At 34.4% G+C, this 57,671-nt stretch carries 43 protein-coding genes (2 of these 43 running past the window's edge); 18 read left to right on the top strand and 25 right to left on the bottom strand.

The window, feature by feature from the left end; all coding sequences use genetic code 11:
* From HNQ00_RS08155 to rpsF, 4 genes are all read right to left on the bottom strand, one after another.
* Positions 1-2,813: the 5' portion of a TonB-dependent receptor gene (locus tag HNQ00_RS08155; protein WP_173837835.1), read on the bottom strand. Its footprint begins 370 nt before the window's first position; the window shows 2,813 of its 3,183 coding nt (coding positions 1-2,813); its start codon is at positions 2,811-2,813; its stop codon lies beyond the left edge, outside the window.
* A gap of 96 nt (positions 2,814-2,909) precedes the next feature.
* Positions 2,910-3,347 carry a 50S ribosomal protein L9 gene (gene rplI, locus HNQ00_RS08150; protein WP_026709515.1) on the bottom strand — a complete coding sequence of 146 codons (438 nt, stop codon included), beginning with the start codon at positions 3,345-3,347 and terminating at the stop codon, positions 2,910-2,912.
* 66 nt (positions 3,348-3,413) lie between these two features.
* Positions 3,414-3,710 carry a 30S ribosomal protein S18 gene (rpsR, locus tag HNQ00_RS08145; protein WP_026709514.1) on the bottom strand — a complete coding sequence of 99 codons (297 nt, stop codon included), beginning with the start codon at positions 3,708-3,710 and terminating at the stop codon, positions 3,414-3,416.
* Positions 3,711-3,715: 5 nt separating this feature from the next.
* On the bottom strand, positions 3,716-4,057 hold the full coding sequence (gene rpsF / locus HNQ00_RS08140) for a 30S ribosomal protein S6 (protein WP_026709513.1): 342 nt from the start codon (positions 4,055-4,057) through the stop codon (positions 3,716-3,718).
* Positions 4,058-4,222: 165 nt separating this feature from the next.
* On the opposite strand from rpsF, the gene HNQ00_RS08135 reads away from it, so the two are divergent.
* On the top strand, positions 4,223-4,918 hold the full coding sequence (locus HNQ00_RS08135) for a LytR/AlgR family response regulator transcription factor (RefSeq protein WP_173837834.1): 696 nt from the start codon (positions 4,223-4,225) through the stop codon (positions 4,916-4,918).
* A 3-nt stretch (positions 4,919-4,921) separates the two neighbouring features.
* On the opposite strand, the gene priA is transcribed toward HNQ00_RS08135, so the two are convergent.
* From priA to nadC, 4 genes are all read right to left on the bottom strand, one after another.
* Positions 4,922-7,375 carry a replication restart helicase PriA gene (gene priA / locus HNQ00_RS08130; RefSeq protein ID WP_173837833.1) on the bottom strand — a complete coding sequence of 818 codons (2,454 nt, stop codon included), beginning with the start codon at positions 7,373-7,375 and terminating at the stop codon, positions 4,922-4,924.
* 51 nt (positions 7,376-7,426) lie between these two features.
* A complete protein-coding gene (locus HNQ00_RS08125) occupies positions 7,427-7,852 on the bottom strand; it encodes a DUF2147 domain-containing protein (protein ID WP_173837832.1) in 426 nt (141 codons plus the stop codon).
* Between the two features lie 110 nt (positions 7,853-7,962).
* Positions 7,963-8,895 carry a YihY/virulence factor BrkB family protein gene (locus tag HNQ00_RS08120; RefSeq protein WP_173837831.1) on the bottom strand — a complete coding sequence of 311 codons (933 nt, stop codon included), beginning with the start codon at positions 8,893-8,895 and terminating at the stop codon, positions 7,963-7,965.
* A 133-nt stretch (positions 8,896-9,028) separates the two neighbouring features.
* Positions 9,029-9,886 carry a carboxylating nicotinate-nucleotide diphosphorylase gene (gene nadC, locus HNQ00_RS08115; protein ID WP_173837830.1) on the bottom strand — a complete coding sequence of 286 codons (858 nt, stop codon included), beginning with the start codon at positions 9,884-9,886 and terminating at the stop codon, positions 9,029-9,031.
* A gap of 367 nt (positions 9,887-10,253) precedes the next feature.
* Between nadC and HNQ00_RS08110 the strand changes: the two genes are divergently transcribed.
* The 5 genes from HNQ00_RS08110 to rlmH all read left to right on the top strand — a co-directional run bounded on the left by HNQ00_RS08110 (position 10,254) and on the right by rlmH (position 16,735).
* Positions 10,254-11,318 carry an endonuclease/exonuclease/phosphatase family protein gene (locus tag HNQ00_RS08110; protein ID WP_173837829.1) on the top strand — a complete coding sequence of 355 codons (1,065 nt, stop codon included), beginning with the start codon at positions 10,254-10,256 and terminating at the stop codon, positions 11,316-11,318.
* A 109-nt stretch (positions 11,319-11,427) separates the two neighbouring features.
* Positions 11,428-12,675, top strand: coding sequence for a DUF2254 domain-containing protein (locus HNQ00_RS08105; protein ID WP_173837828.1), 1,248 nt, complete (start codon positions 11,428-11,430; stop codon positions 12,673-12,675).
* Between the two features lie 31 nt (positions 12,676-12,706).
* Positions 12,707-14,608, top strand: a complete 1,902-nt coding sequence (locus tag HNQ00_RS08100) for a mechanosensitive ion channel family protein (protein WP_173837827.1) — start codon at positions 12,707-12,709, stop codon at positions 14,606-14,608.
* A 228-nt stretch (positions 14,609-14,836) separates the two neighbouring features.
* Complete coding sequence (locus HNQ00_RS08095; protein ID WP_173837826.1) at positions 14,837-16,255, top strand: amidohydrolase family protein; 1,419 nt, start codon at positions 14,837-14,839, stop codon at positions 16,253-16,255.
* A 6-nt stretch (positions 16,256-16,261) separates the two neighbouring features.
* Positions 16,262-16,735, top strand: a complete 474-nt coding sequence (rlmH, locus tag HNQ00_RS08090; RefSeq protein WP_173837825.1) for a 23S rRNA (pseudouridine(1915)-N(3))-methyltransferase RlmH — start codon at positions 16,262-16,264, stop codon at positions 16,733-16,735.
* A gap of 18 nt (positions 16,736-16,753) precedes the next feature.
* Here the strand turns inward: rlmH and HNQ00_RS08085 are convergent, their stop codons facing one another.
* Positions 16,754-17,383, bottom strand: coding sequence for a hypothetical protein (locus tag HNQ00_RS08085; RefSeq protein WP_173837824.1), 630 nt, complete (start codon positions 17,381-17,383; stop codon positions 16,754-16,756).
* Complete coding sequence (folP, locus tag HNQ00_RS08080) at positions 17,373-18,209, bottom strand: dihydropteroate synthase (RefSeq protein WP_173837823.1); 837 nt, start codon at positions 18,207-18,209, stop codon at positions 17,373-17,375. The genes HNQ00_RS08085 and folP overlap by 11 nt, the downstream gene beginning before the upstream one ends.
* Positions 18,210-18,357: 148 nt before the next feature.
* Between folP and HNQ00_RS08075 the strand changes: the two genes are divergently transcribed.
* The 7 genes from HNQ00_RS08075 (at position 18,358) to HNQ00_RS08045 (ending at position 23,927) form a co-directional block, all read left to right on the top strand.
* On the top strand, positions 18,358-18,900 hold the full coding sequence (locus HNQ00_RS08075) for a DUF1599 domain-containing protein (protein ID WP_173837822.1): 543 nt from the start codon (positions 18,358-18,360) through the stop codon (positions 18,898-18,900).
* A 13-nt stretch (positions 18,901-18,913) separates the two neighbouring features.
* On the top strand, positions 18,914-20,014 hold the full coding sequence (locus HNQ00_RS08070) for a BT_3928 family protein (RefSeq protein WP_173837821.1): 1,101 nt from the start codon (positions 18,914-18,916) through the stop codon (positions 20,012-20,014).
* Positions 20,015-20,060: 46 nt separating this feature from the next.
* Complete coding sequence (locus tag HNQ00_RS08065) at positions 20,061-21,137, top strand: ABC transporter permease (RefSeq protein WP_173837820.1); 1,077 nt, start codon at positions 20,061-20,063, stop codon at positions 21,135-21,137.
* Positions 21,138-21,348: 211 nt separating this feature from the next.
* Entirely contained in the window at positions 21,349-21,849 is a 501-nt protein-coding gene (locus tag HNQ00_RS08060) for a TlpA family protein disulfide reductase (protein WP_173837819.1), read from the top strand.
* Between the two features lie 46 nt (positions 21,850-21,895).
* Positions 21,896-22,648: a triose-phosphate isomerase gene (gene tpiA / locus HNQ00_RS08055; protein WP_173837818.1), complete on the top strand. Its 753-nt coding sequence runs from the start codon at positions 21,896-21,898 to the stop codon at positions 22,646-22,648.
* 106 nt (positions 22,649-22,754) lie between these two features.
* Positions 22,755-23,615, top strand: a complete 861-nt coding sequence (gene prmA, locus HNQ00_RS08050) for a 50S ribosomal protein L11 methyltransferase (protein WP_173837817.1) — start codon at positions 22,755-22,757, stop codon at positions 23,613-23,615.
* Between the two features lie 36 nt (positions 23,616-23,651).
* Complete coding sequence (locus HNQ00_RS08045) at positions 23,652-23,927, top strand: ATP-dependent Clp protease adaptor ClpS (protein WP_173837816.1); 276 nt, start codon at positions 23,652-23,654, stop codon at positions 23,925-23,927.
* Positions 23,928-24,030: 103 nt separating this feature from the next.
* Here HNQ00_RS08045 and HNQ00_RS08040 read toward each other — a convergent pair whose 3' ends face one another.
* The 3 genes from HNQ00_RS08040 to HNQ00_RS08030 form a co-directional block, all read right to left on the bottom strand.
* Positions 24,031-24,444 (bottom strand): DUF6691 family protein, encoded by a 414-nt coding sequence (locus tag HNQ00_RS08040; protein ID WP_173837815.1) that lies wholly within the window; start codon positions 24,442-24,444, stop codon positions 24,031-24,033.
* Between the two features lie 2 nt (positions 24,445-24,446).
* A complete protein-coding gene (locus tag HNQ00_RS08035; protein WP_173837814.1) occupies positions 24,447-25,004 on the bottom strand; it encodes a YeeE/YedE family protein in 558 nt (185 codons plus the stop codon).
* A 321-nt stretch (positions 25,005-25,325) separates the two neighbouring features.
* Entirely contained in the window at positions 25,326-29,831 is a 4,506-nt protein-coding gene (locus HNQ00_RS08030; RefSeq protein ID WP_173837813.1) for a PAS domain S-box protein, read from the bottom strand.
* Positions 29,832-30,124: 293 nt separating this feature from the next.
* On the opposite strand from HNQ00_RS08030, the gene HNQ00_RS08025 reads away from it, so the two are divergent.
* The 4 genes from HNQ00_RS08025 to HNQ00_RS08010 all read left to right on the top strand — a co-directional run bounded on the left by HNQ00_RS08025 (position 30,125) and on the right by HNQ00_RS08010 (position 33,758).
* Complete coding sequence (locus HNQ00_RS08025; RefSeq protein ID WP_173837812.1) at positions 30,125-30,574, top strand: 2-dehydro-3-deoxyphosphooctonate aldolase; 450 nt, start codon at positions 30,125-30,127, stop codon at positions 30,572-30,574.
* 165 nt (positions 30,575-30,739) lie between these two features.
* Entirely contained in the window at positions 30,740-31,558 is an 819-nt protein-coding gene (kdsA, locus tag HNQ00_RS08020; protein ID WP_173837811.1) for a 3-deoxy-8-phosphooctulonate synthase, read from the top strand.
* A 17-nt stretch (positions 31,559-31,575) separates the two neighbouring features.
* The gene (locus HNQ00_RS08015) at positions 31,576-32,457 is read left to right on the top strand and encodes a hypothetical protein (protein ID WP_173837810.1); all 882 of its coding nucleotides are present in this window, start codon (positions 31,576-31,578) and stop codon (positions 32,455-32,457) included.
* A gap of 200 nt (positions 32,458-32,657) precedes the next feature.
* Positions 32,658-33,758, top strand: coding sequence for a sensor histidine kinase (locus tag HNQ00_RS08010; RefSeq protein ID WP_173837809.1), 1,101 nt, complete (start codon positions 32,658-32,660; stop codon positions 33,756-33,758).
* A gap of 99 nt (positions 33,759-33,857) precedes the next feature.
* Here HNQ00_RS08010 and HNQ00_RS08005 read toward each other — a convergent pair whose 3' ends face one another.
* The 12 genes from HNQ00_RS08005 to corA all read right to left on the bottom strand — a co-directional run bounded on the left by HNQ00_RS08005 (position 33,858) and on the right by corA (position 56,055).
* The gene (locus tag HNQ00_RS08005) at positions 33,858-35,237 is read right to left on the bottom strand and encodes a M28 family peptidase (RefSeq protein ID WP_173837808.1); all 1,380 of its coding nucleotides are present in this window, start codon (positions 35,235-35,237) and stop codon (positions 33,858-33,860) included.
* A 17-nt stretch (positions 35,238-35,254) separates the two neighbouring features.
* Positions 35,255-37,033 (bottom strand): discoidin domain-containing protein, encoded by a 1,779-nt coding sequence (locus tag HNQ00_RS08000; protein WP_371739002.1) that lies wholly within the window; start codon positions 37,031-37,033, stop codon positions 35,255-35,257.
* A 129-nt stretch (positions 37,034-37,162) separates the two neighbouring features.
* Positions 37,163-39,265: a glycoside hydrolase family 97 protein gene (locus HNQ00_RS07995; protein ID WP_173837807.1), complete on the bottom strand. Its 2,103-nt coding sequence runs from the start codon at positions 39,263-39,265 to the stop codon at positions 37,163-37,165.
* Positions 39,266-39,387: 122 nt separating this feature from the next.
* Positions 39,388-41,691, bottom strand: a complete 2,304-nt coding sequence (bglX, locus tag HNQ00_RS07990) for a beta-glucosidase BglX (RefSeq protein ID WP_173837806.1) — start codon at positions 41,689-41,691, stop codon at positions 39,388-39,390.
* A gap of 1 nt (position 41,692) precedes the next feature.
* On the bottom strand, positions 41,693-42,397 hold the full coding sequence (locus tag HNQ00_RS07985; RefSeq protein ID WP_173837805.1) for a carboxylesterase family protein: 705 nt from the start codon (positions 42,395-42,397) through the stop codon (positions 41,693-41,695).
* 3 nt (positions 42,398-42,400) lie between these two features.
* Positions 42,401-43,777 carry a glucoamylase family protein gene (locus HNQ00_RS07980; RefSeq protein ID WP_173837804.1) on the bottom strand — a complete coding sequence of 459 codons (1,377 nt, stop codon included), beginning with the start codon at positions 43,775-43,777 and terminating at the stop codon, positions 42,401-42,403.
* Positions 43,778-43,970: 193 nt separating this feature from the next.
* Entirely contained in the window at positions 43,971-45,425 is a 1,455-nt protein-coding gene (locus HNQ00_RS07975; RefSeq protein WP_173837803.1) for a RagB/SusD family nutrient uptake outer membrane protein, read from the bottom strand.
* A 4-nt stretch (positions 45,426-45,429) separates the two neighbouring features.
* Positions 45,430-48,435 carry a SusC/RagA family TonB-linked outer membrane protein gene (locus tag HNQ00_RS07970; RefSeq protein WP_173837802.1) on the bottom strand — a complete coding sequence of 1,002 codons (3,006 nt, stop codon included), beginning with the start codon at positions 48,433-48,435 and terminating at the stop codon, positions 45,430-45,432.
* Positions 48,436-48,677: 242 nt separating this feature from the next.
* Positions 48,678-51,422: a helix-turn-helix and ligand-binding sensor domain-containing protein gene (locus tag HNQ00_RS07965; protein WP_173837801.1), complete on the bottom strand. Its 2,745-nt coding sequence runs from the start codon at positions 51,420-51,422 to the stop codon at positions 48,678-48,680.
* Between the two features lie 116 nt (positions 51,423-51,538).
* Entirely contained in the window at positions 51,539-52,723 is a 1,185-nt protein-coding gene (locus HNQ00_RS07960) for an acetate/propionate family kinase (protein ID WP_173837800.1), read from the bottom strand.
* Positions 52,724-52,833: 110 nt separating this feature from the next.
* Positions 52,834-54,927, bottom strand: coding sequence for a phosphate acetyltransferase (gene pta / locus HNQ00_RS07955; RefSeq protein WP_173837799.1), 2,094 nt, complete (start codon positions 54,925-54,927; stop codon positions 52,834-52,836).
* A 57-nt stretch (positions 54,928-54,984) separates the two neighbouring features.
* The gene (corA, locus tag HNQ00_RS07950; protein WP_173837798.1) at positions 54,985-56,055 is read right to left on the bottom strand and encodes a magnesium/cobalt transporter CorA; all 1,071 of its coding nucleotides are present in this window, start codon (positions 56,053-56,055) and stop codon (positions 54,985-54,987) included.
* Positions 56,056-56,378: 323 nt separating this feature from the next.
* Here corA and HNQ00_RS07945 point away from each other — a divergent pair, with 323 nt between their 5' ends.
* Positions 56,379-57,671 carry the 5' portion of a zinc-dependent metalloprotease gene (locus tag HNQ00_RS07945; protein ID WP_173837797.1) on the top strand. The gene runs 1,248 nt beyond the window's last position, so 1,293 of the gene's 2,541 nt are visible here — the first part of the coding sequence; the start codon lies at positions 56,379-56,381; the stop codon falls past the right edge of the window.

Below are 57,671 nucleotides of genomic sequence, written 5' to 3'. Positions count from 1 at the left end.
TTGTCAAACGCTGCACCTTGATCAGCAGCTGAGAAATTCATAGTTGAGATTTCTGCCTTAGTAGGAATGTAAATTAAGTCATTTGTACTAGATCCATCATTGTTGATGTCTCCACCATAAATATAGTTGTAACGACCTCCTTGAGCGTACTCAAAAAATGTAGAAACAGCAGTTGACCACTGATTGTTTGCTCCATATTTCCAACTCTTAGATGCAACCCCAATGAATCGGTGCGTATCTCCATATTTAGAATTAGCTAAAACTGCGTTATTAACATTACCAACTGCTGGATTAAATGCAAATGCATCTCCTGTAATTTCAGCTTCAATAGAGTTGACATCTTTTGAAACTAAATAATTGTATGCTAAACTAGCAAATAAACCATCGTCAAAAGTTTTTTGAACTTTTACAGAAGTATTGAAAACATATCCTTTATTAGAATTTGTCATTACGTAAGCATTATTTGCACCTTTATCAGTTGCTCTATAGATTGCTCTATTATCAGCACCTGCTAATGTAGCTGTAGGGTTAACTAATCCCCAATTTTGAACGTGCACTCCGTTAACATCCTTGTTATAAGAAACATCAAGAGTGGTAATATAATTGTTAGGGAATTTATGATCAAGACCTAAACTAGTTCTCCATACTTGTGGCCATTTAAAGTCCTTATCCATGATTTGGAAAAACCCATCATCAGATCCACTAACTTGATTCCCTAACCATACAAATGGTAATTTACCTGTAAATATACCCGTACCTCCACGAAGTTGCGTCGTTCTGTCACCATTAACATCCCAGTTAAAACCTAATCTAGGAGCCCAAAGCAATTTGTTACTAGGTAGTGTTGTAGAAATTAACTGCTCATTAGCTTTAGTTTGTGGATTGTAATATAAAATACTATTATCTCTAGAAGCTCCGTTCTCAGTGTCAATATATTTTTGAATTAAATCTGAAGTATTGAAATAAAGTGGCTTATCAACTCTTAACCCTAAAGATAATTTAAAATCTTCAGTTACATTCCAGTCATCCTGACCATAAAAAGCCACTTGACCCACGTTAAGTTCTGCTAACTTCCAACCATTATCTTTACCTACACCAAATGAATTTCTAGCTGCAAAAGTATCTTGAGCGTATTTTAAATTTTGCTTAACAAAACTTGTTGCTTCTGGTTGAGCTGCATCTGCTAAAAAAGCATCTACACTAGAATACGAATTAAAAATTCCGTAATAGTTACCTAAAGTACCATATGTTCCAAAATTTTCTAAACCTGTCAAATTAAATGAATTAGCAAACTTGTATTTTTCGAAAGATCCCCCAAAGGTGAATGAATGATTTCCTACCACATAACTCAAGTTATCAGTAATTTGGAAAACCTTTTGATCTAGCGTGTTATTTGTAGAAAATGGCTCATGACCAGCAATAATATAATTAGCACCAGAACCATCTTGTATGTTAATAACAGGCGCTGGAGCAGAGAACGGATTTCTAAAATCATTAAAATGCGTATAACCTGCTTGTAATTTATTAGAAACCTTTTCGCTAATTTTAGAGTTCAATTCAACCAAGAATGAATCTAACTCATTATTTATTTGGTACCCTGAATTTTGAAATTGTAAGATCGATGCATTTGGACCTCTAAAACCTAATGCTGTTGGGTGAGCAGGCTTATCTTTAGACGCATCTAAGAAATTGTAGATAACGGCTAACTTATTGTTATCATTAATATTCCAATCTAATTTTATAATTCCTTTATTCGAATTAGAATTGTGTTTAAATCCTTCGTAAGCTCCAGTATCGTAACCCAGATTTCCTAAAGCAGTACTTACAGCTACAAGGTCAGAGGCTAAAACTCTTGACTCATTGATCCCTACAACGCCATCACCGTTGTTTGCAGTAAAGTTCGATCCAAGGTCGCTTCTTTTTTCTATTTCATAATTTGCAAAAAAGAATAATTTATCTTTAATAATAGGACCTCCAAAGCTGAAACCAGCTTGAGTTTGTTCTAAAGAAGGTACAAATATTTTCTCTCCTTTAATTTTCCCACCTGTTAAGTCTTGGTTTCTAAAGAAAGCATAAGCAGTACCATGAAACTCATTTGTTCCTGATTTAGTCACTGCATTTACAGACGCTCCAGTAAATCCTGATAAGGTAACATCATAAGGTGCTGTAGCAACTTGAATTTGCTCAATAGCATCTAGAGATATAGGTTGAGAACCTGTTTGTCCTCCTGGTGTAGCAGCATCTAATCCAAAAGGATTATTAAATACAGCTCCATTCAACGAATAGCTGTTGTATCTATTATTTCTACCTCCAAACGATCCACCACTAGCAGATGGCTCTAATCTTGTAAAATCTTCTGCAGAACGAGATATTGTAGGTAAACCTGTAATTTCCTTACGCCCTACAGTGGTTTCAGCTCCTGTTCTACCACTACCAAAAACTTTACTTTTTGAACCAGTAATAGTAACTTCATTTAGTTGTTGCCCTTCATCGTTTAAGATAGCATCAATATTAAATGCTTTACCTAATTCTAAATACACTTCATTGTACTCATGAGATTTAAAACCTACATAAGAAACGATAACGCGATAAGGTCCACCCACACGCATGTTAAGCATGTTAAATCTACCTTCTTCGTTTGTCATTGCAGAATACTTTGATCCTGTAGGCACGTGAATAGCTAGCACACTAGCTGCCGGAAGTAACTCCAGATCACTGCTCTTTACTGTACCTTTAATGCTTGAAGTAGTTGTTTGTGCAAGAGATAGTTGCATCCCTAATACTAGAAACAATAAGTTAATAATTTTTTTCATTTGGTTTGTTTTGTGTTATTTAGCGCAAAAGTAGCCAAAAAAAAATCACTCCGAAGAGTGATTTTTATATTTTATTAACAAAATGTTAACTTAAAATTATTCTGCAATAATTTCGTAAGGTAAATCAACAATTACATCTCTATGTAAACGAACAGTAGCTGAATATTTACCAGTACGTTTAACGATACCGCTAGTGATGAATTTTCTATCAATTGATTGACCATTTTTAGCTAACGCGTCAGCGATGTCAATATTCGTGATTGAACCGAATAATTTTTCACCACCAGCTTTTGCTGTAATTTTAATCTCGATAGCTTTTAAGTTTTCAGCTAATGCTTGTGCATCTGCTACAACTTTAGCTTCTTTGTGCGCTCTTTGCTTCAAGTTTTCAGCTAATACTTTCTTTGCAGAAGAAGTAGCTAATTGAGCAAATCCTTGTGGGATTAAAAAGTTACGACCGTATCCGTTTTTCACGTTTACTACGTCATCTTTAAAACCTAAATTTTGAACGTCTTGTTTTAAAATCAATTCCATGTTGTTGTCCTTGTGTTATAGAAGTTAGTCTCGATGGTTATCGAAACAACAACTTTATTTTTAATATTATTTAAGTAAATCGGCCACGTATGGCATTAAAGCTAAGTGACGTGCTCTTTTTACAGCTACAGAAACTTTTCTTTGAAATTTCAATGAAGTTCCAGTTAAACGACGTGGAAGAATTTTTCCTTGTTCGTTAACGAATTTCAATAAGAAATCAGCATCTTTATAATCGATATACTTGATACCTGATTTTTTGAAACGACAGTATTTCTTTTGTTTGTTAGTTTCTATATTTAAAGGAGTAAGATATCTGATATCTCCGTCTTTTTTTCCTGAAGCAGATTGTTGTAATGTTGCCATAATAATTAAGCTTTTTGAGATTTAAGTTTTGCTCTTCTTCTTTCAGCCCAAGAGATAGCATGTTTATCAAGACTTACCGTTAAAAAACGCATAATTCTTTCGTCACGTCTGAATTCAGTTTCAAAAGCGATTAAAACCTCTCCTGATACGTTATATTCGAACAAATGGTAAAATCCAGATTTTTTGTTTTGGATTTCGTAAGCCATTTTTTTAAGACCCCAGTCCTCTTTAGATACAAAAGTAGCACCTCTACTAGTAAGAAAATCTTCAAATTTGCTTACTGTTTCCTTTACCTGAACATCAGATAAAACGGGATTTAAAATGAAAACAGTTTCATAATGATTCATAAAAATTTATTTTATTGTTAATTTGGGTGCAAAAGTAAGCTTTTTTTTTAAACATCCAATATTTTATTAGATATAATCGTTGAACCGCAAAAATAACACTTAAAGCGCTAGTTTTAAGAGAAAATTTATTTTAAATTTACACTGTTAAATATAAATTTCAATATTATGAAGCTAAATTGTGTCGTTGTTGATGATAGTTCCATACAAAGGATGATCATTGCAAAGTTAGTAAATAATCACACAGGGTTAAACCTGGTGGGTGATTTCTCTAATGCAATAGAGGCAAAAGGGTGCATGTCTGTTAATGATGTTGACCTAATCTTTCTTGATATTGAAATGCCCGTAATTAGTGGTTTCGACTTCTTAGATGGATTAAAAATCAAGCCGCAGATTATTTTTATCACTTCAAAAGCTGAATATGCTATGAAAGCGTTTGATTATGATGCGACTGATTATTTACAAAAACCCATCGCGTTAGACCGTTTCAACTCTTCTGTAAAAAGAGCCATGGATATGCACTTGCTTAAACTGGACACTAAAGAGGAAGAGGGTGACCATATATTCATAAAAAGTAATTTGAAAAAATTAAAGATATTTACTTCTAAGATAAAATGGATTGAAGCTTTTGGTGATTATGTTCGTGTAGTAACAGAAGATGATAGCAACCTTGTTCTTTCTACTATGAAATCATTTGAAAGTGAATTATCTAACAAGAAATTTGTACGTGTACACAAATCATATATTATCAATATAGACAAGGTGGAACGTTTCAATAGTAAATTTGCCGAAATTGGACTTACTAAAATTCCATTGAGTAGAAACAAGAAAGAAGACTTAGTTAAAGCACTTTCAGTTTCTTAGGATTTAATAAAAATCTACATTCACACTAACTTTTATAGCTCTATATTGTGCTACAGCATCAAAACTATTCAACATTTTCTGAATAGTTTTTTTTATTCCCGCAACTGAGTTATTTGTAGGCACTTTTATTATTATTGTTCGAATGTATTCATTGCGAATTCTATTAATAGAAGGTTCCTCTGGTCCTAAAACCGGAATAGCTAAATTTTGTGCCATAACTTGATACAGCCACATTGCTCCTTCTTTCAATTTATCGTAGTCGCGTTGTTTTAGCGTAAGCTTTATTATTCTAAAATAAGGGGGGTATTTGTAAATCTGGCGATCGTACAATTGCTCCTTATACATTCCTATATAGTTGTTGTTTGTAACTTGTTGTATGGTATTGTGATCAGGGTTGTATGTTTGAATCAATACTTTTCCTTGTTTCAATGCACGACCAGAACGACCAGCGACTTGTGTCATCATCTGAAAACTTCTTTCAAATGCTCTAAAGTCTGGATGATACAACATGTTATCTGCATTCATAATCCCCACTAAGGTAACATTATCAAAGTCCAATCCCTTAGCAAGCATTTGAGTTCCAACAAGAATATCTATTTCTCTATTTTTAAAACTATCAATAATTTTTTCGAAACCAAATTTTCCTCTGGTCGTATCTTGATCCATCCTTCCTATTTTACTATCAGGAAAAAGAAGCTCTAACTCTTGCTGAATTTGCTCTGTACCAAAACCTTTAGTAGTTAAATCCACACTGGAACAAGCATGACAATGTGTAGGCTTAGCTATTGAGTAACCACAATAATGGCAACGAAGTTGGTTTTTATGTTTATGGTATGTTAAGCTAACATCGCATTGCTGACACTGTGGAATGTGGCCACAAGTTAAACACTCTAACAGCGGAGAATAACCTCTTCTATTTTGAAACAAAATTACTTGTTCACCTAATGCTTTAACTTCGGTAATATTTTGAATTAAGGTATCACTAAAATGACCGGTCATTCTTTTTCTAAAATACTTGTCTTTTAAATCTACCAACTCAATTTCAGGCATGGTTACTTTACCGTATCGGCTGGATAATTCTACTAATCCAAATTTATCATTTGTAGCATTATAGTAGGTTTCTATACTAGGAGTAGCAGATCCTAACAAAACTTTCGCCTTATGAAAATTAGCTAGCACTATTGCGGTATCACGAGCATGATAACGTGGTGCAGGATCCATTTGTTTATACGTTTGCTCGTGCTCTTCATCTACAATAATTAAACCAAGCTCTTTAAACGGTAAAAACAAAGCCGACCTCGCTCCTATTACAATTTGCGCTTTATCAGAATTTTGCAATACTTGTCTCCAGACCTCAATACGCTCATTATTATTATATTTCGAATGAAAAACAGCTACCTTATTACCAAAATAAGCACTTAACCTACTAACTAATTGTGTTGTTAATGCTATCTCAGGCAAGAGGTACAATACTTTTTTTCCTGTCTCGAGATACTTCTCAATAAGTTTAATATACACTTCTGTCTTACCGCTAGCAGTAACACCATGAAGCAAACACACCTCTTTTTCTTTAAAGCGCTCTTTTATTTGCTCTAATGCAATTTCCTGAGTTGGACTAAGTAAAATTTCTCTATTGGATTGATTTTCGCTAAAATCGATGCGATCTTCCTGAATTAAATAATCTTCAAAAATACCTTTATCGATCAAAGCTTTAACCGCTACAGATGTAGAGTTTGCAGCATCAACTAATTTTTTAACTGTGATTGGTTTCTTCTCTGAGGCGTTTAATTGAAAATAGTTAAGCACTAATTCTTTTTGCTTAGCAGCATTTTTAAGCACTTCTAACAAGGTACTTAGGCCTCCATCTGTAGTATATTGTTCATGCAAACGAATATAACGCACTAGTTTAGGCTTGTAGCCATCTAGCACTTCCTCTTGAAGACTGATTGCCCCTTTATCTATTAATTTTTGAATAATGGGGAAAACATTCTTTTTATTCAAAATACCAACAATATCCTGAATTTTCAATGTCGATTGCAATTGCAAAGCTTCATAAATCAGGTACTCCTCATCAGATAGTTCTTGCGAGTTAATTACCGCACTTTGTTTTAAGGAAATAATTGTTTCACTTTCAAGCAACAGCCCACTTGGTAAGGCTGCTCTATATACATCACCAATGGCGCACATGTAATAACTTGCGATCCACTGCCAATGTCTAATTTGCACTGCTGTAACTATAGGAGTCTCATCAAGAATTTGATTAATCTCCTTTGCCTCATATAATGTAGGTTCGTTTTGATGCGTTTCAAGAACTAAAGCAGTGTACATCTTATTTTTACCAAAAGGGACCGACACGCGCATCCCTTCTTTGATAAAATGATATTCTGCCTCAGAAATACTGTACGTAAACGTCTTGGCAAGTGAAAGCGGTAAAATTACTTCTACAAAAAAAAGCATTGTTATTATTTAAAATTTTAAAAGTAAACTCTAATTAAGACTACGCCTCAATTATTTTACTCTATACCAGTACTGTGTTCTTCCTAATAATGAGAAACCAATATATCCACGCACTTTTAATTTATCTTGTGATTCAAGTACGATTAGACATTTGTATAACTTTCCGTTTTTAGGATCTAATATTTGACCACCGCTATACTCATCACCATCTTTTTTTAATCCTTTGATTACGTTTAAACCCATAATAGGCTTTCTAGCGTCTTCACCGGGACAGTCTTGACATAACTCTTTAGTGCGGGAAGCATCTAAAATTTCTACTACCTTACCATAAATTTTTCCAGACTTCTCATAGATTTCGATAATAGATTTAGCTTTACCTGTCTCATCGTCAATTGTCTTCCATTTTCCAGTGATACTTTGAGAGTAAAAAACTGTAGTGATCAATAATAAAGCAAATGTAAAAAAGGTCTTTTTCATAATTTTTTTGTTTTTAGGTTAATTATATAAAATTGGTTTGAATACGCATAAACCAGTATTATTCGGTTTTAAATGCAATTCCAAACATACTATAAAAATAGTAATATTGGTTATGTTGGTGGATTAATATTTTTACGTTTCAACTTGGTTATCGTCGCATTCAGTTCGAAACCTAGTAGTAGAATCATACAATTAATCCAGATATAGAACATAACAATCAATAGCGTCCCAATAGAACCATAGAGTTCATTATACTGTGAAAATCGGATTACCCAAATTCCGAAAAAATACGAAATAATAATCGTAAAAACTGTCGTAAATACAGATCCTATTGATATAAAAGAACGTGTTTTATCATGTTTAGTACCAAACTTAAATAAGATTGATGTTGTGATTAATATCATTAAAATCAAGAACACATAACGACCCATTACTACTAATGGAATTTGTTCGTTTAAAAATTCTCTAGCTGTTAACTTTTGGATAAATACCTCAAAAACAACAATGGTGGCTACAGTAACAATCAATAAGACAGATAATACTAATGACATCCCTATGGCTATCAAATACTGCTGAAAAAAGCCTCTTTTTACTAATACATGTTTAGAATTTTGAAACCCACCTAAAATTGCATTCAAACCATTGGCCATTAAAAATATCGATAATAAAAAACCTGACGACAGCAATCCAGAGTGACTATTGTGCAAAATATCATTAACAATATTTGAGATAGCATAAAATGTATTTGGAGGAACACCATCTTCAACAAATTTTAAAAAATCAGCCTGAAAACCTTCAATAGGTATGTATGGGATGAGATTTAATATAAAAAGTGCAAAAGGGAACAGCGCCATAAAAAAGCTAAATGCAATAGAACCGGCTCTGTTAGAAAGTGCTCCTTCAGCAATACCTATACCGTAATGCTCTAATAAATCGTATAAAGTAAGTCCTTCTAACCATGGAAGCTTTACCTTTTTTAAAGGATCTGCCATCCTACTTAAAATAGGGATCTTACTGATTTTTTCTTCTATTTCTGCTGACATCAATCACGCTTTTTTAAAATGTATCAATTAAAACAATATTACCCATTTTAAAGTTCTTACATTATAATTACCTGCATTTCGTTATATACTGACAACATCTTATTTAATGATAACTAAAACCTTGCCAAACTTACTATATCGCTTTTAAACTCAAGTCCATATTGTATACAGAATGCGTTAAAGCGCCTGACGAAATGTAATTTACACCACAGTCTGCATATTGTCTAATTGTTTCCTCGTTAATATTTCCTGAAGACTCTGTCAAACTTTGTGTACCAATAATTTTCACTGCTTCTCTTGTCATTTCGTAATCAAAATTATCTAGTAAGATGCGGTACACACCACCTTCAGATAAGATTTCGTTAACTTCGTTCAAATCTCTTGCTTCGACAATGATTTTTAAATCCTTATTGTTTTCTTTTAGGTATGATTTTGTTTTGGCTATAGCTAAACCCACACCTCCTGCAAAATCAATATGATTGTCTTTCAACATAATCATATCATACAAAGCGAAGCGATGATTCTCGCCACCACCTATTTTTACTGCCCATTTTTCGGCAACCCTAAAACCTGGAGTGGTTTTACGTGTATCAAGAATTTTAGTATCTGTACCTTCTAATAATTTTACGTAGCTGCTAGTTTTTTTCGCTATTGCAGACATGCGTTGCATCGAGTTTAAAACCATGCGTTCTGCTTTTAATATTGACTGTGAACTGCCATGAACATGAAAAACGACATCACCATACTTGACCGCAGCACCATCTTCGATAAAAACCTCTATCTTTAAATTTGGATCTACATAATTAAATATCATTTTAGCAAAGTCTACTCCGGCAATAATACCTTGATCTTTTACTAAAAGTTTTGCTGATCCTACTGCATCTGCGGGAATACAAGCTAGAGAACTGTGATCCCCATCTCCTACATCTTCACGTATCGCATTAGAAATTAATAATTGCAACTCATTTTGAAATTGTGCTTCACTAATCATTTTACAAAATTTATATTTAGTGCTAATGTACTCGTTTTTTTACGGATTGAAAAACTTCTCTCTCAATGCTCTTGAAAATTACTTAACGTACCTTACCAAATTTATATCTAAATCACTATCTACTAGTAAATTGTAGCACACAAGGCGTTTAATAAGATATTTAAATAGGTCCTGAACCAAATATTATTACTAAAAACACAGCTTATGCACTGCAATTTCTGTTTTCAAAAAGCACAATTTCAAATAGTATTATCTACTTTTAATCCTTTTTAGCTTTTGAAACTAGTAAGCGCTTTGCTATTGACTTTTTAAAGAGGAAATTAAACACACAATAATTACGATTAGTACCATTATTCAATTTTACTTCATGATCACTTTAAAAATAATTTTATATCTATTCTCGTTCCTACTTTCATTAGTAGTGCTGTTACCATTGGTTAAAAAAGACTTTTGGCTATTCCGAGTATTTGATTACCCTAGAGTGCAAAAATTTGTGCTCATTTCCATTGTTCTTGCTGCTTGGTTTGTGTTTTTTAATGATAGTAAATTGCTTATTGATTGGGCGATCATACTTTTTTTAAGCGTTACATTAGTTCATCTTGCCTATGTAATTATTCCATTTACTGTGTTGGGTAAAACGATGGTTGATCGCGCCGAAAGCAGTAACAAAACTCCTTTGAACATTTTAGTATCAAATGTATATCAGTACAATGATAGCTTTTCAAAACTATTAAAATTAGTAAAAGAAGCACAGCCTGACATTGTTTTTTTATTAGAAACTGACCATAAGTGGCGCGATGCCGTAATTGAACTACGAGAAAGTTATCCTCATTATATTGAGGTTCCGCAAGACAATACTTACGGACTACTATTTTATAGTAAGTTGCCAATCACAAATCAAGAAATCAACTTTTTAATTGATGACGAGATTCCGTCGATAATCGCCGATGTTACTTATGATGAGCAAACCGTGCGAATATACGGTCTTCACCCTACTCCTCCTGTTCCTAAAGAAAACAAATATAGCACAGACCGCGACGCTGAGATTTTAATGGTAGGAAAAATGGCCAAGGAGTATAAAAAGCCTTGTCTTGTAATGGGAGACATGAACGATGTAGCCTGGAGTTACACTACAAAACTTTTTTTAAAAACTAGTGAATTATTAGATCCAAGACGCGGTAGAGGTATGTACAGTACCTTCAATGCTAAACAAGTATTATTGAGATGGCCTCTTGACCACTACTTTTTGAGTAGCCATTTTAGACTAGTAAAGATGAGTGTCGAAAAACCAATCGATTCAGATCACTTCCCTATTAGCATTAGTTTGATTATTGCCACAAAAGACGAGTCTGATAAAATGACGGCTGACAGCGAAGATAAAAAACTGGCTAACGAGAAAATTCAAGCAGGCAAAAACGATACTCCTCTCTAATATATTTATCGAAAACAAATCCAAAAAAAGACCGTAGTATATAGAGAATACGATAGCAAGAATAGCTAAATTGAGAAATAAAACTTAAATTAGTAACAAACCCTTATTTATGGAAGAACATTTACGCTTTGTCGTGCACCGCATAAAAGAAAAGCTGTGGTTTAGACCCCTCCTTTTTTGCATTGTATCCATAGGAGCTGCCTTGACTGCTCAACTTGCAGATCGCACTCGATTACATGAACTTGTTCCTGACATCAAGATAGAGTCGCTCTCTGAGTTGCTCAATATTATCTCAGCAAGCATGCTTGTAATCGCCATATTTACTGTTGGTTCTATGCTTTCAGCTTTTGCAGCAGCAAGTAATACTGCCACACCTAGGTCTTTCAAATTGATTATCAATGACGATGTCTCAAAAAATGCCTTATCAGTATTTATTGGTTCGTTTATTTTTAGTATTGTCGCTTTAGTCGCACTAAAAAATGGCTATTATGGGCGTGCAGGTTTATTTACTTTATTCGTTTTTACCTTACTCTTTTTCACGCTTGTGATTTTAACTTTCCTTAGATGGGTAGAGCGTATTTCTAAGTTGGGCCGTATGGGACATACCATAAAACTTATTGAAAGCGCCACGATAATAGCTATAAAAAACCGATTACTTTCACCTACTCTACACGGTATCGCTATTAGCGCACACAATAGCGATAATGACGTAATAAACAGCAATGATACGGGATACATACAGCAAATAAATATGAGTGCGTTGCAAAAAATCGCAAAGGAAGCAAATGCCATTTTTAGCTTACACGTTATTCCTGGGAAATTTATTGCAGCACAGCAACCACTGTTATCCTACAATTGCGCCACCAGCGATGTTACAATTGAAACTAAAGCAATACTTGATGCTTTTACTATAGGAAACACCCGCTACTTTGAAAGTGATCCACGTTTTGGGATTATAACTTTAAGCGAAATTGCAAGCAGAGCCTTGTCTCCTGCAGTTAATGATCCTGGTACAGCAATTCAAATTATCAATAGTCATATCAAGCTTTTCTCGATGTGGAATACGATAAATGCAGCTGCAAAAAGTGATGATGTGTTATATGATCGCATTGCTGTACCAGAGATAGTAGTTACTGATTTATTTGAAGATGCTTTTAGGCCTATTGCACGAGATGGAGCAGCAAATATTGAGGTGATGCTTCGCCTTCAAAAAGCATTTCATATATTATCTAAAAGTGACCATAAAAACATTTCCTTAGCAAGTTATTTTCATTCGTCACAAGCATTTGACAGAGCAAAAATAGATATGAAGCTAGAGGCAGATATCGCACTCTTAAAAGAAAATTGCTTACTTTAAATTTATTGTTGCTCAACCATTATTACTTCTTATGTTTTTAAACAAATATTGTAACGCACTAGCTTTTTATACGCAAACAATTATCTTAATCGTCTTGCTCAGCATTGCGGCTCAGTCATTCGCGCAAAGCGATAGCACAAACGTAAAAAATGACTCTATCAATACGAGTATCATTGCTAATTATAATAAAAAAATTGCTGTAATAGAATCACAACGATTAAGCGATTCAGTAAAAAAAGCAACATTAGAAGCCCAAATTCTGACTTTAAAAACGACCGATAATTTAAAAAAAGAAGAACTTCAGAAACAACTAGAAGTCCTGTACTCAAAAGACAGCATTAGAATTGCTCAAAAAAAAGCACAAATTAATTTATTGCGGCTTACCGCAAAAGGGTATCCCGTATCAGGATTTTTTAAAGACACTTTATTTACTATATATAGCAAACTAGGTAGTTTCTCAGCTAAAGATAGAGCTGATGCTATCTCTGCTAGGATTAAGAGTCTAGGTGAACAGTTTGGATTTAACGCTGACTCCTTGAAAACTGTTGCTGCCGAAACTACAATTGACTTGGTTTACAAAGAAAGTATCATCATCAGTATTTCTGAAAATGATATTTTATGGAATAATTCCACAAAAACGGCCTTAGCAGCAAACTATAAAAAAATCATTACCAACGCTGTTGTTAAGTACAAACAAGAAACTGATGTCAGCACCTTATTAAAAGAGGTAGGATTAGCCTTGCTAGTTCTTATAGTAATGGGAATCTTGATTCGCTATTTACGCAAACTTTTTAATTGGACCGCTTTCAAAATACAGCAAGAACAAGATAAAAAAATCAGGGGAATAAAAATTCGGAATTTCACATTATTTGATGCTAAGCAACAAGTAAATGCCTTATTAAATGTCAACACGGTGATCAAATGGTTGTTAATACTTTTATTGGTATACATTGCATTACCCATACTTTTTGGTATTTTCCCTTGGACAAAAGACTTTGCTGGAACCTTATTTGGATACATCCTTAATCCGTTGAAGAAGATCATTATTGGTTTTTGGAATTACCTTCCTAACTTAATTACAATATTAGTTATTGTTGTTGTTTTTAGATATGTTTTAAAGGCGATTAAATTTTTGAAAGGCGAGATTCAAAAAGGGAATTTGGAGATTCCAGGTTTTTACGCTGACTGGGCAAATCCTACCTATCAAATAGTTAGGGTCATCATTTTTGCATTCATGTTAGTAGTAATCTTTCCCTATTTACCCGGTAGCGATTCTCCAGTTTTTCAAGGAGTATCAGTGTTTTTAGGTTTTTTATTTACATTTGGTTCGGCTGGATCCCTTTCGAATATTGTAGCTGGACTAATATTAACGTATATGCGATTGTTCAAAATAGGAGATCGCGTTAAAATAGGTGAAGTTATTGGTGATGTAATCGAAAAATCATTACTAGTAACCCGCATTCGAACCATTAAAAACGAAATTATTTCAATACCTAACTCAACGGTAATGGGAAGTCACACGATAAATTATAGTAGCGACGCACCAGAAAAAGGTTTGATAATTCACACAACTGTCACCATAGGGTACGATGTGCCATGGAAGTTAATGCATGAGGCTTTGATCGAAGCTGCGTCACGCACTACCTTTGTGCTTAAAGAACCAGAACCATTTGTATTACAAACGAGTTTAGAGGATTTTTATGTGGCTTACCAAATAAATGCCTACATTAAAGAAGCTAATAAACAAGCCATAATTTACTCTAATTTGCATCAAAATATACAAGATGTATGCAACGAAAAAGGTATAGAAATTATGTCTCCACATTACAGAGCAGCTCGAGATGGTAGCAGTTCAACAATTCCTGCAAATTATTTAAACAAGGACTACAAAGCACCTCCTTTTAATATAAATATTCAAAAAGAAAAGGAGTAACACTGCTTCATCAAGTAATATATAACGCCTGTATAACCTTAATTATACAGGTCTTTTTATAGGATCTATAATCGCCACTGAACTTCCGTATTTTTTTTTAAGGCTATAATCCACTATCTTTGCTCAGTTTTAGAGTAAAATGTAAGCCATCATACAAATGATTAAACTTCAAATCACTTGAAAGCTTACTGAAAAAAACATTCTTATTACCCATACTAAATCCAACTTATGAAAATATATATTACCCTGATACTTTCGGCTATAATAAATTTAAGCCAGGCTCAAAATGCCAACAATTACTTAGAGAAAATTAGAAATAATGAAGCAGAGTTAACCGCTTTTTTCTCTCAAATGCCTAAAGGAGGCGACTTGCACCATCACTTTAGCGGATCGATTTATGCTGAACCGATGCTGGAAGATGCAATAGCAGAGGATTTCTATTTAAACACTAGCACAATGGAAGTGCTTAAGGACAAACCAAATACCGGAGATTGGGAACAATTTTCGACAATAATAAAAAGAGGTGAATTGTATGCGTACAAACAGAAAATCATGGAGAAATGGTCTGCTAAAGATTACAATGGCGTAAGCTATCCTTCTGACAAATTATTCTTTGAGTCATTTAGTAAATTTAGTCCAGCAATTCCAGGTCATTTTGGAGAGGGATTAATCGAACTTAAAAACAGAGCCATCTCAGAAAACGTGAGTTATATAGAGACACAATTGTCTACGATTCCATCAGAAATTAATACAGCTGACTTGGTTGATTTTAATTCGCAGTTAAGACAAGCAGCCGAAAATAAAGACGAAAAGGCGGTAAAAAAACTATTAGAATCACTTTACAAAAATTTTCAAAAAAGAGACGCTAAGAAAGATGCACAAAACTTCAATATCAATTTTGTTGCAAAAATGCACAATGATTTAAAGATTGATGATGCTAATTTCACTATGCGTTACCAGAATTTTGTTTTGCGTTTCATGGAACCGGTTGATTTATTCAAAAACTTAGTTGTCGCTTTTATCTCTGCTGACTCAAGCGATTTAATGGCTGGTGTAAATATTGTCTCTCCAGAAGATGGCGAGACGTCAATGAAAGATTATTGGTTACATATGGTTATGTTTAACTATTGCCACAGTGTTTTTCCTGAGGTGAAATATACTTTGCACGCTGGAGAACTTACACTAGGATTAGTACAACCAGAAGATTTAACATGGCACATTAACGATGCTATTTATGTTGCTGGTGCAAATCGAATAGGTCACGGTGTAGATATGGCGTATGAAAAAAATGCCTATTCATTGTTACAATACATGGCAAAGCAGCAAATTCCTATCGAAATTAATTTAGCAAGCAACGAGTTTATTTTAAAGGTTAAAGAGAACCGTCACCCAATCTCATTGTACCGTGAATTTAATGTTCCTGTCGTTATTAGTACAGATGATGCAGGAATCTTACGTACTAATATGACAGAGCAATATGTGTTATTAGCAAAAAGATACAAGGATGTTTCTTATGACGAAATAAAAAGATATGTGTACAACAGCATCAATTTTAGTTTTATAAAAAGCAGCAAAGTAAAACAAGATTTAATCAAAGATCTTGATGTAAGATTCAAGAAGTTTGAAGCTCAATTTCCGGTTAAATAAGAACCCATGAATATTAAATTGATCGCCATTGGCAAGACAGATAATAAAGCGTTACAAACATTAATCGACGATTATACAAAGCGTTTGTCTTTTTATGTAAAATTTGAATTAGAGGTTATTCCTGATATTAAAAATGTCAAAAACTTATCTGAAAGTCAGCAAAAAGAGAAAGAAGGTGAATTGATTCTAGCTAAAATCACGCCTACAGACCAGCTAATATTATTGGACGAAAATGGTAAAAACTACTCTAGTGTTGGTTTTTCTGAGGAATTGCAAAAAAGGATGAACTCGGGCGTAAAAACATTAGTTTTTGTAATTGGTGGTCCTTATGGATTTTCTGAAACAGTGTATGCCAAAGCAAAAGGAAAAATTTCACTTTCGCTTATGACATTTTCTCACCAAATGGTACGTTTATTTTTTATCGAACAAGTGTACCGTGGCTTTACGATTTTGAAAAACGAACCGTATCACCATCAATAAATAGCTTGTTATTTTCACTTAGAACAAGAACTCGCGTGGCGTTTCATTAGTAAAAGAATCCACCTCCCTGATAACGACTTTTGTTTGAATGTATTGATCAAAAGTCATATTTTTATCAAAAGCCAAAATAATTCTTGGGGTCACTTCGAGATTCAACCCACTTAAATAGGTTAGAATCTTCGCTCTATCAAATGTTGTGTTATTGCATAGCACTAGTTTAGATCCCTTTTTAAAATACAAGATTAAATCAGCTTTCATGGGTGTACCTATCTCATAATATACATGAGTAAAAGGTAGAAAAGCCATGTTTTTACCCACGCTATCTGCATAAGAATAATAATTTTCAGCCAGCGCATTTTTATGTGCTTTTTCTTCTCTCTTTTTCATTTGCAATTTAATCACTTCTGGAATCACTAGTTTTAAAGGCAAGCGCTTGTCTATGTTTAAAATCCAATTTGTCGAGATGATGCTGTTTTTTCTATTGACATCTACCAGAGTATCTTTGTCTTTAGTTTTAAAAAACATATAAATAGGGGAATGATCAGTGACATCACCCACTACAGTATGATCCGATTTAGGTAGTAAAACATCCTCTTTACTAGTACATGCCAACATAAAAAAACAAAGTAACAAAACACTATATTTCATATTCATAATTTAAAAGGTTAAATAATTTCACTGCTTCTACTGCTTCCTTTACATCGTGTACACGCAGTATTGAGGCACCGTTCATTAATGCGATAGTATTTAAAACCGTAGTTCCATTTAAAGCATCATTAGCGGTTACTTGAATTCCTTTTTGTATCATCGATTTCCTGGAGACTCCTACTAACAGTGGTAATTTTAAAAGCTCATACACTTTTAATTTTTGTAAAATTTCATAATTATGTTCCAGTGTTTTTGCAAAACCAAAACCGGGATCAATTATCAAATCATTTATTCGCAAGCTTCTTGCAGCTGCTATACGTTCAGCAAAGTAAGCGATACTTTCCTTTACAACATCGTTATATGCTACATTTTCCTGCATTGATTGAGGGGTTCCACGCATGTGCATCATGATGTAGGGCACATTGTACTTTGCTACGACTTCAAGCATGCGATCATCTAGCTTTCCTGCCGAGATATCATTTACCATTGCCGCACCATGATCTAAACAAGCCGCAGCTACAGTACTTCTAAAGGTATCTATCGACAATAAAACGTCAGGAAATCTTTTTAGAATTAATTTCACAGCAGGAACAATCCTATTTAATTCTTCCTCTTCAGTAACCGCTGCCGCATTAGGTTTGCTAGAGTAGCCACCTATATCAATAAATGTAGCTCCATCAGTAAGCATTTTGTCTACTTGATTTAATAATTTGCTTTCCTCATTATAAGCACCACCATCAAAAAAAGAATCTGGCGTTATATTCATGATTCCCATCACTTTGGGTGTAGATAAATCTATTAGTTCTCCCTTGCAATTTATTGTCATTACTATTTTGTTTTTATTTGCGTTGCTTTAGAATACTTTGTTGTTAGTATCGAAGCCGTTGGTATACTGAACTTTCAAGTTCAAACTTCGCTATTTTTTAAAATTAATCGCTATTTTTGAGCAAATTTTATACAAATATACACCAATAATGAAGAATACTTCTCAAGAATATGATGCTGTGATCGCAATTTGTCGTTCACTTTTTAGTAATAAAATGACAGATTATGGAAGCGCATGGCGTATTTTAAGACTACCATCATTGACAGATCAGATTTTTATTAAAGCGCAACGCATTCGTAGCTTACAGGAAAATGAAGTACGTAAAATTGACGAGGATGAAAAAGGAGAATTCATTGGTATTATTAATTATTCAATTATGGCTTTGATTCAATTAGAGTTAGGAGTTGTTGACCAACCTGATCTAAACCTAGCTAAAGCAACAGCTTTGTACGATGCTAAAGTAACATTAACTAAAGAACTGATGGAGGCTAAAAATCACGATTATGGTGAAGCTTGGCGTGAGATGAGAGTGAGTTCACTAACAGATTTAATCTTGCAAAAACTTTTAAGAGTGAAGCAAATTGAAGATAATAAAGGAAAAACAATCGTCTCTGAAGGTATTGATGCCAACTACCAAGACATGATTAACTACTCCATATTTGCACTAATTTTAATGAACGCACACGCATAAATACATAATAAACATGAAAAATATCATCACCCAATTTTCTCGAATATTTGTTGGTCTACTGTTTATAATCTCAGGATTAATAAAATTGAACGACCCTATAGGTTTTTCATACAAACTAGCGGAGTATTTTAGCGAACCCGTTTTCAATATGCCTTTTCTGGTTCCGCTTTCACTAGGACTTGCATTATTTTTAGTAGTCATAGAAGTTGTATTGGGAGTGATGCTTCTTATTGGATACAAATCAAAATTTACAATTTGGAGCCTGTTATTGATGATTGTATTTTTCACATTTTTAACATTTTATTCTGCTTATTTTGACGTGGTTAAAGATTGTGGTTGCTTTGGAGACGCATTAAAACTTACACCATGGCAGTCATTTACAAAAGATGAAGTACTCTTGTTCTTTATACTAATCTTATTTGTAAACCAGAAATTAGTAAAACCTTTATTTGTTAAAAGCATACAAAATATTATTGCTTATGCAAGTATCGTCCTTTGCATATTTATGGCTGTATGGGTATTAAATCATTTGCCTCTTATTGATTTTAGACCTTATGCTGTAGGACAAAATATTCAAAAAGGAATGGAAATCCCTGAGGGCGCACCTCAATCTGTAGTAGAGATGGTCTTTATTTATAAGGTTAATGGAGTCAATACTGAGTTCAAAGAAGCTGACCTAATGGCTATTCCCGAAGGAGCAGAATTTGTTGAAAGAAAAGACAATGTACTATCAGAAGGTTATGTTCCTCCTATTCATGATTTCACAATGATGAAAGACGACTCTGATTACAAAGAGGAGTTTTTACAAGAACCTAAATTACTTATGCTAGTGAGTTATGATTTAACTATTGCTGATAAAGCAGGGATGTCAAAGCTTAAAAAATTAAATGATGCGGCTGTAGCCAAAGGGTACAAAGTTGTAGGAATGACCAACTCTAATAAAGAAATAATTGACGCTGTAAAAAAGCAATACAATTTAGATTTTGAATACTATACCTGTGATGCCATCGCTTTAAAAACAATCGAAAGAGCAAATCCAAGTATTGTTAAATTAGAGAAAGGTACTATTGTACAAAAGGTACACTACAATGACATCGAAGATTTAAAACTGTAAGCATTGTGTTTTTAATACTTAAATTTACCATTAGAACCAACATTAAATGTTAAGATACTTTCTCAATAAGTTAGGATATGCATTGCTCACTTTATATGGGGTAATCACTGTTATCTTTTTTTTATTTAATGTTTTACCAGGAGACCCTGCTAGAATGATGCTTGATCAAAATGAAAATTCGGATCAATTAGCATTAATAAAAAAAAAATATGGCTTTGATAAACCCATTGCCACGCAGTATCTATATTATTTAAATGACTTATCCCCTATCTCTTTTCACAGCACTGACAGTACTGACTATACTTATTTGAGCGAAGGGAAATACAATGCACAATCATTGTTTGCTATTGCTAACACGCAAATCGTTATAAAGACGCCCTATTTAAGAGAAAGTTTTCAAAAAAGCGGAAAGAAAGTATCGCAAATCATAGGCAACACCTTACCTAGCACCGCAATACTAGCATTGTTTGCTATTGTAATCGCTATTGTTTTTGGTATCATTTTAGGCGTTGTTTCGGCCTTACATAAAGATACTTGGATTGATCGCGTGATTGCATTAATAAGTACTCTAGGTATGAGTATCCCCTCTTTTTTTAGCGCAATACTATTTGCGTGGCTGTTTGGATTTGTACTTCAAAAATACACTCATCTCAATATGACAGGAAGCTTATATGAAGTAGACGATTTAGGAGAAGGAAGTTACATACAATGGAAAAACATCATTCTTCCTGCAGTGGTCCTAGGCATTCGTCCTCTAGCAGTTGTGATTCAATTGATGCGTAATTCCTTATTAGAGACTTTTGGTCAAGATTATATAAGAACAGCACGAGCTAAAGGATTATCTGAATTTCAAATCATTCGCACGCATGCGTTAAAAAATTCACTCAACCCAGTTGTAACTGCTATATCGGGTTGGTTTGCCTCCATGCTAGCAGGTGCCGTCTTTGTTGAATACATTTTTGGTTGGAACGGCTTAGGTAAAGAAATAGTAGAAGCGCTTAATAATCTTGATCTTCCCGTTATTATGGGATCAGTATTAGTAATCTCGACAACATTTGTTGTTATCAATATATTAGTAGACATTATTTATGCCTATTTAGACCCAAAAATCCGCTTGTCATAAGCGGATTTTCTATTTTATAATTCATTTCTAACTACTGTAAGCAATCAATTTAAGTTAGTCACATTATTTTTTCACATTACTATTACGTTTTCATTTTGCTTTTTTCACATAGAATAGAGCAAATACTTCCATTTATTTCACTAAAATCAAAAAAAATCAAAGTTTGATTATCAATCAAATTGTTTCCTTAACTTTGTTAAAAATATAAATTATGAAAAAAATTATAGCTTTATTCGTTGCTCTTGTAGCCATATCCTGCAATGATTCAAAAGCACAGCAGACTTCATTTTCTAAGGAAGCTTTAAATGAAACCATCGCAAATACACAAGACGAGCAAGTAGCTTTTCAAGATGTATTAAAAAAGCATGAAGGAAAAACGGTCGTTATCGAAGTATGGGCTTCATGGTGTGGTGATTGTGTAAAAGCAATGCCAAAATTAAAAGAGCTGCAAGCCAATCATCCTGAGGTAGATTATGTATTTATATCTATGGATAAAACCGCTGATAAATGGAAAGAAGGAATCGCAAAACATGATTTAAAAGGAGACCACTATATGGCAAATGATCAGATGAAAGGTGTATTTGCAAATGCAATAGATTTAGACTGGATTCCGAGATATATTGTAATTGATAAAACAGGTAAAATTGCATTGTATAGAGCAATCGAAACAGATTTTGATAAAATTGATGCAACATTGAATAGCTTGAAATAAGTAGATAAGAACTAAAAACGAATACCCACCATATAATAAAACTAAAATGAGAAAGAAAATTGTAGCCGGAAACTGGAAAATGCATAAAAATTCAGAACAAACTGAAGATCTTTTAAATGACCTTATCGATAAATTACCAACAGATTCTGAAACACAAATTATAGTAGCTCCTACATTTGTAAATTTGGCTTCAGCTGTTGATCATTTAGAGTTTATCAATATTGATGTTGCTGCGCAAAACATGCACCAAGCAGAAAGTGGTGCTTTTACTGGAGAGATATCTGCAGACATGTTAAAAAGCATTGGGGTAAACACAGTAATTTTAGGACACTCTGAGCGTAGAGCTATCTTCAATGAAACAGATGCATTAATTGCAAGTAAAGTAGATACTGCATTAAAGCATGACATGACTGTTATCTTTTGTTTTGGAGAAGAATTAAAAGACAGACAAGAAAAACAGCACTTTAATGTTGTTGAAAACCAATTAAAAGATGGTTTATACCATATAGATAAAGCAGCTTGGAAAAGTGTTGTACTAGCTTATGAGCCTGTATGGGCGATAGGAACAGGAGAAACAGCTTCACCAGAGCAAGCACAGGAAATGCATGAATTTATTAGAGAAAACATTCGTAAAAACTTTGGTGCAGCAATAGCTGACGAAGTTAGTATATTATACGGTGGAAGTGTGAAACCAGAAAATGCAAACGAAATCTTCTCTAAACCAGATGTAGATGGAGGTTTAATAGGTGGTGCAGCTTTAAAAGCAGACGATTTTATAGCAATTGTAAATGCTATATAAATAAAACAGCATACTTTTTATAAAAGCGATAATTGATTTTATCGCTTTTTTTATTTTTATAATATTACGTAATAGAGAAATGTTACCTTTGCAAAAAAAATTAGACATGTCAAATATATACATAGGATACCATTTTACTATTGAACCAAAAGCAACTGACGATAGAGAGCAAGCGATTCAAGTGGCTTCAGAGATCTTAATTGCTGAATTAGGAGAAATGGCCTTTGAAAGCTTCACCGAAACTGAAACTGGTGTTTCAGCATTTGTGCAAAAAGATTTATGGGACGATAAAATAGTAGAAGATATTCAAATTTTAAAATCAGAAGAGTTTACTATCGAATATACCTTTGAAGAAATCGATCAAGTAAACTGGAATGAAGAATGGGAAAAAAACTTCGAACCAATTGATGTGGATGGAAACTGCCATGTTCGCGCCCCTTTTCACCCAAAAACTGATGCAGAATTTGATATTGTTATCGAGCCTAAAATGAGTTTTGGTACAGGTCACCATGAAACTACGCACATGATGATTCAGCACTTACTTGAAATTGACGTTAAAGGAATGAAAACTTTAGACATGGGTTGTGGAACTGCAATTCTTGCAATTCTAGCTGAAATGAAAGGAGCACAACCAATTGACGCAATTGATATCGATAACTGGTGTTACTTAAATTCAATTGAAAATGCAGAACGCAATGCTTGCAAACACATCACGGTCTATGAAGGTGAAGCAGCATTACTAAAAGATAAAAAATACGACCTTATTATCGCTAACATCAATAGAAATATTTTGTTGAATGATATGCAGGCTTATGTGGACTGTTTAAACCCTAAAGGGACATTATTATTAAGCGGATTCTATGAGGAGGACATTCCATTTATAGATGGATCGTGTACAGAAAAAGGACTAACATATGTTAAAAAATTTCAAAGAAACAACTGGGTTTCATTAAAATACGTAAATTAGTAGAATTAATAAATTACGAAATCAAAGCGTACAAAGATGAGTACTAAAGAAAAAGTAAGAGAAAAAGTAAGTAGAAAAGAAGCTCCTACACTTAACAATGAAATAATAGTGTATAACGATGACGTCAACACGTTTGATCATGTTATAGAAACTTTAATTCGCGTGTGTGAGCATACAGCTGAACAAGCAGAACAATGTTCTCTAATCGTACATTATAACGGTAAATGCACTGTAAAAACAGGCCCTTTAGATAAATTGAAACCACAGTGTACACGATTATTAGAAGCTGGTATAAGTGCTGAAATCATTTAAAAACAGCCGTTAGATATTGTATTTAACTTTTATCGAAAAGACTAAATTAAGAAAGCATCTCAAATTGAGATGCTTTCTTAATTTATACTAGCACATAATTATGTTAGTGTGGCAATTTATCTTTAAAAACTCCATATAGATAAGTTCCTAGTAGTGCTCCAAATAGCACAATAAAGATACTCCAAAACCCAGCACCAATAAGAATATAAATAGGGCCAGGACAGGCACCAACGAGAGCCCAACCAAGTCCGAATAAAATTCCTCCTATCCAATATCTTGCATTGCTATTTTCCTTATCTGCTATAACAATAGCTTGACCGTTGATGTCTTTTAAGTTATTTCGCTTGATAATTTGAATCCCTATTACTCCAGTTATTATTGCCGTAGTAATTATACCATACATATGAAAAGATTGAAATTGAAACATCTCGTAAATGCGGTACCAAGAAACAGCCTCCGACTTTGTCAATACGATTCCGAATACGAAACCGACCAGTAAAAATTTAAGTACTTTCATTTTTAGAATATTAAAGGAAAAATTAAATAAGCCATAATGAGTCCGCCTATGAAGAAACCGATCACTGCTTTTAAGGATGGGATTTGCAAATTACTTAAACCTGAAATAGCGTGTCCAGAAGTGCATCCTCCTGCATAGCGTGTTCCAAAACCGATAAGCAAACCACCTATTAACAAAATTGCGATACCTTTTATCGAAGTAAAAACTTCGTTACCAAAGAGGACTTGAGGTGCTAAATTACCATTTGGCGCATCGATACCGTAAGCTGCTAACTGCTCGATAGTTTTAGGATTAATTGTCACATTTGAAGGGTCGCTCATAAAATTTACAGCTACAAACCCTCCTAGCATTGCTCCTACAACCACAACTAAATTCCATCGCTGTGCTTTCCAATCGAAGTCAAAGAAAGCCGTGCGCTTTCCAGCTCCCATTATGGTACACATCGATCTTAAATTTGATGACATCCCAAAAGATTTTCCAAAATAGATTAAGGAAAGCATAATGAGTCCAATTATAAAACCTGACACATACCAAGGCCAAGTGTAGAAAAGTATATCCATGATAATTATTTTATTTCTGCAAAGATAAGACAGATATATTTTTCTGAATGTGAGAAATGTTACATTTAAAATTTTCGAACAAAATTTAAACATTAAATCACATTTTTATTTAGCAGTCAAAGCACATAATGTAAAGACACAGACACCTAATTCCCCTTCTTTCAAATTGATTAAAAAAAGAACTAACGGTTTTATAATATAGTAGCATAAAGATAAAAGTATAGCAGGCACACTCTTTACTAAAACAGTCATAGTGCAAAAACATTTAAAAGATACCATTTCAAATAGCTACTGTAACAATTAGAATGCTAATAGAACAGATTAAACAGTACACCATCTAGAAACTGCTCGTTCTAAATCGGCAAAAATGATTGGTTTAGAAAGGTAATCATCCATACCAGCTTCAAAACATTTTTCTTTTTCTCCTACTAATATTCCTGCTGTTAATGCAATTATAGGCACCTTTTTATAGCCTTCGAGCTGCCTAATTTCTGTGGTTGCTTCATAACCATTCTTCACGGGCATTTGTATATCCATGAAAATAACATCGATTTTCTCTAACTTACATTTGTCTACTGCTAGCGCACCATTTAAAGCTTGATGAATTTCACAATTAGGCATTATTTTCTTTAATAACGTGCGAGCCAGTAACATGTTGATTTTGTTATCTTCAACCAGCAAAATAGATTTAACATTTAAAATTTTCAAAGCTATAGGATCGTTAACAATGGTTTTCTCTACAGCTGTAATGCTATCATTTAAAACGCTGTTAAATACTAGTACAAATGAAAATTCACTGCCAATCCCTACTTTTGAATTAAGTTCTAATTGACTGCCCATTAAATCCAGCAATTGATTTGAAATAGTCAAACCAAGACCGGTCCCACCAAATTTTCTACTAGTCGAATTATCTTCTTGAACAAAGGATTTAAAAATTTTACTATTACTGTGCGACTTGATCCCAATTCCGGTATCCTTTACCGAAAACAAAACTTTTACCTGATCTTCCTTTTTTATTGGAATATTTTTAATGGTGAATAAAACTACACCATGTTCTGTGAATTTAAGCGCATTCCCAATTAAATTAACTACTATTTGTTTCAGTTTTACCTCATCGCCCATCACCCATTCTGGAACATCTTTGTCATAGACGCAGGTAAGTACAATTTTCTTTTGTGCAGCTTGTTGCTTAAATAAATCAATTGTCTTGTTGAAAAGGTCGTGTAGGTTTACTTTTTGGATATCGAGCTCAACATTGCCCGATTCAATTTTAGAAAAATCAAGAACATCATTTACAATTCGCATCAAACTATTTGCCGATTCATTGACAGTATTAATATATTCTTTTCTAATTTTTTTCGAATTTTTTTCTTTCAATAAAGAAGAGAATCCAATAATGCCATTCAACGGCGTACGAATTTCATGACTCATATTAGCTAAGAATTGTGTTTTTGCTTTATTGGCAAATTCAGCTTGATCCTTAGCTTTCTTAATTTCATTTTGCATTACTTTTTGCTCTGTAATGTCTATAACACTCAATACAATTTCATCAATAATGCCGTCCTCACCCCATAACGGGAAACCATTCATTTGTACCCAAATAGTTTTTTTACTTTTCCCTATCTTGATACCAACCGTTAAATTTTTAATCGGCTCATTAGTGCGTAGGATTTTATTAACTACGTGATCGTTAGTTAAAAATTTCTTTTTGTTTTCGTCAACATAAGTTAAGCTTTCGATCAATTCCTTTAAATCCTCTTTATTGTCTATCGTAGTATTAAGGAGTTCGAGTATTTTATTATTACTGGCTAAAATTGTTTTATCAGGGCGGTATACAATTATTGCAGCTTCAAGATTGCTTAATAATCCACGGTACCTTTTTTTACTTCTTAGTAATGATTGTTCGATTTTTTTAGTAGACGTTATGTCCCTCGATAAACAGATAAACAAAGTGTCCTTAAAATTTTTGCCATCTAGCTTTGAAACCGATAATTCAAACCAATGAATTCCTGTGGATAACTCTAACCAGTATTGCTTACCCGTTGAAATGCCTTTATTGTATGCTTCAAGCATTGCAGCTTCTGCCACTTCAGATGCATGTGCAGGCAGTATTTCTTTATACTCTTTTCCAATGAAGTATTCCGATGGTGTGGTCAGTAAATCATTACTATGAGAATGGTAGCTTACAATTATGCCATCACCACTAATTTCAAATAATAAGTCAGGTAAGGCGTCAAAAACCCCTTTTAACCTCGTATTCACTTTTTTAAATTCTTCCTCAGCTTTTTTGATTTCGCTAATTTCTAGCATAGATCCCATAATTTTTATTGGAACTAAATTTTCATCTCGAATGATTATATCTCTTTCATAAAAATAGCCATAGCTTTTGTCATTTTTTAGAAATCTAAATTCGGATGCCCAATAATTCTTTTTCTCAGCAAGAACTCGCTCAAACGACTCAATTATTCTCTCTTTATCTTCGGGATGCAAACGCGCACGCCACAATCTTTGATTTTCCTCTGGAGTAGCATCATCATCATAAAAACCTAAAATATCATTGTAACTTTTGTTATGCCAACTAGTACCGTCAACCAGATTGAGTTCAAAGACAATATCATTTGTGGTTTTAGCAATTTTTTCAAATCGCTCATTTGAAACTCTTAGCTCTTGTTCACTAATTTTATGAATGGTGATATCGGTCATAGTACCAATGTAGCCTACCACTCTTCCATTTGTATCTCTTTCAGCTACGGCAGTCCCTAAAACCCAAATTACCTTTAAAGTTGGCTGAACAAATCTGAACTCAATAGTTTGTTCGTCCCCAGTACGAATTAGCTCATCCCACAATACCCGCAAATTCCCTTGGTCTGCCTCGTGTACAGCCTGGAACCATCCTTGCTCTATAATCTCGGCATGACTCAATCCAAGAATCTTTACTGTATTCGAATTGACAAACGTTATATTACCATAATAGTCAGAACGGAATATTCCAACAGGAGAGACCTCTGCTAAGGTGTGATATCTTCCTTCACTTTCAACCAGTTCTTTTTCAGTTTCATTTCTCAGCCTTTCTTTTTCAAAATTTTCTAAGGCAAAAGCCACGTCACCTGTAGCTTCTCGAAGCAAGGAAATTTCGGCAGTATCAAAAAAATCTTTTTCGTCAGCATAAAAGGTAAAAACACCAATCACCTCATCAAATACCTTAATTGGAACTGCCATAACAGAATGATATCCATTTGCTATAGCAACATCCTTCCATGGAAGCATTTTAATATCAGTTGCAATATCATTAGAAACACAATAATTACTAGTTTGTATTGCGGTACCAATAGGTCCATTACCTTCTGCAGTACTAGGATCAGTAGTAATTGCAGCTATAGTGCTGAGATATTCGTGGTATTCCCCATCAATTACCTGGGGAACAATCGTATTATTATCGTCTAGTAGTCCAATCCATACCATTTTAAATTTACCCAAATTCACCGCTATGTTGCACGCTTCTTTAAACAAAGTTTCTTTGTCTTTAGTCCGTACAATCATTTGATTGATTTGACTAATAAACTGATATAATCTATTTGCTTTTAAAACCTTATGGTTAGTAATGACTTTTTCTGTAATATCCGTAATCACACCATGACAAATTACGGTACCCGCGGGCTCGCGTACAGGTAATGAATTAACTTCATGCCAAATCAATCCTTTTTGAGGATGTCTGTAACGATATTCATGCTTTAGTGGAACAAATGTTGTTTTTGTCGTAATGATTTTATGCAAGAGCAGCTCAATGTCCTCTAAATGAACACTTGAAAATATTAAGTTGGGATCCTTTTCTACTTCTTCAAATGTATACCCGCACAAATCTTTCATAGCATGACTCGCATATGGAAAACAAATAGTTCCATCCGTGTTTTGTCGCATCGAATAAATCATTCCGGGAGATGTAGCTGCAATATTCTGAAACTTAATCTGCTCTTTAACAAGTACTCCCTTGGCTTCCATTCGTGCCGTAACATCTCGAATATTCATAATTACACCCTCTATCGCGAGATCATTTAATTTATTGATCAAGGTACCTTCTAACCAAATTAAATGTCCGTTCTTATGTTTAATCTGAAATAAAACATTTATCACTTCATCTGGATTATCAAGTGCCATTTGAAATTTTTCATGACAATAATCTAAAAATGGAGGATCTATGAGATCATCCAATGGCATAACTGCACGTTCCTCTGCACTGTAACCTGTAATTTTGAGGGCGGCTTCAGACCTAAATAGTACTTCTTTATCGCGACCAAATACTGAAATTACTTCTTGATTGTATGCTACTAATGCTCTAAATTTTTGTTCACTACGCTCTAATGCTTGAGAGACAATTTTCTTTTCGGTTATATCTTTAAAAAAAACAGAAATACCATTAGAGGAAGGATAAATATGATTTTCGAACCATAATCCATAAGTGGGATAGTATTGTTCTACACAACTGTATTGTTGTTCTTCAAACGCTTTGTGGTACGCATCGTAAAATTCTAACGCAATTCCGTTTGGGAATAAATCCCAAATACATTTGCCTAAGGCATCACTTGCCTTGCACTCTAAAAATTCTGCAGCCTTGTTGTTCATGTACGTATAGCACCAATTTGCATCAAGAGCTATAAAGGCATCAGTAATTCTTTCGACAACACAAAAATGGATATCCTCTTGAATAGCCACAACATTAGGATTTATACTCTCCCGATTTATTTGATCTAATTTCAAGGCAACCACAGCCTCTTCAAGGGCTGCTACTTTCTTTTCTAGATCTTCATAAGAGAGCTTTTTTTCTTCCATAAATCTGTATTATAAGGCACACCTTGTCAAGTACCTTAAGTGCCCTTTAAAGATAATAAAAATTTAAAAAAAATAAGGTTGCTTTCTATAAAAATTGATCACCAACATTAAAATTTGACCCATCATTGTAATAAGATTGTTTTAAAGCTACTAAATAATGATTTCACGGTATTTAATTATATAAAGATTATTTGTCACAACCCATCTATTAAAGTTCTAACTATATTTGCACTATACATCTTAGAGCACAATGCGTTGTGCTATTGAATACTGTGAAATAAAAAATGAAAAAAATGAAAAAAATAATAACACTTTTATATTTGGCCCTTCTTACTGTTTCATGTGTGAGTACAAAGTCTACCTTAAAAAATGTAGATGACAATGCCCCTATCCCTTTACTTTCTACAGATAATACGTTTGTTATTACTGAATTTAGCACAGATAAGAGATACGGTTATGATAAAGATTACCCAATCAACGTTTTCTACTACAGTACTAGAAATGAGACAATCAATCAAGAGCGTTTTTTAAATGCATTAGCGGGACCAAAGGGACAAAAAATAACTTTTAAAAAACTTGAAAGCTGTTGTCCTTTTCCTTCTAAAAGAAGCGAAATGGGTGCTGGGTTATTAGATGTATATGAAATCGATTGGGAAGGTTTAAAAATACCTATCACACTTTATATGAACATCTATGAAAAAGGATACTTGAAGGTTCCAGTGGGTTTTGGTCTTAAAAAATAATCTTTAAATAATCTTTCTCGAATATAGATTCTCTGCAAAGAACCTATTGACTATAACCGCTTCATGATACCATCAAGTTGCCTATTTAAGTCTATAAAAAAAGTTAAATTGTAAAGGCTAACTGCTAAATCATAGTTATCTTTGCAGCTTTAAAAACACAGCTTTATGAACATACAAAATATACCACAAATTAAGCATACAGACAGCGGAAACTTTTTTTTGCTAGCTGGACCATGCGCAATTGAAGGAGAAGAAATGGCATTAAGAATCGCTGAAAAACTTGTTGGAATCACTGATAAGTTGGCTATTCCTTATGTTTTTAAAGGCTCTTTCAAGAAAGCTAACCGCTCTAGAATTGATAGTTTTTCAGGGATAGGTGATGAGAAAGCACTAAAAATTTTAAGAAAAGTATCCGAAACTTTTGGAGTACCTACAGTTACAGATATTCACACAAACGAAGATGCAGTAATGGCTGCTGAGTATGTTGATATCTTGCAAATCCCTGCTTTTTTAGTTCGTCAAACTGATTTAGTTATGGCTGCTGCCAATACTGGAAAAGTAGTGAACCTTAAAAAAGGTCAATTTATGAGTCCTGAAAGCATGAAACACGCAGTACAAAAAGTTTTAGATTGTAACAATCAAAACGTAATGGCTACAGATCGTGGAACCATGTTTGGTTATCAAGATATGATTGTTGACTATAGAGGAATACCTACAATGCAACAATTTGCTACTACGGTTCTTGATGTAACACATTCATTACAACAACCTAATCAAACTGCGGGTGTAACTGGTGGAAGACCTGATATGATTGAAACTGTCGCAAAAGCTGGAATTGCTGTTGGTGTTGACGGAATTTTTATCGAAACTCATTTTGATCCTGCTAACGCAAAAAGTGATGGGGCTAACATGTTGCACCTTGACTACTTTGAAGCACTAATGACTAAACTAGTTGCGATCAGACAAACTATAAACAATTTTTAAATTTTACAATACGTTCATTGAAAAAGATATTTTTATACAGCGCATTCATAGCGCTTGTATCTACGACTGCGGTAAGCGCACAAGAAGAAATTAAAGTCCAAGAAAAATACACCGCTCATAACAAAGGAAAATTCTTTGTGTCATGGGGTGGAAACAGAGAAAGCTACACTAAATCTGACGTTAATTTCAAGGGAAAAGATTACGATTTCACAGTTGATAATATGACTGCGCATGATAAACCAAAAGGATGGCATGTTGATTATATTAATCCTGCAAATATGACTATTCCTCAAACTAACTTTAGAATGGGGTATTTTATTAACGATCATTATAGTGTTGCTATAGGTTGGGATCACATGAAATACGTGATGACACAAGACCAGATTGCAAACGTAACCGGAAACATCAATTTACCTGCCGGAGAAGCTGGAGCAATTTACAACGGAGAATACAATAATAGACCTGTTGATTTTGCCCAAGGAACAGAAGAAAATGGTATCCCATTCTTGACCTACGAGCATACTGACGGATTAAACTATATCAACACAGAAGTTTCTAGACATGATGATATTTCATCGTTGTTCAAAATAGGAAATACTGATAAAATTCAAGTTAACCTTACTGAAGGTGTTGGTGTAGGACTATTGTATCCTAAAACAAATACTACTTTATTAGGTAAAGAACGTCACGATGACTTTCACGTCTCAGGATACGGAGCATCGGTAAAAGCCGGTTTAAATATAACGTTCTTAAAACACTTTTATATACAAGGAGAGTTAAAAGGAGGTTACATTAATATGCAAGACATTCGCACCACGCAAAGTGCCGATGATAGCGCTTCACAAGATTTTTTCTTTTTACAAAGACTAATTGCTTTTGGCGGTATTTTCAGAATATAATTGATTTTTTACCATTATATCACAAAGGGATTGTTTCAATACAATCCCTTTTTTTGCTAAAAAATAGCGATTATTACGATTTTATATTATTGTGAAATTTAGTAAACACTTTTAGCATCAAATAGCTTGTTTACAGTTTTTTATACATAAATTAGTGCTCTTACAAACCAGATCCAAAAAGATTTAAAACCTAAGTCAAAATGATCAGAGCTAACCAACAACTAACAGACACAGCTATTGATAGCTTCAATAAATTTGAAAAGTTTTTTGATCTATCTGCAGATTTATTATGTGTGGCAGGTTTTGATGGCTACTTTAAGCGCATCAATCCTGCTGTATCAGCATTATTGGGCTACAGCCAAAAAGAATTATTAGAACGACCTATAAATGATTTTGTTTTTCAAGAAGATAAGCAAGCTACTAAAATAGCTAGAGATGATTTACGAAAAAGAATTCCCTTGTTCAATTTCGAAAACAGATACCTCACTAAGGAAGGTGCTGTCGTGTGGCTATTATGGACCTCACTACCTATTGAAAATGACAAACAAGTTTTTGCAATAGCAAAAAACATAACACACATCAAAGAATTAGAAAAAGAACGCAATCAAAACCTAGCAGACTTAATCAAGATCAATCAAAATTTTAAAAAGCTGACCTATACCGCGACACACGATCTAAGATCACCCGTTAATAACTTGCTAAGTATTTTTGACTTACTTGACACTACAACCGTAGCTGATGCTGACACGCTAGAATACATTCAATTAATCGAAATGACAGCGCTTAACTTAAAAGAAACACTAAATGGATATGTTGCATTGCTGGATAAAAACAACGAAATAAATGAGCATCTTGAGCAGGTTGATTTCAAAACAACTTTGCAGGAGGTGATAACATCAATTAGTGCGCTTATTGACAATTCACAAGCGAAAATAGTTAGCGATTTTACTGCTTTAAAAGACGTGAAATTTAACAGCGCAAATTTAAAAAGTATCTTTCTAAATTTGATTACAAACGCAATCAAATATTCTAAAGTAGACACCCTGCCTGAAATTACTATAGAATCTAAAATGGTGGATGATAAAAAACAATTAATCATAAATGATAACGGTATTGGTTTTGACATGGATGTAGTAAAAGATAAAATCTTTGGTCTTCACCAAAAGTTTCATGAGCACGCTGATAGTAAGGGAATAGGATTATACCTTGTACACAACCACATCACAAGTTTAGGCGGAACAATTACTGTAGATAGCAAGCAAAATCACGGCACTTCATTTACAATTACATTCAAGGATTAGTGCTCAATACTATACTATAAACTACAAAAAAAAGTCAGCCACAATAAATAAATTATTTTGGCTGACTTTTTTTTAGAAGGCTATTAATTCTGTTTTAATTTATTTTAAAATCCCTCTTTGATCCATTAAATACATTAACGACGTCATTGTTCCTGTCCCTAACTCTAACTCCCTTTTATCAACAGCGTCAAATTTGTCATTAGCTGCATGATGATAATCAAAATAGCGCTGTGAATCTGGTTTTAAACCTGCTTTCACGATGTTTTTAGAGGTTAATGGTCCTATATCAGATCCACTATGCCCTTCTACAAAACTATGGATTAAATACGGTTCGAATAATTTGCGGAACCCAGCAATTTGATCAAAATTAGCCGCGTCACACTCTAATGAAAACCCTCTTGGACTAAATCCACCTGAATCACTTTCTAAAGCAAAAATGTGGTTTTCTTTATTCTTCAAAGACAGCTCCTCATATTTGTTTCCGCCTCTTAAACCATTCTCTTCATTCATGAAAAGTACCACTCTAATCGTATTTTTTGGTTTGTACCCTATATTTTTAAAAATATTAGCCACATCCATACTTTGCACTACTCCTGCTCCATCATCATGTGATCCATCTGCAAGATCCCAAGAATCAAGATGTCCGCCTACAACCATAATATTTTCTGGGGTTAATGCGCCTTTAATCTCGCCCACGACATTATAAGAGAGCACGTCGTCAAACTGCTCGCAAGACTGCTTGAAGTAGAAAGTCAACTTTGGATTTTTCTTCAAAGTTTTACTCAACAATTCTGCGCCATTAGTACTAATTGCGGCAGTAGGGATGTATTTTGACTTAGGTAAATCTCCGTAACTTTGCGTTCCTGTGTGAGGAAAATCATCTAATCTTAAATTTAGCGAACGTACAATAGTTCCTACTGCGCCAAGTTCTGCTGCTTTTTGTGCTCCAGCATAACGTTGATCCACAGCTCCTGAATACGCATGAAACGATTCTATCTGTTCATTATCCATGGGTCTATTAAAAAAGACAATCTTTCCTTTTACTTTTGCTGCTCCTAGTGCAGTTAATTCATCAAAATTCTGAACTTCTATAACTTCTGCACTTAAACCATTTTTGGCTGTAGCCACTGATCCTCCTAAGGCACAAATTGGCACAACGGTTTTTGTTTTATTATCTAAAATATAGGCCGTCTCTTTTTCGCCTCTTACCCATTTAGGAACCATCACTTCCTGCAAATACACTTTATCAAAACCTAATTTTTCCATTTCAGCTTTGGTGTATTGCACCGCTTTCTCAGCATTTGCAGAACCTGACAATCGCGCTCCAATATCATTCGATAAATGATCTAACCATGCGTATGATTTAGAATTGGTTAATGCTTGTTTGTAGATTTCTTTTAATACTTGCTCGTCTGTTTTTTGCGCAAAAAGCGAACTAGTTCCTAACAGAAATAATGCGACTACCGTTATTTTTTTCATTGGTTATATAATTTAGTTTATTCTGATTTTACAATTGGTGTTCGGACTCCGATACCATTATTATTGAACGCTTCTATTTGGAAATAATAAGCATCAGACCTGTCCAGTCCATTAAAATAATATTCGTTTTTCCCGTAAACCATAATTGCACCGTACATTTTATCTGGAGATTTACCAAAGTAAATTACGTAACCGTCGGCAGAGGGTTCTTGTTGCCACTTAAACCAAACATTGCGGCGTTCTCCTTTCACTTTTGGTGCAGAACGTAAAGGAACAAAATTATTTACAGATTTCGGAATTTCGCCATTCCCTTTTCCAAAAGCTCTAAATCCAGATAAAGCAAATTTACCAGTTGGCATTCCCATATTTACAATTTTTAAATAACGTGCGTGAGTTGGCTTTTTTAATTCGATGTAATCATGAGGAACATCCTTATCATTCTTACTTTTATCAATAAGAACTTTCCAATCTTTGTTATTGTCTGATGCGTATACAATATACTTGTGACCAACAGTTGTTTCTGGTTTTCCCATTAAAGTAACGTCTTGATCAGCAAAGTTGATTTGTATTGCATTAACGGTACTTTTTTCACCCAAATCAGTAGAAAGCCACTCGCCTTTGTCAGCACTTTTTGCCGACCAATAAGTTTTGATATCTTCATTCACCGCATTATTAGCTTGAAAACCTCCAAGTGTTGACGAAACTTGCACTGCTTTATTGTAGTTTAACAGCATCCAGCCCGTGAAGTTTTCATTCAGATGATTCTTCTTCTCTGAAGGTAAGTAGGTTGGGTAATCTCCGTATGCAGTATTCGAGTACAAAATATCATCTTTGTCAAAGCCAGCAGGCCAGATTCCGATGCGTCTTTCAAAATTATTTTTTGTTCCAACAACAATTGTCGAAACATGCCAGTAATCTTCATTACTATCTTGGTACGTTGCACCATGTCCTGCACCCCTAGCAAAACCACCTGGTTTATAAGAGAATGGATTGTGAGATTGATATGTAAAAGGCCCTAATGGTTTGTCACCAACATATACGCCGTCTCCATAACCGCTAAACTCTGTTCCAGGTCCGCCATATTGCAAATAGTATTTATTATTGTATTTGGTCATAAATGCACCTTCCATAAAAGGTTGCATGAATGTGTTGTCGTTGTTCTCACCAAAGCGTTCCCAGCCGTGTTCATCATCGTTCAATGCAATTAACGGCACAGCTTCTCCCTCGGGTTGAAAAGTTTTTCTGTTCAATTTTACACCGTATAATGGATATACATTACTCGAACCGTAGTATTCATAAAGTTCATCCTTATCTTCATCCCAAAAAATAGCTGGATCCCAAGCAGCCGCTTCAGATTTATGAACTAATTCTTTCCAATCGTCTGTCGATGGATTTTCACTCATCCAGATTGGAAATTCCTTCCCGTGTGTCGAACCTACAACGAGCAAAGTATCGTTGACAAATGAAAGTGATGGCGCACATAGTTCGTCGTAGACATCATGTTCTGGTCTTAGAAATTTTCGAGAAATAAATTTCCAATCAGACATGTCTTTACTGTGCCAATATCCCCATTGATTGGTTGAAAAAAGATAATATTCCCCTTTAAAATAAGTAATTACAGGATCTGCTGTGGCTCTATGTTTTCCTTGAGTAACAAAATCTGGAATAGGACAATAGCCATAATCTAGATTTATGGGATTACAATACGTTTTGTTTTGCGCAGTTGCATCAGTAGCTATAAAACTAAGGCCGATCATTAATAAACTGCTAATCACTAAACTTTTATACATCATCATTTGGATTTTAATGTTTTTTTATTCGATAAAAAAAAGCCTGCAAGAACACGCGAACTTGCAGGCTTTTAAGGCTACTTTTCGAAAATTATTCTAAGCCATACATTTTGCATCAGTTTAGAAAATTTTCAATTAATAGTCTATAGGTTGGAAACTAATTGCTGTTCCTCCTCCTGCTGCTAAATTTAATTTTAGCTTCGATTTACTTGTAACTGTAAGTGTCGAAATTGTATAAGCAATTGGATTCGCTTTCCAATCAGCGTCTTTTGCATCAGCGTAAATAGTTGCTTTGTATTTTTTCCCTTTAGTTAAAAAATCTAAATTAATAATGGTCTCTCTGGCATTTTCATCTGTAACTGCACCTAGGAACCAGTCTTCGGAACCTTTTGCTTTTCTAACTACCGTTAAGTAGTCTCCGGGCTCTGCTTCTAGATATTTACTATCGTCCCAATCAACAGCCACGTCCTTTATAAATTGAAATGCATCGCTATATTTCTCGTAATTTTCAGGTAAATCAGCTGCCATTTGTAACGGAGAGTACATTGTAACATACAATGCCAATTGTTTTGCTAAAGTAGTATGAACTTGCTCCGTTTTCGATTTATCGTAATGACTCATTTTTATTTCGAATATTCCCGGAGTGTAATCCATAGGACCTCCTAATAAGCGAGTAAATGGTAAAATAGTCTCATGCATAGGTGCATTTCCGTTACTCCAAGCGTTGAATTCATTTCCACGAGCAGCTTCTGCAGCAATAAAATTGGGATAAGTTCTACTATAGCCAGTAGGTCTAGTCGACTCATGAGAATTAACCATTAACTTATAATTTGCTGCACGTCTTGCAACAAAATTAAAGTGATTTACCATACTTTGTCCGTCATGGAATTCACCTCGAGGGATAATTTTTCCTACGTATCCTGTTTTGGTTGCTGGATAACCGTACTTTACCATATTTTCAAAATTTCGATCTAAATGACGCTCAAAATTAGACACTGATCCTGAAGTTTCGTTGTGCATGATCATTTTTACGTTTTTTGATTTTGCGTAAGCCGAAACTGCGGCAATATCAAAGTCAGGATACGGGGTGACAAAGTCAAAAACTTCTTCTTTCCAGTTTCCAAACCAGTCTTCCCAACCTACATTCCATCCTTCTACTAGTACACCATCAAAACCATGTTTAGCAGCAAAATCAATGTACCTCTTGGTATTTTCAGTGGTTGCTCCGTGTTTTCCTGACGGAATCAAATCTTGTGTTAATGAGTTTTGAGCATTTTGAGAACCCGCAAAATCCCAAGTTGATTTCCCTACGTGCATTTCCCACCAGATTCCAACATACTTCATCGGTTTGATCCATGATGTATCTTCGATTTTTGAAGGATCGTTCAAATTCAAAATCATCTTAGAACCTACAATATCTCTAGCATCATCACTAATCATGATTGTTCTCCAGGGCGAGACGCATGGCGCTTGTAAATAAGCTTTATCACCAATTGCATTAGGAACCAACTGTGATGTAAAATCAAAATTCTTCACATCAACATTAAGATGCATCACCGGATAATTAACTACTGCTGCTTCAAAAATATTTACATACAAACCAGCATCTGATTTCATCATTAACGGCGATTGTACAATGTATTTTCCGGGAATCGATTTAACTCCAATACCGTTGTCCATATCTATTTTCGAATTATCAATCGCTGATAACTTGGTTTCGTTGTACTCGTATTCATTACTATCAAAATCACCAGGAAGCCAGAATGCTTTGTAATTTTCAGTTAAGTTGAATTGCGAAACTTCATCAGAAATGATAAAATAGTTCAGTTCTTTCTGTTTTGGAAAATCATATCTAAAGGCAACTCCCTCATCAAATACTCTGAAGAAAATAGTCATTTTGATATTTGATCCTTTCTGTATCAAAGATATTTTTAGTTCGTTGTAATGGTTTACAATGCTAGCTTGTTCCCCTAGTACGGGTTTCCAACTTTCATTGATGCTAGAATTCTCCGCTTTTTCAATTGTAAAGTCAGCAGTAAGCGCTGCTTTATCTTTTAAAGTAATTCCCATCGCACTCTTTTCAACCACCGTCTTGTTATTGTATTTCACAAAGTAGGTAGGCTGACCAGCGGCACTAAGTTTAAAATCTACCTCAATTTTTTTTGAAGGAGATACGGCAGTTTGCGCTCCTATATAACTCGTAGAAAAAAGCACTAAGGCTACTAATAACTGTTTCATATTTCTAGGTATTTATTTGCTGTTGCTAAAGTAAAGATTCTAAATTCGATTAAGATATTGCGGTTATAAAAAACCCTTCGGAGATTAGGCCGAAGGGTAACAAAGTTGCAATAAAAACCAAATTATTTATCCAAAAGGAAGTCAACTTTATTTGCTGTATCTGAATTAGTTCCAATAAACACTTCAAATTGGCCAGCTTCAGCATCGTAGTTCAAGTCTGAATTATAGAATTTTAAATCTTCAATTGTGATTTGGAAAGTCACTGTTTGCTTTTCTCCTTTTTTCAAGGATATTTTTTGGAAACCTTTTAATTCTTTCACAGGTCGCGTTACCGATCCCACAACATCTCTAATATACAATTGAACAATTTCTTTACCATCGTAATTTCCTGTATTGCTAACTTCTACGCTTGCTTTGATAGTTTGGTTAGCCGTCATTTTAGTATTTGACAATTTCAAATTAGCATATTTAAAAGAGGTATAACTCAATCCAAAACCGAACGGGAATAAAGGTTCGTTTCTCTCATCGATGTAGTTTGATTTGAATTTTTCAAACTTCCCTTCTGAGTTTCCTAATGGTCTACCAGTATTTTTTTGATTGTAATAAATAGGCACTTGCCCTACACTTCTAGGAAAAGTTGTCGTCAATTTTCCTGACGGATTCACATCTCCAAACAATACATCAGCAATTGCCGTTCCTGCTTCACTACCTGCAAACCAAACGTCTAATATTGCAGGTACATTCTCTTTTTCATAGTTTAAAACTAATGGTCGTCCGTTAAAAAGAACTAACACAACTGGCTTTCCTGTTTTAAGCAGCGCCGCTAATAAATCTTGCTGTGCTTGCGGAATTTCTAAGTTGGTTCTACTGCTACTTTCTCCACTCAACTCAGCCGATTCACCAAGAGCAGCAACGATTACGTCTGCTTTTTCAGCTGTTTTTAAAGCCTCGGCTAATAATTCTTCCTTAGTTCTGTCGTCTCTATGTAGCGTTTTACCAAACATCGTTGCTTTTTCCTCAAAGGCAGCATCATAGTCTAAATTACTTCCTTTAGCATATAAAATAGTAGCTGCATTTTTTGCGACTTCTTTAATACCAGCTAACAAAGAAATTGATTTCTCCATGTCTGTTGCTACACTCCAAGTTCCTGCCATATTTTCTTTGGCATCAGCCAAGGGTCCGATAACAGCGATAGTTGCAGTCTTTTTTAAAGGCAATAGTTGGTTTTCGTTTTTCAATAACACTAATGATTGTGCCGCTATGTTTCTAGCTTCAGTACGATTTGATTTTGTGAATATTTCGTTTTGAGCACGACTCACATCACAATATTTATAAGGATCTTCAAATAACCCTAAGTCATATTTAGCGTTCAAAATAAGGCGAACTGCATTATCAATTTGCTCTGTAGTCACTTTTTTCTCCTCTAATGATTTTTTCAAAGTAGTAAGAAAACCTTCCCCTACCATGTCCATTTCGATTCCTGCATTCAATGCCAGAGCTGATACCGTTTGTAAATCACCCATTCCGTGTGCGATCATTTCAGGAATTCCTGTATAATCAGTCACCACAAAACCTTTAAAACCCCATTGATTTCTAAGTACATCAGTCATCAACCATTTGTTTCCTGTAGCTGGAATCCCGTCTACTTCATTAAACGAAGCCATTACAGATCCTGCACCAGCATCAATTGCCGCTTTGTAAGGAGGGAAATAGTCATTATACATTTTGATTCTACTCATATCAACAGTATTGTAATCACGTCCCGCTTCAGGAGCGCCATACAATGCAAAATGCTTTACACATGATAAAATAGAGTTATTTTTAGAAAGGTTGTCTTGCTGGTACCCATTCACCATTGCTTTTGCAATTTGGCTACCCAAATAAGCATCTTCACCTGAACCTTCCGAAACTCTTCCCCAACGAGGATCGCGAGAGATATCTACCATAGGTGAAAATGTCCAGTTAATTCCGTCAGCACTTGCTTCCTGAGCGGCAATTTGAGCTGTTCTTTCGATTAAAGGCATGTCCCAACTACATGACAATCCTAGCGGAATAGGAAAAGTAGTCTCATAACCGTGAATCACATCCATCCCAAAAAGTAACGGAATTTTTAAACGGCTTTTTTCTACTGCGATCTTTTGAACTTCCTTGATTTTTTGAACAGATTTGATATTAAAAAGTCCGCCTACTTTACCTTCTTCAATTTTTTTAGCTACATCTGAGCTTTCGCTTCCAGCACCAGTAGTAATATCTCCTGAGGTAGGTAAATTCAACTGACCTATCTTTTCATCAATAGTCATTTTAGCCATTAAATCAGCTACAAATTCTGCCTTAGGTTTTATCTTAACTGTTTTTTTCGAACTCTTTTTTTGGCTGTAGCCAAATGCCGAAAAGCACAGCAAAGCCACAATTAATTTACTATTCATTTTATTTATCTTTAGTTTGTTTGAACATCCACTCATAAATCTCCTTATTGTCATACACGCGACTCCAACTGTCATGATTTGCATCATCAAAGATGGTCAAGGCTACATTCCCATTCGAAGCTTTTAATCTTTTATATATCATTACAGAATAATTCATATCGACTACATCGTCTAACAGTCCATGGAAAATTTTGATTGGCGTCGATGCTAATTTTTTATTTTCTAATAAAACTACTCGATCTACTGCTCCGGCAATAGTTACTAAGGCAGCGAATTTTTCAGGGTGGGCTGTAGCCAAATTCCAAGCTCCCCAAGCACCCATGCTTAAACCTGTTAAATAAATTCGGCTAGCATCGATGTTATGCTCTTTCTGAATTTTTAATACTAACTCATAAAGCGCATCGGTATCCCAATATTCATTATCTGCACACTGTGGCGCCAGAATATATGCATCTAATACATTAGTCTTTAAATATTTAAAAGGACCATGTACCTTTACTTTTTCGATATCCGTTCCTCGCTCTCCTGCTCCATGTAAAAAGACGATCAGCGGTTTTTTATCTTTGTCGTTTTCAGGAATGTGTAATGCATACTGAATGCTTTTTTTCTTCACTACTTCTGTTTTTACCGTTCCAGCGATGTCTTTTTGAGCAAAACTGAAATTCGAAAACACTAACGCAATTGCGATTAATTTAAGCTGTCTCATAATTTAGAGATTATACTTGCTAGAATGAAAACCTAATGCTGTTAAAGCAGGTTTAACTTCGGGAGCGTTCATAAATAATTTCCATAATAATCCCGAGCGATAATTTTCGATCATAGGAGCTATTGTTCCTTGGTCTATCGCCAAATATCTTTTGGTAACCCAACTATAATGTGGCGAAAAAGCATCGTAAGGACCTGCTTTTCCTACGTATTGATTTCGCTTTTCACCATAGATGTAATGTAAAAACTTCAATGATTCTTCAGGCGTGTATGGAAATGAAGATAACGCCGCTGTAGGAGTAATTACTCCAAAATCACTGTCAGTATCGTGAGCAGCATAGCCTGTTGAACCATCTGCATTGCGGGTATAACTAGCAGTTAATCCCCAAACTGTGTCAGAATAACCGTTCCACTTTTTAGGGTTTTCTACAGAATACTTATGCATAATTTTAGCATGATTTTTTGTTAGATCACCATAGTTTGCATACTGATCAACCAACTGTGATGGGTCTAATCCCAAGTAAGAATACTGAGCCCAAAACAACGGACCAACATCGCCACTAACGGTGTTGTATTTAAATAATAAAGGAATATCTAATTGCGTTTTTGTTGATTTGATCGCTCCACTTCTAGCCCACCCTTCATGATAAGCTGCCGCAGGAATTGGATGCGTGGTTGATGCCGCACCAAGGATGTATGCAATTAAACATTCATTATATCCTTCTAGTCTGAATTTCATTTCCCACTCATACGTTGGAGACCAATGCCAATACATGGCGTTTTCTCCATTAGTGTACCAGCTCCATTCTACGGCTTTCCACAATTCATCAGCTAGTCTTGCGAGACTTTGCTCTGCTTCATTTCCGTCTTTGAAATACTCTCTAACAGTTATTAGACCTTGACTTAAAAATGCGGTTTCGACAATATCTCCACCATCATCTTTGCCTCCAAAAGAGATTGCTTTACCAGTTGCTCCATCCATCCAATGTGCCCAAGCACCGTGAAAACGATCAGCTTTTTTGAGAAATTGCATCGCAGTAGTCATGCGGCTCACAGCTTCTGCTCTTGGAATAAAACCTCTTTCGACTCCAACAATTAAAGTCATCAATCCAAAACCTGATCCTCCTGTTGTCACCTTATTTTTTTCGAAATCAGGATCGTCAACTAGATAACGTTCTCTTGCTAATTTTGAATTTGATTCAGCATAGTCCCAAAAATATTTTAAAGCATCTTTTTGAACTTGGTCTAGTGCTTCTTGATCTGTAAGTGGTGGTATATTAGTGTTGACACTGGGATCAGAAGAACTTGCGTTGTCCCCATTTGAAGCACTTGAGCAAGAACTTATAAGGCTAAAAAGCAATATGAATGCAGCTATTTTCATTTTTTAGAAAGCTTTAAATTTTAAATAATACTTTTACTAATACAGCAGTAAACTGCTCCATAACCTCAAGCGATTGAAGTCATGGAAAACAATTTTAAATACTTTAAATGATGGTTTGTTTAGTAAGAAGTTTTGGTTACAGTCACTGTTACTGCTGTGACTGTAAATAAATCAGATCAAAATCTAAAATAGATTAGTATCCAGGATTTTGCGTTGAAAGTCCGCCTGCTTCATCAATAAATGCTTGAGGAAGTGGGAAAACTTCGTGCTTACCCGTTGCAAAATTTTTACCGTGGATAGTAAAAGCTGCGGCTGCTTGACCTGTTCTTACTAAGTCAAAAAAGCGGTCGTGCTCAAATGCCATTTCGACTCTTCTTTCTTTCCAAATTGCTGTTCTCAAATCAGATTGAGAAACCGCCGTTGAATTTGCTAATCCAGCTCTATTTCTAATTTGGTTTAACACTACAATAGCATCTGCTGTTTGTCCTAATTCGTTTAATGCTTCCGCTTTCATTAAGATAACTTCGGCAAAACGTAAATATTTTATATTAGTGTCTGTTTCCCAAGCATCAGTGAACGAAGAGGAATACGCTTTATAATTGTACATTGGATTTTCTACAGTAGTAGGCACCACTCGACCATCGTATAAAGTTGTTCCTGCAAAAATAATGGTAGCATTTTTTCGTACATCATTTGCTTCGTAAGCGTTTAATAAACTTTGAGATGGTGTGTTAAAACCCCATCCCCATCCTCCAGCACCACGAGCACCTTGAATGTTAGAATATCCTGCAATTCCTTTTATTGGCACAGTACCTGTTCCTTGAATTTCAAAAATAGACTCAGCATCATTCTCTCCTGCAAGTCTAAACATAGAAGCATAATTTGCAACTAGTGAATATCCTGTTACTAGATTACAGTTATCCACAACTTTTTGCCAGTTCTTTTGGTATAAATTAATCTTAGCTAATAGTGCATAAGCTGCTCCTTGAGACACTCTCCCTTTTTCTGAAACAGAATAAGCTGATTTTAATGGTAAAATTGCCGCAGCTTCTGTTAAGTCTTTTTCGATAAAAGCATACACTTCAGCTGGTGTTTTACGTGTTAATTGCATTAGACGGTCTTCTTCAGATGCAGGATTAGGAACGTGATCAATTACTGGCACACCTCCGTACGCTTTCACCAATGTGAAATACATAAAAGCTCTTAAAAACTTAGCTTCACCCACTAATCGTTCACGGATATTAGCATCGGCTTTGTCTAATGTTGGGATTATCGAGATCGCTCGGTTCGCTCTATTGATACCTTCATAATTAGCTCTGAAGATTTCTGAAGTTGAGGGTGAAGAAGGATTGTAAGTCAGTGCATCCATTAGATCTTTATCAGAACCTGTGTCTCCAGGTGATGATCCTTTATCAGCATCATCAGAAGCAATGCTAGTCATCCCTACCCATGAAAACGAACTCATACTGAAATCTAGAAATTTATTATAAACTGCTGTTGTAAATGTTGCAGCACCTTCATTACTATTAAATAATTCGATGTCTTCAGTTAAGATTGATTCTGTTTCATTAACATCTAGGTAATCATCTGAACATCCTGAAAGAAAAATTGAGGATAGTACAAACATTGAAATATATACTTTTTTCATGATCTTAAAATTTTAAATTAGCACCAATTACAACTGATCTCAACGTAGGATAAGCATCTAACTCGATTCCTTGAGTTCCGTACGGATCTCCGTTACCGTTTAACTCTGGAGAAAAACCGGAGAATTTTTGAGTAATAAATGGATTAATTGCATTTACATAAAGACGACAGTAGTTAATAAAACCTTCTCTTAAAGGCAATTTGTACCCTAAACTAATGTTGTTTATTCTGAAGAAATCTCCTGACTCCAAGTAATAAGTTGAAGCGACTGGAACCGAATTGAATGGTGCTGGATTTATAGCACTTGTATTGCTTGTTGTCCAGAAATTTTCAGCTAGTGAAGCTTCTACATTCTCACCCGTAAAACGTTGTGCTTTTTTCCCATTGTATACTTTTGATCCGCCCGTACCGTAACCATCTACAGATAAATCAAAGTTTTTATAGTTTACTCCTACTGTTACACCATAATTTGATGTAGGTAAAATAGAACCTGAATAATCTCTATCACTTTCAGCTAATTTATCTTGAGTTACCTTTTCACCATCAGCAGTATAGTAGAGCATTTTCCCGTTTTCTGGATTTACACCTGCGTAATCGTATAAATAGAAACTTCCTAATGCTTGACCAACTGAGCTGTTATCTAATAATTTGGTCCATTGTCCGTTTCCTAAACCTCCACCTTTAATTGGCGAAATATTAGCGTTTTGTAAACTTGATAATTTATTAGTATTGTTAGAGTAATTTCCGCCCAGCCAATAGGATAAGTTGTCATTAATTTTATCATCCCATCTTAATGAGATTTCATATCCTTTATTGTTTACTTCGCCTACGTGAGCTGGTGATGACGCATTAATACCTGAAGTAATGTAAGGAACTGTAAACAAGATTACATTTTTTGTGGTTTTATCATACAAATCAAATGATCCCTTTAAACGGCTGTCTAATAACTCAAAATCAACACCTGCTGAAGTCTCCTCAGTAACCTCCCATGATAAACTTGGATCAATTTGAGAGTTGATTGTTGTTCCTTCATTTAAGATTGAACCTCCAGTATAATATGATAATCCAGATGAGTACGATTGATTGTTAAGCGGTACATTTTGATTTCCTAATTTACCCCATCCACCTCTAATTTTTAATAAGTCGATTCCTTTCACATTTGCCATAAAATTTTCGTTAGACACAATCCATCCAATTCCGAATGCTGGGAAAGTTCCCCAACGATAGTCTTTACCAAAATTTGATGAACCATCACGTCTTACGGTACCTGTCAATAAATAACGGTCTAATAACTTGTATTGAAAACGTCCAAAATAAGAAGCCAATTTAGTTTCGTTGAAAACTTCGTCTTTGTAATTAGTTACTGTTCCCACATAATTCACATCCTTTAAAGACCAGTAATTGCTATTTGGGTTCACATCTTTTCTAGTTACAGTAAGTGCCTCTCTCGCTCCTTGAATTGAAGTTTCAATACCTGCAGTTACTTCAATATCATGAATGTCGCCAAAAATTTCATTATAAGTAACATAGTTAGTTAAGTTCCAATTAAAATACTGATTTCTACCTTTTGTTAATTGGTTTATATTTTTATCATCTGGATAAACGATCGAACTCAAATTAGCTGGATTGTTGTTTACTTGCCAGATCGCTTGTGTATCCTTAAAATTGTAATTTTTCCAAGTATAATATTCCCCATTAAACTGTGAAGTAAATTTTAAAGATTTTAAAATATCGTAATCCAATTTTATTCCCCCTTGTAAGGTTACGCTACGTTGCTCTTCGTTATTAAAATCTAATTGAGAAACAGGGTTTCCAACATTATTAAAAGATGATCCTGAAGTTCCCGAAGTTCCGTCAGTGCCTACATATGATATACCATAAGACCCATTTGAGAAACGAACAGGTACAATAGGTGATTGTTTGTAAGCTGATGTAAAAGCGCTAAAAGGCTGTGGAGTAGAATTAGCTGATGTAAAACTTAAGTTTTGAGTAATTTTTAATTTATCAGAAATTTTATATTCATTATTATTTCTAAAAGTAAAACGGCTATAATCTAAACCGTTTAAAACTGCTTTTTCTTCGTAGTTCCCTGCACTAAAAAAGTATTTCACATTCTCACTTGATCCAGAAATCGAAACGTTATTTTGTGTATAATTTCCAGTTCTTGTGATAGCATCTAACCAGTTTGTGTTTATTGGTTGATTAGTTGAAAAAGTGTTTGTTCCTAGAGCGGCATTAGTATAAGTTGCATAAGCATTACTATCTGCCATTCTTACTTTTTTAAGTGGTTTTCTAAATCCAGTAAAACTTTCTACCTCTACAGTTACTTTGTCTCCTTTACCTTGTTTAGTTGTAATAATAATTACACCATTTGCAGCTCTCGTACCATAAATAGCAAGTGAAGAAGCATCTTTTAAAATTTCATAAGATGTAATATCATTTGTGTTGATATTATTAATGTTGGTCGTAGGCATACCGTCAACTACATACAATGGAGTTCTCCCTCCTGTAGCCGTTCCTAAACCTCTAATAACAACAGATGGCGAACTTCCCGGTGCATCAGATGAGATTACCTGCACCCCAGCTGCCTTACCTTGAATTGCTTGCGAAGCATTTAAAACTTTGGTCTTAGAAACTTCTTCTGCTTTTAAAGAAGTAATAGCTGTAGTATTATCTATTTTTTTACGACTACCGTAACCGATTACTACAACTTCATCTAAAGTCATTTCTTGAGACTCTTTTAATGTAATTGTCATAAATGATGTACTTGCTTTGATTGATAAAGTCTCAAAGCCTATCATGCTTATTTTTAATGTTTCACCATTAGTTGCATTTATCGAAAAATTACCGTCAAAATCGGTATCAGTATTAGCATTAGATGTTGTTCCTAAGACGATAGCGCCTGGTACCCCAATTCCATCTTTATCCAATACTTTACCTTTGATCACTTGTCCTGACATATATGCCGGAAGTAATATGAGTGCTAAAAAGCTTAAAATAAAATTTCTCATGAATTAATAATTTGTTAAAGTTAGTGCAGCCAAATTAGATAATTACATCGTTATAGTAAGCATAAACACACTACTACATTACTACATCAAAACAGTAATTTTAATAATTAAAATATTGTAAATCAATTAACTATGAATGCCAATTTTACAAATTATAAACATCCATGATGTAGTGGTGATGTGTGGGAATAACTTAAAAAAATACGTTAAAAAATAAAGTATCTATAATTATAACTATTTATTTATAATGATAATAGAAACTGAGACAGGTTTTCTTCAGTTTCTAATTGTAATTTCTTACGCAATCTGTAGCGATGTAATTCTACCCCTCTGAATGAAATATTCATCATAGGAGCAATTTCCTTAGATGATAAATTCATCTTAAGATAGATACATAATTTGATGTCTTTTGAAGTAAGATTTGGAAACTTTTTAGAAAGTGTAGTAATGAACTCGTTGTGAATTTGGTTCAAATTTGTTTCGAATGATTCCCACTCATGTTTATTAACGGCATTAATTTTAATCGCTTTTTTAACTTCTGATTTTAATTTATTAATGTCTGTTTCTTTTTCAAGTATGCCTTGCACCTTTTCGATCATTTCACTTTGCTTTGCAATAGAAAGGGATTTTCCTGCAACTTGTGAAGATTTTGACAGCAGCTCTAATTCTAAGATATGCTTTTCATATTGTTGTGTATTGAGATCATTTTGTGCTTTTAGTTCTAACTCTAAGATTTTCTTTTGGTGTTTTAAATCTTCTTCTTTTAATGCTAACTTTTGAATGTAGCGCATTTTATTCCATTTGTAATAAATGTATAATATCACACCTATTAATATGGTGTAGACTAAAATCATCCAAATTGAGAAATACCACGGAGTTGCTACTGAAAAAGTAAAACTTTTGACTTTATTGTATTTAAGTCCGTCATGATTGTAAATTGTAAAAACTACCGACCCACTTTTTAAATTGTTTAAGGTTACCTTACCATCATTAATGGGAATGGGATTTTTAGAATCTTCGAGTTTATAAAATAGATTTGGTTTAGACGATCCGTAAAATCCAGAAATTAAGTGAATATTAACTTCTGTATTGTAATTAACCGTATCATCAACATCGAGTAATTCATCATTGGCAAAAGCCTCCACCTTTAAATTTGGAATCGCTATATTGCTATTATTCAATTTTAATGAGATGAAGCCGTCATCTAGATTTAATAGATAGTTATCACCGTTTTTAAATATGTTCAAATTATCATTGATAATCTTACCTTTATAATATTTATCTTGGATTAAGCTACGCACGAAAGTGGTATCAGCACTAGCATAAACTTGGTATAAGAGTCCACCTTGCAAAATCACAAAATGATTTTCATCAATTTTCACAACGTCAGAAACTTGAGAAAAATTAGTATTGAATAGCTCGTTCTTCACTAGCTTTTTTGCAACAGCATTGTAAGTGTACCATTGGTGATTGATGAGAAATAAAATTTCGTTTCGAAACTCAAAAATCTTTACAGCAAAATCATTTTTAATACCGTTTTTCTGAGTGATGTTTTCAATTTTGGTTTGGTATTGCTCGTTATATATAATGCGGTACAATCCTCTGTAATTATCTGCTGCCCAAATCTCGTTTCGTTTATTTTGTGCTACGTATTTTATGGGTTTCAAAAAGCCTTTTAATAGAACCGCCTCTGCTGAGTTGGCTATATCTTTATAAACATACACCCCACTATAGGTTCCTTGTAAATACGAGTTATCAACATTGCTTTTAACTAATGTCCAGCCGCCATTAATACTATTGTATTTAGAGTATGCACCTTCTTTATACAAAAAGGTTCCTTCATCCTGCCCTATCAAGTAGTTATCACCAACCTTGTTAATACTCCATGCCTGCCCTTGAGAATTTGGCACTAATGAAAAGTCTTTGTTTTCGTATTTATAAACACCATGATTTGAAGCCAAAAGATAGCCGAGATCTGTTTTCACGACCGAATATACAGATCCTAAAGTTCCAGAATTATCATAGAAAATAAGATTAGGAGAATTTACTTCGATGTATGCGATACCGTTATCTAGTCCTAACCATAAATTATTCTCTTTATCTTCAGTAATCGTTAAAATACTGTTGTTCATTAAGACATTATCTCGATTTATATTCATCGAAGAATTAGTCTTAAAATCAAATAGGAAGAGCCCTTTATTTGCAGTTCCTATAACAAGTCTATTGTTTTTAAGAAATTTGGCTGCGTTGATATTGGCTCTTTTTAAAACTTCATTCAATGGGTTTTGCCATGTAGACAATGAACCATTTTTACTAATATAAACTCCATTTTTCTTAGTGAAGAAATAGGTATTACCATTATATTTTTCGATGGCATGAACCACATTGTTTTTCAAAACGTTCCAAGCTTTTATTTCGACCAACTTATCACCTCGCAATTTTTGAACACCATCACTAACGGTAGCGACCAATAGCTCTTTATCAACATCGAAAAAATAGGAGATTAAAGGTGCCAATTTAATTTTTTTGACTTTTTTTCTATCGAAAATAAATACTTCGTTGAATGACTGAAAATAGATGTTATCATTAAATTTGAAAATTTTCCAAATCTCTCCATTATCACTATCATTAAAAATATTTTTACCTTCAGAAATAGAGGTATAAATCATCTTACCTTTTTCTCTTTTCCAGTAACCAAATTCCTTATAAGAACCAGAGTAAATTTTATCTCCTTCTACAAATACCGAACGGATGATAGTTTTATTTGGAAGTGTATTTTTCTCCCATTTGATTCCGTCATATCTTAGCAAATAGTGGTTGTTTGCAAAATACAATGCTTTGTCATTTCCCTGAGCGATATTCCAAATTTGGTTGTCACCCTTATAATCAGATTTACTGTAATTTTCTACAAAAGGCAATAACTCTTGACTATAATTTGGAAACGTATTTAAGAAAAGAAGAAATGTTGTAAGTATGATTTTTTTCAAGACGAGAAATTTTATCAGAAGTGTAATTGTTCTCAAATATAATTACATTTATTTAGAAAACAGCACAAAAAAAGCCTCTCTTGAGAGAAGCTTGTGATTATTTAAATGCTACATATCTATACTGCTAACAGCTCATAAACCTGCTTGGCAATTTCCATTTCTTCGTTTGTAGGAATCACTAGTAGTTTCACTTTTGAAGTTAAAGTATTGATCTCACGCATTTCTTTAGAGCGCGTCTCATTTAATGCATCGTTGATTTCGATTCCAAAATAGTCCATATCTGTACACACCAATTTTCTAATGTTTGAGGAATTCTCACCAATTCCTGCCGTAAATATAATAGCATCAATACCATTTAAAACTGCAGCGTACGAACCGATGTATTTCTTGATACGGTAGGCATTCATGGCCAATGCCAGTAGGCACTCCTCGTTTCCTTTTTCAGCTTCTGATTCAATTTCTCGTAGGTCACTAAAACCTGTTAAACCTAGCATACCACTTTTCTTTAGCAAGATATCATTAACTGCTGTACTACTATATCCTAACGTGTTAATCAAGTAAAATATTAAAGAGTGGTCGATATCGCCGCTTCTTGTTCCCATGATCAATCCATTAGAGGGAGAAAATCCCATGGAATGATCTACAGCTTTGCCGTCTTTAATAGCGGTAATACTGCAACCATTGCCTAAGTGAATGCTAATTAATTTACTACTCTTAGCTAAATAAGCAATCGCCTTTTCAGAAACATATTTATTACTAGTTCCATGAAAACCATATTGACGTATTTTATCTTTATCATAAAATTCATTCGGAATTGCATATTTATGCGCAACTTCTGGAATTGATTGATAAAAAGCGGTGTCAAATACAGCTACCTGTTTTGCTGTTGCAAAAATTTCTTCAGCTACATTGATTCCCACCAAATGAGCAGGATTGTGTAGCGGCACTAAAACAGCTAAGGCCTCGATTTTATCCTTTACATCTTGATCGATAATTGTAGTTCCTGAAAAGAAGGTACCACCATGCACTACACGGTGACCTACTGCCACGATCTCGTCAGTAGATTTTATAATACCTACATTCTCATTCATTAGCAAATTGGCAATCTTAAGTAAACCCGACTTGTGATCTGGAATAAGCAAACGCTCTTCTAACTTAGTTTTGTCTGTGGTATAGGTAAAATTAGAACTTTCTAAACCTATTCTATCAATCATACCAGTGCAAATCACTTCTTGCTCTGGCATCGTAATTACTTGATATTTTATCGAAGAACTACCTGAATTTATAATGAGTATTTTCATTGAACTTATTTTTTTCTCTCCCCACCCCTCTCCAAAGATTAAGGTGAGTGGATTGAATTATTCTGTATATATTTTTTTTAAACTTTAAACCATAAACTTTAAACTTCCTTTTATAACCCTTGCGCTTGAATAGCTGTAATTACTACTGTGTTAATAATATCATCAACTGTACAACCGCGACTTAAGTCATTAACGGGCTTGTTTAAACCTTGAAGCATTGGGCCTATTGCTAGTGCGCCGGTTTCTCTTTGCACTGCTTTGTACGTATTGTTCCCTGTGTTCAAATCAGGAAATATCAATACACTTGCTTGACCAGCAACTTCAGAATTTGGCATTTTACTCAACCCTATGATTTTATCGACAGCCGCATCATATTGAATAGGTCCCTCAATTTTAAGATCGGGGCGTTTTTCTCTAACGATTTGGGTTGCTTTGCGAACTTTGTCTACTTCGTCTCCTTTTCCAGATGCTCCAGAAGAGTACGATAGCATGGCTACTTTAGGTTCGATACCAAAAGCCATACTAGAATCGGCAGAGGAGATGGCTATTTCCGCTAATTGTTCTGCAGTGGGATTAGGATTGATAGCACAATCACCAAAGACAGAAACGCGATCTTCTAAACACATGAAAAATACTGATGACACTACGCTTGAATTCGGTTTAGTTTTAATGAACTGTAAAGCCGGTAAAATTGTGTGTTGTGTGGTATGCGCAGCACCAGAAACCATACCGTCTGCATCACCTTTATAAACCATCATAGTTCCAAAATAAGACACATCCTCCATTAAATCTCTAGCCATGGCAATAGTTACGTTTTTATTCTTACGCAATTCATAATAGGTTGCTGCGTAATCATCGTACTTACTTGATTCTGTAGGATTAATGATGTCTACTTTACTAAAATCTAATGTAATTGCAAGTTCGATTAATTTACTTTCTATTTGCTTCTTATTCCCTATGATAGAAATATCCACCACATCCATGGCCATTAAACGAGAAGCAGCAATCAATATTCGGTCGTCATTTCCTTCGGGTAGAACAATGTGCTTACGGTGCTTTTTAGCCCTTTTAACTAAGTTGTATTGAAACATTTTAGGTGTCATGCCTTCTGCTTCAAAAGCACTTAATTTGGTGTCTAGCTTTTCAGTATTGATGTATTTATCGAATGTGTTAATCGAGGTTTCGATCTTCATCGTATTATCCGCATAAATTTGGGATTTAATGTTCCCTATTTTATTTGTGATTCCGTAAGTACCTCCTTCTACAGCAAGAATAGGAACGATAGTAGTTAAACCTTCGATCAACTTAATAATACTCGGTTCAGGAACAATATTTCCAGTTAGAATAATTCCAGAAATTGTAGGGTAATTAGCCGATTCATTCGCTTGTAAAGCACCTAAAATTATATCAGCTCTATCTCCTGGAGTAATTACTAGCGCATGCTCTTTTAAGTGCAGCAAGTAATTATGCAGTTGCATTGCTCCTACACTGTAATTTCCTATCTCATTATTCAAAAATTCCTTACCAAATAAAACGGTAGCGCCTAGCGCATCAACCATTTCTTTAACAGTAGGATTGTTCAAGCTAGATATAATAGGAATTGCGTTTACTAAGACTGTTGCAGGCAAGCTTGCCGCTAGCGTTTCGGTGACGAGTACTATATTTTCCTCAAGCACCTTGTTTGCAACCACGGCTAATACTTCAACTTCACGTACCTTAAACGAGTCGTATGCTAAGTACAAACTATCTGTAAGTTCTTCTATTGTTTTATCTATTCCCGAACCCACAATTATGGTAGGTATTCCTAAGTTTTTAGCGATGAGCACATTCATATCAAATTCGATAACTGTGCCTTCTCCGCTAAAACTTGTTCCTTCGACAAGAACAAAGTCAAACTGCTCTTCTAAGCGCTTGTACTTTTCGATAATAAGATCTAAGACCTCTCCTATTTTACCTTTATTTTTTTTCTTTATCAGTTTACTTTTTGTGATTGCATAGGCATCTTCAAAAGCAATATCCAACTCAAAATGAGAGATAACGGTTTCGATATGATTGTCTACCTTACCATCTTCAAAATCTTCGATAATAGGTCTAAAGTAACCTACTTTAGCTGTCTTACCAATCAACATATTCATCAAGCCAAGCGTGATAATTGATTTACCACTGTTGTGTTCAGATGTGGCTATATATATGGCTTTATTCATCCTCTATATTTTTACTATTGTACTTTTATTTACTAAAAATAAGCCTTTCAAACGGTTTTAAAACCATTTTCTTTTTTTAAAATAAAATATCATGATGATTCCAATTACAACCATGATACCTATTACTGTGTAATATCCATTTTGATATTTTAATTCAGGCATGTGTTCGAAATTCATTCCGTACACTCCAACAATAAATGTTAGCGGAATGAAAATCGCAGAAACAATGGTCAATGTTTTCATGATTTCGTTCATCTTATGAGATTGAGACGAAAAGAAAAAATTAGACGCACTCTCTAATATCATCATATCAGAATCTATTTGTTCTAATAACTCTAAAGTTTTTTGATGCAAACGAGAATAATAACTGAATGTTTCTTGTTTAATTATCTCAAAATCATCGTCTTCTTTCAAACTTTTAATAGCAAAAAGGGAATCTCGCAGCGGAATGATAGAACGTTTTAAGAAATTAAAATTATCTCTGTGCTTTTCAATTCGAACAAGAATCTCAGGGTCAGCACTGGTTTTAGATAAACTAATTAAATCCTCAACCTTGTCTTCCTCATTTTCTATTGTGATATAAAAATTCTCCATAATAGCATCCAGAAGCAAGTATAAAAGAAAATCAGCTCCTTTTAAACGTACCATGCCGGTATGTTGCCTGATGCGTTCTCTAATATGTGTAAAAAAATCAGAACGTTTTTCTTGAAACGAAATCAGTAGTCCATCCTTTATTAAAAAGCTAATTTGCTCAACACTAATATTGTCGGAGTGCTCTGTGGGAAGTAACGATTTTATATTAAAAAACAAATTGTCTGCTGATTCCTCTACTTGTGTTCTTCTGGAGGTATTTAAAATGTCTGATAAAATAAAATTATCTAATTTAAAGAGTGAACCTATAGATTGTATCAATTCTATTTCATTAAGGCCATGTAAGTTGAGCCAATTTATTTGATCACTAGCAATATTTTTAGGTAAATCTTCAAATTCGATATCTTCGTATTCTACTACATTTTCATCATTATAAACAAAGAGCTGCATTTGTGATTCAAACTTCTTATGCTTACCCGTATATTCCAGCGGATTAATCTGGTTTTTTCTATTTTTCTTGTATTTAATCTTTCTCATTCCACTTCTTATATACAGTAATATTACAAAAAAGTTTTGGCACTGATTAGCTATTTGATTGATAAAAATCAACAACTTTTATGGCTTAAAAGATGTTTTTACTCGTGTGAAGCTGCACAAGAGATAAACATCTTGATAAAAGTGATTAACAAAAGTTAAAATAGTATTTCAAATTGTAACAAATTCAATTTTTAGCGTCTCACGAAAGTATTGCATTATTAAACTAGAATCATTCACTTAAGTGAATTTAAACATAAAATTAGCTCTTAAGTACTATAATTTATGCTAATACTACACTAATAACCCTAACCTTTAAAACTGATATGTCAAAATTAAGAATTACGCTATTGGCTGCTATTGCATTATCTGCATGCAGTACAACTGAAACATTTGCACAGCGCAAAAAGAAAAAGGAACCTACGACAGCTGCTGCAACACCCAAAAAAGACGAGAAAAAAGAACCTAAACCTTATAATAAAGTAATTGACACTAGTGCGGTTACTCAAAAAGGATTAATTGATGTTCATAAAATAGATAATAAGTACCTGTTCGAAATTCCTGCAGCGCTTATTGATACTGAGATCATGACGATAACTCGTTTCTCAAGAACACCAGCTGGCGGTGGAATATTTGGCGGTGAAGAAGTCAATCGACAAGTGATCAAGTTTGAAAAAGGCCTTAACAACACGATCTTAATGCGTTCTGTAACATATGTGATTATGTCTCCTGATGAAGGAAAACCTATGGCACAAGCAGTTAAAAACTCTTCAACTGACCCCATTATTGCTAGCTACGATATCTTAGCTATTAAAAAAGAAGATGGAGGCAAAAAAGAATTGGCGTATGTGATTGATATGACTCCTACATTTGAGGCAGACGTACAGACTTTTTCATTGGATCCTAGAAAAAAACAGTCATTAAATATCCAAGCATTCCAAAAAGACCGCTCTTTTATTCAAAAGGTGAGTAGTTACCCCATTAATACAGAGATTCAAACGGTAAAAACCTATGCTACGACTCCTAATTTAATATCTTTAAGTCCCACACCAAAAATTGGTACTAATTTGCCATCAGCTTTAGATTCAGGTGTGTTAACGGTAGAGCTGAATACTTCGATGATCGCCTTGCCAAAAGTGCCTATGCGTAAGAGAACATTTGATCCTCGCGTTGGTTTTTTTGCAAACCAGTACGATGTGTTTGAAGAGGAGTCTCAAAAATCAGAGAAAGAAGTTTTTGCTGTAAGATGGAGATTAGAACCTAAAAATGCAGAAGATGCTGCTAAACAAAAGAATGGGGAATTAATCGAACCCGCAAAACCAATTGTTTATTATATAGATCCTGCGACTCCAGAAAAATGGAGAAAATTTATCAAGGCTGGAATCGATGACTGGCAAGTTGCGTTTGAAGCTGCTGGTTGGAAAAATGCCATTCGTGGCGAATATTGGCCAGAGAATGATCCTACAATGAGCTTAGAAGATGCTCGTTTTTCTGTTTTGAGATATTTTGCTGCAGATATTCAAAATGCTTACGGACCAAATGTTCATGATCCTAGAACGGGAGAAATACTTGAAAGTCATATTGGTTGGTATCACAATATCATGAGTTTATTAAGAAAC

Source organism: Flavobacterium aeripolare (genome assembly GCF_013294025.1).
Classification (GTDB): Bacteria; Bacteroidota; Bacteroidia; order Flavobacteriales; family Flavobacteriaceae; genus Flavobacterium.
Note: the sequence above shows the minus strand (reverse complement) of the source record. Positions and strands in the feature narration are given on the sequence as shown.

Excerpts from the sequence above, each read along its gene's own strand:
- rplI (WP_026709515.1), bottom strand. The coding sequence starts at position 3,347 with ATGGAATTGATTTTAAAACAAGACGTTCAAAATTTAGGTTTTAAAGAT.
- rpsR (WP_026709514.1), bottom strand. The coding sequence starts at position 3,710 with ATGGCAACATTACAACAATCTGCTTCAGGAAAAAAAGACGGAGATATC.
- rpsF (WP_026709513.1), bottom strand. The coding sequence starts at position 4,057 with ATGAATCATTATGAAACTGTTTTCATTTTAAATCCCGTTTTATCTGAT.
- HNQ00_RS08135 (WP_173837834.1), top strand. The coding sequence starts at position 4,223 with ATGAAGCTAAATTGTGTCGTTGTTGATGATAGTTCCATACAAAGGATG.
- priA (WP_173837833.1), bottom strand. The coding sequence starts at position 7,375 with ATGCTTTTTTTTGTAGAAGTAATTTTACCGCTTTCACTTGCCAAGACG.
- HNQ00_RS08125 (WP_173837832.1), bottom strand. The coding sequence starts at position 7,852 with ATGAAAAAGACCTTTTTTACATTTGCTTTATTATTGATCACTACAGTT.
- HNQ00_RS08120 (WP_173837831.1), bottom strand. The coding sequence starts at position 8,895 with ATGTCAGCAGAAATAGAAGAAAAAATCAGTAAGATCCCTATTTTAAGT.
- nadC (WP_173837830.1), bottom strand. The coding sequence starts at position 9,886 with ATGATTAGTGAAGCACAATTTCAAAATGAGTTGCAATTATTAATTTCT.
- HNQ00_RS08110 (WP_173837829.1), top strand. The coding sequence starts at position 10,254 with ATGATCACTTTAAAAATAATTTTATATCTATTCTCGTTCCTACTTTCA.
- HNQ00_RS08105 (WP_173837828.1), top strand. The coding sequence starts at position 11,428 with ATGGAAGAACATTTACGCTTTGTCGTGCACCGCATAAAAGAAAAGCTG.
- HNQ00_RS08100 (WP_173837827.1), top strand. The coding sequence starts at position 12,707 with ATGTTTTTAAACAAATATTGTAACGCACTAGCTTTTTATACGCAAACA.
- HNQ00_RS08095 (WP_173837826.1), top strand. The coding sequence starts at position 14,837 with ATGAAAATATATATTACCCTGATACTTTCGGCTATAATAAATTTAAGC.
- rlmH (WP_173837825.1), top strand. The coding sequence starts at position 16,262 with ATGAATATTAAATTGATCGCCATTGGCAAGACAGATAATAAAGCGTTA.
- HNQ00_RS08085 (WP_173837824.1), bottom strand. The coding sequence starts at position 17,383 with ATGAAATATAGTGTTTTGTTACTTTGTTTTTTTATGTTGGCATGTACT.
- folP (WP_173837823.1), bottom strand. The coding sequence starts at position 18,209 with ATGACAATAAATTGCAAGGGAGAACTAATAGATTTATCTACACCCAAA.
- HNQ00_RS08075 (WP_173837822.1), top strand. The coding sequence starts at position 18,358 with ATGAAGAATACTTCTCAAGAATATGATGCTGTGATCGCAATTTGTCGT.
- HNQ00_RS08070 (WP_173837821.1), top strand. The coding sequence starts at position 18,914 with ATGAAAAATATCATCACCCAATTTTCTCGAATATTTGTTGGTCTACTG.
- HNQ00_RS08065 (WP_173837820.1), top strand. The coding sequence starts at position 20,061 with ATGTTAAGATACTTTCTCAATAAGTTAGGATATGCATTGCTCACTTTA.
- HNQ00_RS08060 (WP_173837819.1), top strand. The coding sequence starts at position 21,349 with ATGAAAAAAATTATAGCTTTATTCGTTGCTCTTGTAGCCATATCCTGC.
- tpiA (WP_173837818.1), top strand. The coding sequence starts at position 21,896 with ATGAGAAAGAAAATTGTAGCCGGAAACTGGAAAATGCATAAAAATTCA.
- prmA (WP_173837817.1), top strand. The coding sequence starts at position 22,755 with ATGTCAAATATATACATAGGATACCATTTTACTATTGAACCAAAAGCA.
- HNQ00_RS08045 (WP_173837816.1), top strand. The coding sequence starts at position 23,652 with ATGAGTACTAAAGAAAAAGTAAGAGAAAAAGTAAGTAGAAAAGAAGCT.
- HNQ00_RS08040 (WP_173837815.1), bottom strand. The coding sequence starts at position 24,444 with ATGAAAGTACTTAAATTTTTACTGGTCGGTTTCGTATTCGGAATCGTA.
- HNQ00_RS08035 (WP_173837814.1), bottom strand. The coding sequence starts at position 25,004 with ATGGATATACTTTTCTACACTTGGCCTTGGTATGTGTCAGGTTTTATA.
- HNQ00_RS08030 (WP_173837813.1), bottom strand. The coding sequence starts at position 29,831 with ATGGAAGAAAAAAAGCTCTCTTATGAAGATCTAGAAAAGAAAGTAGCA.
- HNQ00_RS08025 (WP_173837812.1), top strand. The coding sequence starts at position 30,125 with ATGAAAAAAATAATAACACTTTTATATTTGGCCCTTCTTACTGTTTCA.
- kdsA (WP_173837811.1), top strand. The coding sequence starts at position 30,740 with ATGAACATACAAAATATACCACAAATTAAGCATACAGACAGCGGAAAC.
- HNQ00_RS08010 (WP_173837809.1), top strand. The coding sequence starts at position 32,658 with ATGATCAGAGCTAACCAACAACTAACAGACACAGCTATTGATAGCTTC.
- HNQ00_RS08005 (WP_173837808.1), bottom strand. The coding sequence starts at position 35,237 with ATGAAAAAAATAACGGTAGTCGCATTATTTCTGTTAGGAACTAGTTCG.
- HNQ00_RS08000 (WP_371739002.1), bottom strand. The coding sequence starts at position 37,033 with ATGATGATGTATAAAAGTTTAGTGATTAGCAGTTTATTAATGATCGGC.
- HNQ00_RS07995 (WP_173837807.1), bottom strand. The coding sequence starts at position 39,265 with ATGAAACAGTTATTAGTAGCCTTAGTGCTTTTTTCTACGAGTTATATA.
- bglX (WP_173837806.1), bottom strand. The coding sequence starts at position 41,691 with ATGAATAGTAAATTAATTGTGGCTTTGCTGTGCTTTTCGGCATTTGGC.
- HNQ00_RS07985 (WP_173837805.1), bottom strand. The coding sequence starts at position 42,397 with ATGAGACAGCTTAAATTAATCGCAATTGCGTTAGTGTTTTCGAATTTC.
- HNQ00_RS07980 (WP_173837804.1), bottom strand. The coding sequence starts at position 43,777 with ATGAAAATAGCTGCATTCATATTGCTTTTTAGCCTTATAAGTTCTTGC.
- HNQ00_RS07975 (WP_173837803.1), bottom strand. The coding sequence starts at position 45,425 with ATGAAAAAAGTATATATTTCAATGTTTGTACTATCCTCAATTTTTCTT.
- HNQ00_RS07970 (WP_173837802.1), bottom strand. The coding sequence starts at position 48,435 with ATGAGAAATTTTATTTTAAGCTTTTTAGCACTCATATTACTTCCGGCA.
- HNQ00_RS07960 (WP_173837800.1), bottom strand. The coding sequence starts at position 52,723 with ATGAAAATACTCATTATAAATTCAGGTAGTTCTTCGATAAAATATCAA.
- pta (WP_173837799.1), bottom strand. The coding sequence starts at position 54,927 with ATGAATAAAGCCATATATATAGCCACATCTGAACACAACAGTGGTAAA.
- corA (WP_173837798.1), bottom strand. The coding sequence starts at position 56,055 with ATGAGAAAGATTAAATACAAGAAAAATAGAAAAAACCAGATTAATCCG.